Below are 57,671 nucleotides of genomic sequence, written 5' to 3'. Positions count from 1 at the left end.
GGCGCGGGCCGCGGTGATGGCCACGCCCGGCGCGGTGATCTCCGGCTTGACCGCGGAGTCTCCGAGGCGCGGGCCACGGCTGGAGAACGAGGCCAGCTTGTCGGACTTGTCGACCGCGCCCACCGTCAGCGCCGAGTCGGCGATGCCCGGGGTTCCGACGGACTGCTCGTAGGGGCCCGCGTTGCCCGACGCGACCACGAAGAGGGCGCCGGTGGAGGCGGACAGCTCGTCGACGGTCTCACTGAGCACATCGGACGCGCCGGTCGCCGTGCCGCCCAGCGACATGGAGACGATCTTCGCACCGGAGTGCGCCGCCCACTCCATGCCCGCGATGATCCAGGAGGACTGGCCGCGACCGTCGTTGCCGAGCACCTTGCCGACCAGCAGCTCCGCGCCCGGGGCGACGCCCTTGAGCCTGCCGTCCGAGGCCGCGCCCGAACCGACGATCGTGGACGCCACATGGGTGCCATGGCCATGGCCGTCCTGCACCGTCTGGTCCGGCACGAAGCTCGTCGACTCCGCGATCTTCCCCGCGAGGTCCGGGTGCCCGGTGTCCACACCCGTGTCCAGGACCGCGACCTTGACGCCCTTGCCGTCGTAGCCCGCCTGCCACACCTCGGGCGCGCCGATCTGCGGCACGCTCACATCGAGGGACGCCTTCACCTGGGCGTCCAGCCAGATCTTGTCGATGCCCTCGCCGAGCTGCCTCGCGGCCTTCACGGTGGGCTCGGTACCGAGGGCCGGGGCGATGTCCGCCCAGAAGGCGGTCGACTTCTTCGCGCTCAGCGCGGCGCCGTCGATCCCGGGCAACGCGAGCGTCCGGCGCGCGCCCTCGGGGGTCGCGCTGCCCTTGCTGTACGTGGCGATCACGGGGGTGGCGCCGGTCTTCGCGTCCGAATAGCCCTGACTCACCAGCTGGGTGACGTTGAACAGGGTCGGGTCGAGGCGGCCCGCCTTGATGAGCGGGATCGCGTCCGTCGGCAGGACGCTGACCTCGCCGCTCTTCTCGCTGGACAGGAAGGTGGCGGCCTCGCGGCCCTTGCCGCGCCGGACGTCGACGGCGTTCTTGCCGTCCGCTCCCGTGGTGAGGGAGACGGTGTCGCCGGTGATGAGAGTGACGGTCTGGGTGCTTGTGGCGCCCTGGCGAGTGTCGGGTGTGGTGACACTCTGCGGGCTGGTGGCGCCCGGCTCGGTGACCGGGGACCCGGGACCGGCCGCCGCGGGCGCGATCGCGCCCGCGACCAGCCCGGCCGCGCCTGCCACGGCCCAGAGGGCATGGAGTCTTCGCATGGGTGGACGTCCTCCCCTGAACGCTGAAAACGCTTCCGGCCTGGTGAGCGGAAGCCAGTGATCAGAGTGGGCGCTGCACGGAAAGGGGCTCAAGGGGTTCGTGTGGCCGGGGAGTGCCAATGCCCGCATTGGCCACGGCAGTTGACCGCCGATGATGCTGTTTCGGCCAAGGCGTCAGACACGGTCGTGCGCGTCGATCGACGGTGCCGTACGCGTGGATCGGTGGTTTCCGTACGCACCGACCGGACGTTTCCGTACGCACCGACCGGACGTTTCCGTAAGCGGTGACGACGGTTTCCGTACGCGTAGAGGAGGGGTGCCGTCCGGCCGCGCACACCGCGTCCCACGGCTTGGGCTCAGTCGGACCACAGGGTTCCCTCAGCCGACCGGGACAGAATCCGGACATGACTGGCACCCACGGGCTGCGATCCGGCCGCGTTCGCGTCCTGATCGTCGACGACGAACCCGCGCTCACCGAAGTGCTGTCCGTGGCCGTCTCGGAGGCGGGCTGGCGCCCCTATCCGGTGCCGGACGGACAGAGCGCGCTGCGCGAGGCGCGCCGCTGTGCCCCGCACGCGGTCGTTCTCGACGGGATGCTGCCCGACCTGGACGGCATCCAGGTGCTGCGCCGCCTGCGGTACGAGAACCCCGAGCTGCCCGTCCTCATGCTCACCGCCCGCGACTCCGTCGAGCACCGCCTCGACGGACTGGAGAACGGCGCCGACGACTACGTCACGAAACCGTTTTCACTCCAGGAGGTCGTGCTGCGGCTGCGCGGACTGCTGCGCCGCTCCGGCGCCGAGCGCACCCGCACGGACGACTCCGTGCGCGTCCTCGGCGACCTGATGTTGGCCGCCGAGTCCAGAGAGGTGCACCGTGACGGTGCCCGGATCACCCTCACCGCCAAAGAGTTCGACCTGCTCAGCGTGCTCATGGAACACCCGCGCCAGGTGCTGAGCAAGGCGCAGATCCTCGACCGGGTGTGGAGCAGTTGCTTCGACGGCGGCGGAAACCTCGTCGAGGTGTACATCTCCAGTCTGCGCCGCAAGATCGACCGTGGTCGCGCGCCCATGATCCACACCGTGCGCGGGCTGGGATACGCCATCAGGCCGGTGGAGGACGGGAGATGAGCACCCGCGGAGGATCGGAGACGAGCGCCCGCAGCGGCCTGGAGACGAGCATCCGCAGCGGCCCGGGGGCGGGCGCGCGCGGTGGACCGGAGGCGAACGTCCGCAGCGGCCTGGAGGCGGGCGCGCGCGGGGGTCCGGCGACGAGCGTCCGCAGCGGCTTGGAGGCGAACGTCCGCAGGCTCGGGGGCCGTTCGCTGCGCACCCGACTGCTGATCTTCATCACCGCCATCCTGGTCGCCGTCTGCGCCACGATGGCCGTCACCACGGTCTTCGCCCAGCGCGCCTACCTGCTGGGCAATCTGGACGACCGGGTCACCAACGCCGCGGAGCGCAGCGTCGGCGGAGCCTCGCTCCACCCGAACCTCACCGGCGACCTGACCTTCCTCAACGAGAGCGGCCACCCCGCCGGGATGCTCGCCGCCCGCCTCGACACCGACGGCAGCGTCCTCGCTGCGGCCACCGTCGGCCAGGACGCCCCGCCGCAGAACCTCACCGCCGCACAGATCGGGGCCCTGTCGGACATCAAGGCCGACAGTTCCTTCCATACGAGAACGGTTCCAGGCCTCGGCGCCTATCGCATCACCGCCCTCGACGACAACGGTGTCCGGGTCCTCACCGGCCTCCCGATGGACGACGTCCAAAACATGATCAGCGGCCTGGTGGCGATCGAGGCGGTCGTCGCGGCGGCCGGGCTGACTGCGGCCGGCTGCGTCTGCGCGGTGGTCATACGACGTCAGCTGCGACCTCTCGGCAGGGTCGCCGCCACCGCCGTCGAGGTCTCGCACGTCCCGCTGTGCCGCGGCGAGGTAACCGGTCTCACCCGCGTTCCCGAACGAGACACCGATCCCGGCAGCGAGGTCGGCCAGGTCGGGGCCGCGCTCAACCGCATGATCGACCACGTCGAGTCCTCGCTCGCCGAACGCCAGCGCAGCGAGGAGGTCGTGCGCCGCAGCGAGGAACGCATGCGGCGTTTCCTGGCCGACGCCAGCCACGAACTGCGCACCCCGCTCGCCTCCATCGCCGGATACGCGGAGTTGATGAACCGGGGAACGGACCGCATCGAACCCGGTCTGGCCTGGCGGCGGGTGACGGCGGAGTCGGCGCGCATGACCGGCCTGGTGGAAGACCTGCTGCTGCTCGCGCGGCTCGACGAGGGCAGGCCCCTGCAGTCCTTCGAAGTGGACATGGCCGCGCTGACCGCCGAGGCGGTGTGGGACGCCCGGGCCGCGGGCAGCGGTCACGACTGGCAGCTGGAGCTGTGCCTCGACGAGGCGCCGCTGGTTCTCGGCGACGAGGCACGGCTGCACCAGGTGGTGGCCAACCTGCTGGCCAACGCGCGTGTGCACACACCTGTGGGCACGCGGGTCGTGGCCGTGGTGGAGGCACGCCAGGGGATGTGCGTGGTGCGCGTCCGCGACGACGGCCCCGGCATTCCGGCCGACCTCCTCCCGACGGTCTTCGAACGCTTCACCCGAGCCGACGCCTCCCGGGCCCGCGCCACCACAGGCAGCGGCGCCGGGCTCGGCCTCGCCATCGTCGCGGCGATCACAGCGGCCCACGGCGGCCACATCGCCGTCCACAGCGAACCGGGCCGCACCGAGTTCATCCTGGAACTGCCGCTGGCGGGGGAGACGGGAGCGGACACCTTGACCTGGAGCCCGCAGGTGTCGGTGCGATGAGGTGACGAACCGGTATGCCGTGGACGTGCGTGCTCTGCGGCGAGCAGGAAACACCGTGGAACGGGCGGTCGGAGGGAAACGACAACAGAAACCAGCTCAGGCGGTGCGATCGACAACATTGGCTGGGGTCCGCTTCGTGCCGCCCCGAGCGGCCGACCACGGGTCAGACGTCCGCCACCAGGAGCCGGTAGCCGACGTCGATCGCGTCGAGAGCGAGCAGGTCGGCATGCCGTTCGTGCCAACGGCCGGTCGCCAGATCGTCCTCCAGCGCGGCCAGACCGGGCGCGAGGGCGTCCTCGCCGGACTGGGCGAGCATCGAGATCCCGGCCCGCACCTGCGGATCGAGGTAGGCGTGGGGCCGCCGCCAGTAGGCCGCACCGAATCCGTCGGTGCAGTCGTGCGGCACCGGGACGATCTCCTGACGCGCCCCGCCGAGCAGCGCGGCCAACCGCTCGATCGGAACGGCGCGGCTGTCGTCGAAGGCAGCGGCCTGCGGAAGGTACTCATTGACGAGCCAGAACCGCTCACGGTAGATCGACTGGTCCCAGGTCAGGACGACGACCCGACGCCGGGCGACCCGGCGCAGCTCGGCGAGTCCGGCCTCCGGATCCGTCCAGTGATGAACGGTCAGCACCGCCATGACGGCATCGGCGGCGTCATCGCGCACCGGAAGCCGCTCGGCGACCGCACGCACGACGGACGCGGTCCCCGGCGGACGCTGTCCGACCATCACCTCGCTGGGCTCGACGGCGAGCACCGTCCCCGGCGGTTCGTAGGAACCGGTTCCAGCCCCGACGTCGATCACGTCGACGGCGTCAGCGAGCGCGGCGTGAATGCGCGCGGCGATCCGCGCATCGGGCCGCCGCGTCCGGCCGTAGGTCCCACCGAGCGAGTCGTAGACGGCCATGTCCCTCAGTATGCGCGGCGGCCGCCGCATCATGCCTCGGTGAGCGCGCCTCTTCAGTTTTCCCTCAGCTTCCGCTCGCAGAGTCAGCACGCCCGGCAGTCCGCCACGGACGTGCCAACGATGAAGGGAGCCAGCGGAGATGACCGATTCCACCACCGGGGAACTGGAACCGCAGGCGGAACCGCAGCACGGCACCGGTCGACGCGCTCACGCCGACCGCCGAAACTTCATGCGCAAGGTTTTCCTCGCCAGCGGCGCCACCGCCGTCGCGACCATGGGCGGTGCCGGCGCCTGGGCCGCGATGGCCGACGACACCACCGCCACGGCGGACGCCACCGCTTCCGCCTCCCCCAGCGGAGCGCCCAGCGGCGGACCGGGCGGCGGGGCCGGCGGCGCGATGCCGACCGAGGGCATCACCGAGGAGTTCTTCGGCCTCACCACCGACGGCAAGCGCCTCGACGACCTGTACACGATCCACTCGCAGAAGGTCACCACCGCCCCGGTGATCGCCGCCGCCAAGGCCTTCCTCGCCGGACTGAGCGACAGCGAGAAGTCCGACGCGCAGTTCGCGATCCACTCCACCGAGTGGCGACTGTGGAGCAACACCGACGCCTACTCCCGTCAGGGCGTTTCCATCGCCGACCTCTCCGACGAGAAGAACGCCCTCGGCGAAGCCCTGCTGACGGCCGCGCTGAGCGCCCAGGGACTGGAAACGACGCAGCTCACGCGGAAGATCAACAAGGCGGCCTGCGAGGCCGTCAACAACACCCAGTACGCCGAGGCCTACTACTGGACGATCATGGGCACACCCTCCGCCACCGAGCCGTGGGGCTTCCAGTTCGACGGCCACCACCTGGTCGTCAACTACTTCGTCCTCGGCGACCAGGTCGTCATGAGTCCCTGTTTCTGGGGTTGCGAGCCGACCTCCATGGAGATCGACGGCACGAAGACCGAGGTGATGCAGGAGGAGATCAAGGCGGCGCTCGCTGTCGTCAACTCACTGGACTCCACCCAGCAGTCGACGGCGATCCTCAAGTCCGACAAGGACAACGACGAGATCACCGCCGGCGCCTTCACCGACAACGCGGTCGTCGAGTACAAGGGCATCCTCGCCACCAAGCTCACCCCCGCCCAGCGCAAGTCGCTGCTCACGCTGGTCGAGCTTTTCGTCGGCAAGGCCAAGGACGACGTCGCCAAAATCCAGCTGGCCGAGATCAAGAAGCATCTCGGCGAGACCTACTTCGCCTGGATGGGCGGTACAGCCGCCGAATCCGCTTTCTACTGTCGTATCCAGAGTCCCGTCATCTGGATCGAGGTCGACTGCCAGTCGCCGTTCGCGTTCGGCTCGCTCTACGGCGAGACCAATGGCGGCGACCCGACCCAGCAGCACCTGCACTGCGTGGTCCGCACGCCCAACGGCAACGACTACGGCAAGGAACTCCTGCGTCAGCACCTTCTGACGTCGCCGCACCACCACTGACGGACGGACCCTCACAGAAGCGCCGTACAGGCCCGTTTACAAGTGGGCCGTACGGCGCTACCTTCCGCCACAGGTGAAGTGGGAGCGCTCCCACATCGGCTTGCACCCGGTGGACCGGAACCCGTCGGGCGCGGGCCAGGGACGCTCCCGCTTCGCGCATCCGCAACCGCACCCGCAGTGCCTCCACGCACGCACGGTCCGTACACGGAAGGCGGACTCATTCGCCATGTCATCTGTCATGATCACGTCAGAACCCAAATCCAGGTTACGCACCCGAGCCCTCCTCCTCGTCCTCCTGGCCCTGCTGGCCACGGTCCCCGCCCTCGGCCTGATCGTCACGACCGGCGGCAAGGCCGAGGCCCACGGCACCCCCATGAAGCCCGGCAGCCGTACCTTCCTGTGCTGGCAGGACGGACTGACCGACACCGGTGAGATCAAGCCGGTCAATCCGGCCTGCAAGAACGCGCAGCAGGTAAGCGGTACCACGCCGTTCTACAACTGGTTCTCCGTGCTGCGCTCCGACGGCGCGGGCCGCACCCGCGGCTTCGTGCCGGACGGTCAGCTGTGCAGCGGCGGCAACGCCAACTTCACCGGTTTCAACGCGCCGCGCAGCGACTGGCCGCTCACCCACCTCACCTCGGGCGCGACCGTCGACTTCTCCTACAACGCCTGGGCCGCGCACCCGGGTTGGTTCTACGTCTACGTCACCAAGGACGGCTTCGACCCGACCCAGACCCTCACCTGGGACGACATGGAGGACCAGCCCTTCCTCTCCGTCGACCACCCGCCGCTCAACGGCAGTCCGGGCACGGTCGAGGCCAACTACTCCTGGACCGGCCAACTCCCGGCCAACAAGTCCGGACGGCACATCATCTACATGGTCTGGCAGCGCTCCGACAGCGCCGAGACCTTCTACTCCTGCTCCGACATCGTCTTCGACGGGGGCAACGGAGAGGTAACCGGTATCCACGAGCCGGGCAACCCGACCGAGCCCGTCCCCGGCACGTGCACCGCCACGCGCAGGACGACCAACAGCTGGAACGGCGGCTACCAGTCCGAGGTGACCGTCACCAACTCCGGAGACGTCCCGATGCTCGGCTGGATGGTCGACTGGACCCTGCCGACCGGCCAGTCCGTGGTCAGTCTGTGGAGCGGCAACGCCACCTACAACGGACAGGCGGTGATGGTCCATAACGCCGACTGGAACGGCTCGCTGAGTCCGGGCCAGACTGCGACGTTCGGATACGTCGTCTCCGGCTCGGGCGGTGACAGCGCCACAAGCCTTCCCTGCCGGGTCGGTTGAGTGACAGTCGCTCTGGGCGGACCCGGTGGGCAGCGAGCCGTGCGCCCACCGGGTCCGCGAGCCGGGCCGGCCCCAAGGGGGGAATGGGGCGGTCCGGGGTGTCCCCGCCCGGGCGGTGCCACGGGTCGGGAGGTGCAGGTGTGCGACAACGTTGTCTCGATGGCGCATGCCGACTCTATCGGCTCAACCCGTGTAGCGGCCAACCGAGTTGGCGAGGGTCGGCCGAAAACGCGTTGCCCGGTACTCGCGCGGCCGCTTACGGTTCTGCCCATGGGAACTCTGTGATTGCCCCCCGCCCGACCGCGTAGAGCAAGGCTCCGCCATCGCGCACTGTTTCCGCTGCAGCACACAGCACAGCTGTTGAGCACAGCAACAGCGCGCAGCGCAGTTGTAGAGCATCGCTCCGCCGTCGTGGCGCGCCGATTCCTCTTCGAATCCGTTCCATCGGCCCTTTTCCGCTTGGCCGAGAACAGGGGCTTCCACATGCGTGCGCCAACCTCTTCGCCGTCAGCGAGCCGATCCCCGGCCGACCTGCCGACCTCGCTCTCCCGCACCTCCCATCCCTCCCCCTCCTCACAGCTCGCCCTGCACGGCGTCACCAAGCGCTACGACGACCGCACCGTGCTCGACCAGGTCTCGTTCAGTCTCGCCCCCGGCGAGAAGGCCGGCGTCATCGGTGACAACGGGGCCGGAAAGTCCACGCTGCTCCGTCTCCTCGCCGGCGACGAACGTCCCGACACCGGGGAGGTCACCGTGGTCGCGCCGGGCGGAACCGGTTACCTCGCCCAGACCCTGGGGCTGCCCCCGAAGGCCACGGTCCAGGACGCCGTCGACCTGGCGCTGACCGAGCTGCGCGGACTCGAGGCGGCGCTGCGGCGCACCGAGATCTCCCTGTCCGAGACGGCCGAGGGCGCCGAACTCGACGATGCCCTGGCCAGGTACGCCCGACTGACCGCGCGCTACGAGGCACGCGACGGCTACGGCGCCGACACCCGCGTCGATGCCGCGCTGTATGGACTCGGTCTGCCGGGACTCGCCCGGGACCGGTGTCTGGGCACGCTCTCCGGCGGTGAGCGGTCACGGCTGGCGCTGGCGGCAACGCTGGCGTCCCGCCCGCAGTTGCTGTTGCTCGACGAGCCGACCAACGACCTCGACGACCGGGCCGTCGGCTGGCTCGAGGATCACCTGCGGGCCCACCGCGGAACCGTTGTCGCGGTCACCCACGACCGGGTGTTTCTGGAACGGCTTACCACCACCGTCCTGGAAGTGGACGGGGGCTGTGTAACCCGCCATGGAAACGGTTACGCCGGTTACCTCGCCGCCAAGGCCGCCGATCGCCGTCGGCGGCAGCAGCAGTACGACGAGTGGCGGGCCGAGCTCGACCGCAGCCGCCGGCTGGCCGAATCCAATGTGGCGCGCTTGGACGGCATCCCGCGCAAGTCGGCGAAGGCCGGCTTCGGTCATGGCGCTTTCCGTGCGCGAGGTCGCGCTCACGGCGCGATGAGCCGGATCCGCAATGCCAAGGAGCGTACCGAGCGGCTCACCGCGCACCCGGTGTCGCCGCCGCCTGACCCGCTGACCTTCGCCGCCCGCATCGACACCGCGGGCAGGACCGGCGACGGGCCTGCCGCCCTGCTCGACGGCGTGTCCGTGGAAGGCCGGTTGGCCGTGTCGGCGCTACGGCTCGGCGCTGCCGAACGGTTGCTGGTCACCGGCCCCAACGGCGCGGGGAAGAGCACGTTGTTGCGCGTCCTGGCCGGTGAACTGCGGCCGGACACGGGAACGGTGGACGTTCCCGGCCGGGTCGGTCACCTGCGGCAGGAGGGGGTGCCGTGGCCGTCCGGGCTGAGCGTGCTGGCGGCGTTCGCCCACGGCCGTCCCGGCGACCGGGACGAACACGCCGACCGGCTGCTCTCGCTCGGCCTGTTCGAGCCTCGCCAACTCGGTTTGCGCGTCGGCGAGTTGTCGTACGGGCAGCGACGGCGGATCGAGCTCGCCCGGCTGGTGGGCGAGCCGGTGGACCTGCTTCTGCTGGACGAGCCCACGAACCACCTCTCGCCGTCCCTGGTCGAGGAGTTGGAGGAAGCGCTGACGGGCTATGCGGGTGCCCTGGTGCTGGTCACCCACGATCGACGGATGCGCGCGCGGTTCACCGGCTCGCGGCTGGAGCTGAACGAGGGGGTCGTTGCCGCCGACGGGTGGTGAAGCGAGTCGAGCCCGGCGGTGAGGCGAGTCAGGCCCGGCGGTGAAGCGAGTCGAGCCCGGCGGTGAGGCGAGTCAGGCCCGGCGGTGAAGCGAGTCGAGCCCGGCGGTGAGGCGAGTCAGGCCCGGTTGTCAGCCGGTCAACTGCTGTGGCAGCCACTGGAGCTGTCGTCTCACCTGTTCGCCCTCGCCGCCCTCGTGCCCGTTGAACGGATACGCGTGGATCTCCTTCCGGGGATCCACGCCGCCGCTCAGCTCTCCGTACCGGTTGAACGCGGCGTACGCCCCACTCGGCGGACAGACCGTGTCGCGCAGGCCCGTGCCGAAGTGGGCCGGGGCGTGGGCACGGCGGGCGAAGGAGACGCCCTCCATGTAGGAAAGCGTGCGGTAAGCGGCTTCTTCAACGCCGCGGTGGACGGAGAGGTACGCGGCGATCTCCCCGTACGGACCCGCGTCGGTGAGGTCCAGGGCACGCCGGATGCCGCACAGGAGTGGGGCCGTGACGAGGACGGCGGTCAGGTCGGGGACCAGGCCCGCGACCGCGAGGGCGAGTCCGCCGCCCTGGCTGTTGCCGACGGCGACCGTGCGGGCGGGGTCGACGCCGGGCAATGCGCGGACCGCCGTCACCGCACGCACCGCGTCCGTGATCAGCCGGCGGTAGTGGTAGTCCAGCGGGGAGAGGAGACCGCGGACGGCCGGCCCGGGGCCGCCGGGCGCGGCAGCGTGCGGGTCGGGGGTGACGCCCCCGTCGCCGTACTGGTCGCCCTGACCGCGGTTGTCCATCAGCAGATGCGCGTACCCGGCGTTCACCCAGGTCAGCCGCTCATGGGGGAGGCCGCGGCCGCGTCCGTACCCGATGTACTCGACAACCGCCGGAAGCGGTTTCCGCACGCCGGACGGGCGGCTGAACCAGGCCCGCACCGGATCCCCCGCGAAGCCCCGGAACGTCACGTCCCAGGTCTCTGTGAGACGGAGACCGGTTTCGACGGGATGCGCCGACACCAGCGGGTCCCGCTGGTCGGCCTCCTTCAGGGTTCCACTCCAGAACGCGTCGAAGTCGGCGGGCTCGGCAGGCTCGGGGCGGTGGTGTTCCAGCTCCGGCAGTGGCAGGTCGAACGCGGGCACGGGCACACCTCTCAGGGGTCGTGGCCGATCGATCGTTGCGTAGATCATCCAGAAATTTGCGGAGGACGGTAGCACTCGACTTCCCCGTTCTACCCCGCTCGGGAGGGATTCCAACGCCACACGACGTCCCACCAGTCCACCGTGCAGCACCCATTGACAGCGCTTTCCGTGTGCCCTTACGTTGCCGCAGAGTTACCGGTAAGGGCACGAAAGTTTCGAGATCACGCGCCGCGAGTCGAGCGTTTCGAAGAACGCCCCGGGAGGCCCGAGCATGAGCACCTCCACCACATCGGCCCCATCCGCAGGAACTCAGGACCCGCCGCCGAAGAACCGGCACGGTCCCGCGCGGCCGGTCGCACGCCGCAGCTGGCGGCGTGCGTTGCGCCGGGACTGGCAGCTGTACTCACTGGCCGTGCTGCCGATGCTGTTCTTCCTGGTCTTCCGTTACCTGCCGATGATCGGCAATGTGATCGCCTTCCGCCGCTTCGAACCGGGAGGTTCGATCCTGGGGGAGCAGTGGGTGGGGCTGCGCTATGTGCGGATGTTCCTGACCGACCCCACGTTCTGGCAGGTCTTCCGCAACACGCTCTGGCTCGGTGCGCTGACGCTGGTGTTCTGTTTCCCCATACCGGTCGTCCTGGCGCTGCTGCTCAACGAGGTACGCCGACGTTCGCTGAAACGGTTCGTGCAATCGATCTCGTACCTTCCGCATTTCCTGTCGATCGTGATCGTCGCGGGCATCACGATGCAGATGCTGGCCACGGACGGCCCGGTCAACCACGTCCTGGGCCGGCTCGGCCAGGATCCGATCCGCTTCATCCAGGAACCCGGGTGGTTCCGCACGGTCTATGTCGGCTCGGAGATCTGGCAGACCGCCGGCTGGGGCACGATCCTCTACCTCGCCGCGCTCACCACGATCGACGAGGACCTCTATGAGGCCGCCCGCATCGACGGCGCGAACCGCTGGCGGCAGATCTGGCACGTCGCCCTGCCCGGTATCCGCCCCACCATGATCACGCTGCTGATCCTCAACATCGGCACGTTCATGGCGGTCGGTTTCGAGAAGGTCCTGCTGCTGTACAACCCGTTGACGTATCCGACGGCCGACGTGGTCTCCACCTATCTCTACCGAGCCGGCGTCGAGTCCAACAGCTTCAGCTACGCGGCCGCGATCGGCCTGTTCGAGGCGATCATCGGCCTGGTGCTGATCACGAGCGCCAACCAGCTGTCACGTCGCACGATGGGGACGAGCCTGTGGTGAGCCTCCTGACCTCCCGCGCGCCGCGTCCGCGCACGTCCGTGAACCAGCCCACGCGTGGGTACCGCGTTTTCCAGGGTGTCAACGGCGTGATCCTCACCCTGGTCGTGCTGGTGACCCTCTATCCCTTCGTCAACATCGTCGCCCGGTCCTTCAGCGGCGAACGCCAGATCCGTGCCGGTGAAGTGACCCTGTTGCCGAAGGGGTTCAATCTCACCACTTACAAAATCGTCTTCCAGGACTCGATGTTCTGGCGAAACTACGGAAACACCGTGCTCTACACGGTCTTGTCCACCGTCGTCGCCATGGTGCTGACGACGTGTTACGCCTACGTCCTGTCGAAAAGAAACCTCAAAGGACGGGGCGTTCTCGTCGGCGTCGCCGTGTTCACCATGTTCTTCACGGGTGGACTGATTCCCAACTACGTCCTGGTCACCAGCCTCGGTCTGAAGAACTCCGTCTGGGCGATCGCCCTGCCCAACGCGATCAGTGTCTTCAACCTGCTGGTGATGAAGGCCTTCTTCGAGGGTTTGCCGACCGAGCTCGAGGAGGCCGCGGAGATCGACGGGCTGAGCACGTACGGAATTCTGCTCCGGATCGTGCTGCCGCTGTCCAAGGCGGTCATCGCGACCATGGTGCTGTTCTACTCGGTGTCCTTCTGGAACTCCTGGTTCTCGGCGTACCTCTACATGGACCGGACCGAGCTCATGCCGGTCACCGTCTATCTGCGCAACATCATCTCGGGCGCCACCACGGGCGGTAACGCCGGTGCCGGAGTCGAGCAGCTCAGTCAGGTCGGAGCGAACATCCAGGCGGTCACGATCGTGCTGACGTCGCTGCCCATCTTGTGCGTGTACCCGTTCGTCCAGCGCTACTTCGTCTCGGGCGTGACCCTCGGCGCGGTCAAGGGCTGAGAGCCGTACCTCTTACGGAACAAGGGAGTATCCGTGAAGAACGCAGGTCAGCTGTCACGACGCCAGATCCTTTCCGCCGCAGGCTTCATCGGCCTCGCCACGCTCACCGGCTGCGGCAGCGGCGACGACGGAGGCGACTCCAAGGACCTCTCCAAGAAACAGAACGGAGCGATGAAGGAGTACCGCGCCGGTCAGCAGTTCAAAGCGTCGAAACCGCTTTCGTTCTCAGTTCTGCACAACAACAGCCCGAACTATCCGATGAAGGACAGCTGGCTGTTCTGGAAGGAACTCACCAGGCGCACCGGTATCACCCTGAAGCCGATCGCTGTCCCCCTCAGCGACTACGAGAAGAAGCGCAGTGTTCTCATCGGCTCGGGCGACGCCCCGTTCCTGATTCCCAAGACGTACCACCCGTCGGAGGCCGCCTTTGTGTCGTCGGGCGCGATCCTCCCGGTCAGCGAGTACGTGCACCTGATGCCCAACTTCCAGGACAAGATCAAGAAATGGAAGCTGGAGCCGGAGATCGACTCCATCCGGCAGTCCGACGGCAAGTACTACCTCCTCCCCGGTCTGCACGAGAAGGCCAAGTCCGGCTACTCGATGTCCTTCCGCACGGACGTGCTCGACAAGCTCGGTCTGAGCCTGCCCACCACCTGGGACCAGGTCTACGACGTCTTCAAGGCGATCAAGGCCGAATACCCGGACCGCTACCCCTTCACCGACCGCTGGAGCACCAACACCCCCTTCCCCGCAGCGGCGTTGCTCAGCTACCTGGGCCAGGCCCATGGGGTGAAGGCCGGCTGGACCTACGACAACATCAGCTTCGACTCGAAGGCCGGGGAGTTCGTCTTCACCGGTGCCACCGAGGGTTACCGGCAGATGGTCGAATTCCTGAGAAAGCTGGTCGCCGAGAAGCTCATGGACCCGGAGAGCTTCACCCAGACCGACGACGACGCGGTGCAGAAACTGCTGGGCGAGAAGTCCTTCGCCATCAGCGCCAACCCGCAGGAACTGGTCCAGAACTACCGCTACAACCTGGAGAGGCAGGTCAAGGGCGCAAAGATCGAGATGGTGCCGGTGCCGCTCGGCCCGGCCGGCCCGGTGGTGATGGGCGGCGTCCGGCTGGAGAACGGGCTCATGATCTCCACCAAGGCCCTCAAGAGCGACACCTTCGTGGCGATGATGCAGTTCGTCGACTGGCTCTGGTACTCGGACGAAGGCCAGCGATTCTCCAAATGGGGTGTCCAGGGCACCACTTACACCTACACCGACGGCCAGTACAAGCTGGAACCCGGCATCAGCCTCATGGGCTCCGACCCGGACGCCCCGAAGGACATGCAGAAGGACTACGGTTTCTACAACGGCGTCTTCACCTACGGCGGCAGCTGGGCACTGGTCTCCTCCTCCTTCAGCCCGGACGAGAAGAAGTTCCAGGACGCGATGGCTCAGCGCCAACAGCTGCCCATCGACCCGGCCCACCCACTGCAGTCCGTGGAGCAGGAGCAGGCCTCGCTCTGGGACACCCCGCTCAGGGACCACGTCACCCAGAACATGCTCAAGTTCGCCCTCGGCAAGCGCCCGCTGTCCGAATGGGACGACTACGTCACCGAGCTGAAGGCCAAGAACATGGACCAGCTCGTCGGGCTGCACAACAAGGCGCGTGAACGCTTCAAGAAGGAAAACGGGTGATCCGCGTCCCCGCCGACCCGACGGGCCGGCTCTCCGACGCCTGGCGGCTGTGCGTCGGCACCGGTCGCATCGAACTCGCCCTGCGCCGCGACTACCAGGACTCCCTCGCCGTCCTTCAACGCGACATCGGTTTCCGGTACATCCGCGGCCACGGCCTGCTCAGCGACGGCATGGGTGTACACCGCCCGTACGACCACGAGGGCGCGCGCCGTATCCACCACTCCTTCACCTACGTGGACCAGGTCGTCGACGCGTATCTGGCCGCCGGCCTTCGCCCCTTCCTCGAACTCGGCTTCATGCCAGGCGAGTTGGCCTCCGGAACACAGACCGTCTTCTGGTGGCGCGGCAATGTCACCCCGCCCCGCTCCCACCGGGAGTGGGCCGACCTGGTGCGCGCAACCCTCGCCCACCTCGTCGACCGCTACGGCCTCGACGAGGTCCGCAGCTGGCCGATCGAGGTGTGGAACGAGCCCAACCTGATCGACTTCTGGCAGGACGCGGACGAACAGGCGTACCACCGGCTGTACGAGGTCACGGCGCACGCCGTGAAAGAGGTGGACGCCGGTCTCCAGGTCGGGGGCCCGGCCATCTCCCCGGGCGCCGACGACTGGCTGGACAGGTTCGCCGAGTTCGCGGAACGCCGGGACGTGCCCGTCGACTTCGTGTCGAAGCACGCCTACACCTCGGGCCCCGCGCAGCACGTACCGTTCGGCGTCCATCAGACGCTGGCCCCGGCCCTTGACCTCCTCGACCAGTTCGCCACGCCCCGCGACCGCCTCAAGGGCACCCGGCTGGCCGAACTGCCGGTGCACATCACGGAGTTCAACTCCTCCTACCGTCCCGACAACCCCATCCACGACACCGCTTTCCACGCCGCCTACCTGGCCCCGGTGCTCGCGCACGGCGGTGACCACGCCGACTCGTTCTCGTACTGGACGTTCAGCGACATGTTCGAGGAAACCGGTGTCCCCACGGCCCTCTTCCATGGCGGGTTCGGACTGCTCACCCATCGGCAGATCAGGAAACCGACCTACCACCTGTACGCCTTCATGGCTCGAATGGGCCCCGACCTGCTGGCCCGCGGCGACGACCACCTGATCACCCGCCACCCCGACGGCCGGGTCACGGTCCTGGCCTGGTCACCCGTCGACCCGACCGGCCAGACGCCCGGTCCCGACCGGCACGCACTGCGCCTGTCCCTCCCGGTCGCGGCCCAGGAGGTCTTCGTCCGCAGGTCCACCGTCGACGAGGAGCACGGAAACGCCTACACCGCCTGGCGGCGCATGGGCAGCCCGCGCTCGCCGAAGCCCGGACAGCTGGACGTCCTGCACGAGGCCGCCGAGCCCGCCCGCAGCCACCGGCGGCTGCCCGTGCGGGAGGGCCGTGCCGAGCTGAACCTCACCCTGGCCCGTAACGAGATCACCCTCATCGAGCTCACCCCGGTCGCCGACGAGACCCCGCCCTGGTGGGACGAACGACGGCTGCTCGGCGGGACGGCGTCATGAGCAACCAGGCGGTCTGCCTCGTAACCGGTTTCTCTCGTCGTCGCCGGCGCTGCAACTGCTGCACCCGGTCGTCGGAGGGGAAGTTCTCATGAGCACCGTGGACACCATGGGATTCGGCACCGGCCTGCTCTCCCGCGCCGCCGCCCTCCTGCACACCCTCCTCACCGTCGAGGCCCTGCTCCTGGCGACGGCCGCCCCCGGTCTCGTCGGTCTGCCCTTCCTGGGCCCCGACCCGGCCAACCTGCCCCTGGCCGCCCTCTGCCTGCTGCCGCTCGGTCCGGCCGTCTCCGCCGCGCTGTACGCCCTGCACCACCGCAGCCGCGACCTCACCGACCTGCACCCGGCCCGCGCCTACGGGCGGGGCTGGCGCCTCAACGCCCTGCCCGTACTGAAGCTCTGGGCACCCCTGCTGGCCTGGCTGACCGTGATCGTCTTCACCCTCACCCACTTCGCCGCAACCGGACTGCCCGGCTGGTGGGCGGTGCTCCTCGGGGTCGTCGGCGTGGCCTGCCTGCTCTGGGGCGCCCACGCACTCGTCCTCACCTCGTTGTTCACGTTCCGCGCCCGCGACACCACCCGCCTCGCCGCGTATTTCCTGCTCCGCCGAGGCCGCGCCACCCTCGGCGCGGCCTCCCTGCTCGTCCTGGCCGGCGGACTGACCGCCCTGCTGACGGAGGCCCTGCCCGCTCTGCTGGCCGCACCGCTGCTGCTCTCCCTGCTGCAGTCGAGCCGCACGGTGATCGTCGAGACCCAGGAGGACTTCACCGCATGACCGCGCCCGACACCGGAAACGACGGCCGACTTCCGCGCACCGGCAAGATCCCGTACGGCGGCGACTACAACCCCGAACAGTGGCCGCAGGACGTCCAGGACGAGGACCACCGCCTCTTCACCCAGGCCGGAATCGACACGCTCACCGTCGGAGTCTTCATCTGGTCACTCACCCAACCCGCCGAGGACGTCTACGACTTCACGGTTCTCGACAGCATCCTCGACCGTGCCGCCGCTGAAGGCCGACAGGTCTGCCTCGCCACCGCGACCGCCGCACTCCCGCCCTGGCTCGCGAAGAAGTACCCCGAGGTCAACCGCACCGACTTCGAAGGACGCCGCCACCGCTACGGCCAACGGCACAACTTCTGTCCCAGCTCGCCCGCTTACCGCAGACTGTCCACGGCCCTGGCCCATCGCCTCGGCGAACGCTACGCGGCACACCCGGCGTTGCTGGCCTGGCACATCAACAACGAGTACGGCGGCGCTTGTTACTGCGACCTGTGCGCCGACGCATTCCGAACCTGGCTACGCGACCGGCACGGCACACTCGACGCCCTCAACGACGCCTGGTGGACGACGTTCTGGTCGCACCGCTACACCGACTGGGACGAGATCGAGCCGCCGAGCGCCCTCACCGAGCACTGGCGAGGCCCCGACCACACCGCCTTCCAGGGCATCACCCTCGACTACCAGCGCTTCATGACCGACGCCCTGCTCGGCTGCTTCACCGCGGAGAAGAAAGCCATCCGCGCCCACGACCCGGACACGCCCGTCACCACCAACCTCATGGGCGCCTACCGCCCGCTCGACTACCACCGCTGGGCAGCCCACCTCGATTTCGCCTCCTGGGACAACTACCCGCCCCTCGACGCCCCGCCCACCCGTCCGGCCCTCGCCCACGACCTGATGCGCGGCCTCAAGGACGGCGCCCCGTTCTGGCTGATGGAGCAGACCCCGTCGACCACCGCCTGCCGGGACGTCAACCCCCTGCGCCGCCCCGGTGAGCTCCGCCTGGCGACCTGGCAGGCCATCGCCCATGGCGCGGACGCAGCTCTGTACTTCCAGATGCGCGCCTCGCGAGGTGCCTGCGAGAAGTACCACGGCGCGGTCATCGGCCACGCGGGCCGCGACGACACCCGGGTCTTCACTGAAGTCGCCGACTTGGGAAGGGAGTTGGGCGAGCTGGGCGCGGTCACTCTCGGTGCCCGGACCCCGGCCCGCATCGCCCTCCTCTTCGACTGGGACAGCTGGTGGGCACTGGAGATCTCCGACGGCCCCTCGCGACTGGTCCGCTACCCGGACGTCGTACACGGTTACTACCGTGCCGCCCGAGAGGCCGGCGCGGACGTGGACGTCGTGGCGGCCAGCGCCGATCTCACGGCGTACGACGTGGTCCTCGCACCGGTGCTCCACCTGGTCAAGGGAGACCTGCCGGCCCGCCTGGAGGCGGTGGCCCGACGCGGGGGAACCGTTCTCACGACGTTTCTCACGGCCCGCTCCGATGAGCACGACCGTGCCTTCCTCACCGACGTCCCCGGCCCGCTCGCCCCGCTCATGGGCATCCGCGTCGACGAATGGGACGCACGGCCGGAAGACGTCGTACAGCCCGTGGAACTGGGGGAGCTCACCGCCCAGGCGCGTTTCGTCTTCGAGATCGTCCAGCTGCGCGGCGCCGAGGCGGTCGCCGTTTACGGTACCGATTTCTACGCGGGCACCCCGGCCGTGACCCGCAACGACTTCGGTGCGGGAGAAGCGTGGTACGTGGCGACAGCCCTCGACCAGCCCGGCGTCGACCATGTCGTGCGCCGCGTCCTCGCCCGCCACGATCTGGTGGGCCCCTACGCCGACCACCCCACCGTCGAGACCGCCACCCGCGTCACCCCCGACGGCGTCTGCCTCCTCTTCCTGCTCAACCACGATGTCCGACCGGCCCACTTGTCCGCTCACACCACCGCCACGGACCTCGTCACCGGCAAACGGCTCGACCAGGGCGAAGCGCTGACGCTGGACCCGCTGGGCGTGGCCGTCCTGCGGCTTCAGTAGATCGTGCGTCCTTGCTCATCCGGGATTCCGGACTTCCGCAGGAAATAGCTGTTCACCTGGTCCCGCCACTCCCGTGCGCTGCGCACCTGCTCCTCGTACCGTTCCGCCACGCGTGCGTACCACGCCGGCTCCACCAGGTCCGCGAGGCCCGCCCACACCCGGCGGGCCTCCGCTGCTTCCTCGACGCCCTCGAAGTGCGTGTCGTAGATGTGCTGGACAACCGTTTTCCCACTCCGCAGCACATGCCCGTACGGCACATGGTGGAAGAACAGCAGCAGCTCGTCGGGGCACGAGTCGGGCGACTCGTACAGCTCGGCCCATGCCTTGGCGTACTGCGCCGCGTATCCGGTGCCGGTCGCCGCGCTCCGGTCGACGCCGACGCCGTCCCGGTCCGCGAAGTGGTACGTCCCCCAGGGGCTGTACTCGTAGCCGTCGACACTGGGGCCGTAGTGATGTCCCGGCTGCACCATGAAGCCGACGCCCAGTGGGGCGGTGTACTTCTCGTACGTTCGCCAGGAGCCGTGCAGCACCGTGCGCAGCCCCTCGACCAGCCGCTCGGGGGCGGACGGGAAGGTGAGCGCGATCCACTCGTCCAGGATCCGACGCGCATCGGCGTCCGGCTGCCAGGCGAGTCGGCCGAAGGTGTAGAGGTTCGCCTGGGCCAGCGGATGCCCGGTCCAGAACGGGTCGTCGCCCACGTTGGACACCGCCACCAACCCGCCCCGCGCCAACTCGCCGATCACCGGGCCCTGTTCACCGTCCGGCCGGAAGCGCAGCACCTCGCTCCACATCGGCCCGAGCCAACACACGTGCCGCTGCTGCCCGGTGTACTCCTGCGTGGCCTGTACCTCCAGGGCGACCCGCGTTCGCGGCAGCGCGCCGAGGACCGGTGACACCGGCTCGCGCACCTGGAAGTCCATCGGCCCGTGCTTCACCTGGAGCACCGCATTGGCGGCGAACTCCCCGTCCAGCGGGGCGAAATGGTCGTAGGCGGCCCGCGCCCGGTCCGTCGAGCGGTCTCGCCAGTCCTGGCGGTGGTCGTACACGAATGCCCGCCAATGGACCGTGCCGTCATACGGGGCGAGAACGGAAGCCAGCATGTTCGCGCCGTCCGCATGCGAGCGGCCGTAGGTGAACGGGCCCGGCTGGCCCTCCGAGTCGGCCTTCACCACGAACCCGCCGAAGTCGGGAATCGCCGAGTACACCCCGCGCACGGCCTCCGCCCACCAGCCGCGCACCGACTCGTCCAGGGGATCGGCGGTGGAGAGTCCGCCGAGCACAATCGGCGCGGCGAATGTCACCGACAGATGTGTCCGGATCCCGTACGGCCGCAACGCTCCCGCGATCAGGGCGACTTCGTCGATGCGGTCCGTGAGGAGGTGCGCCTCGGTCTCGTGCACGTTGACGTTGTTGACCGAGACGGCGTTGATCCCGCAGGCCGCGAGCAGCCTGCCGTATGCCTGTACCCGCTCCAGATCCCCACGGGCCTGTCCGTCCTGCCAGAACAGCGAGCCGCCGGCGTACCCACGCTCCACCTGGCCCATGACCGGATGTACGGCGACGTTGTCCCAGTGGTCCAGCATCCGCAGTGCGGTCGCGGGACGGTGCACCTCGCGGTCCCGCGTGCCGTGGAAAGCGTCCTCCCCGAGCCGCACGACGTGGAACAGCCCGTACAGCAGCCCCCGTTGACCGGACGCCGTGACCGTGGTCGTTCCGTCGGAACGCTCGAAGACGAACCCCTCGTCACCGAGATCGCCGAGATCGCCGAGATCCCCGACAACGCTGAGGTCGCCGAGATCGTCGGCCTCAGCGGGGCGCCCGGCGGCATCGGCCACACGCAGCACGAGGTCGTACGGGGCGCCCGAGGCGTCCCGTACGACCTCTCCGCCGAACCTCCCGCCGGCGCAGGTCACTTCACCGTGCACCGTGTCCACCAGTGGCCCCGAGCCGTGGACCAGTGTCCGCCGGGCCCCCAGCGGCCGGAACGCGTCCGGCGGCAGCCAGGCGGGGTCGACGCCCTCGCGCAGGACGGGCACGGTGATCGGCATGATCCCTCCAGCGGTGCGGGCTTGCCCAGGACACGCCCGGTCGTAGTCGATCGTGATCGGCCGTGATCCGTGGGTATGGCCGGACGAGCCCCTAGGCGACGGCCGCTCCGGTGCCGCGCGCGGCACCGATGAGGTCGGTGAGCCCGGAGTCGTCGTACACGGAAATGTCGACGGAAGCGCCTTCCGGGATGTCGAAGTCCTCGACCTCGTAGTCCAGCACCGCCGTGGTCCCGGGCGGGCTGAACGTGCCCAGGTCGTGGGTCGTGCCCCCGGACGTGTAGCTCACCTTGACGTAGTACGTGTCACCGTCGTTGGCGGTGTCGTACACCCACAGCTTCTCGTCGTTCGGATGGAACTCCACCTTGCCGACGAACGAGCCGGAGTTGATCAACTCCATCTTCACGGCGTAGCCGCCGGCGTCGTTCGCGAAGTAGGTGTTGTCGAACGGGTCGGTCAGGTTGCCGCCGCTGCACGGGCAGTTGCCGGTGTCGTAGTAGTACGCGTGGAACGTCGGGTTCGGACTGTACGCCTGGGCCGGAGCCGCCGTGGCGAGAAGAGCCCCCGCCCCCAGCGCCGCACCCGCGAACAGCCCGGTGAACCTTCTGATGATGCTCATAACCGTTTTCCCCCTCCATCACGGACCGCCCGACGCGCCTGTGGGCGGCCTGATGATTTTGGAGCACCGGTGACGCCCGGTACACCAGGCCATCGCTGTTGGTTACGAGATCATGACAACAACTCGACCTCCGCCAGGCGTGCTTCGCTGTCGAGGACCAGTCGGTAGTGCCCGTACGTGCCCGGCCGGGCGATGGTGAAGACCCGTGTCTGCCGGTCCCACCGGAACATGTCACCGGAGCCCGACCCCGACCCGGAGCCCGACCCCGAGCGCCGGTCCAGATCGGTCCACGTCAGTCCGTCGGCGGAGCCCTGAAGGGTCCAACTTCCGGGAGCCTGCGTGTGATCGGCGGACGTAAGCGTGTACTGCAACGCCTTCGCGCCCGCGCCGACCGGCAGGTCGAGTGTCCCCGAAACCGTTTCCTGCGTCGCCGACGTGTCGTCGAACAGCGCGCCCGCGCCCCTGAGCACGTCCTCGCGTGGTGTCGGCGCCTTGTCGTCCTGGGTGATCGAGACCGGAGCAGCCGTCTTGCCGGTTCCCCAGGCCGACGGCCGTGGTCCCATGTCGAACTCCAGGACTCCGCCCTTCGCCAGGAGCGTGTGGGGGAGCGAAGTCGACGTCCAGGAACGGCCGTTGACCTTCAGTCCCTGCACATAGACGTTCTTCGCGCTGTTCTTCGGTGCCTTCACCACCAGATCCTTGCCGTTCTCCAGGTGCACGGTCGCCTTGGTGAACAGCGGTGAGCCGACGGCGTATTCGCCGCTGCCCATCACCAGCGGGTAGAAGCCGAGGGCGGAGAACAGGTACCAGGCCGACTGTTCGCCGTTGTCCTCGTCGCCGTGATAGCCCTGCCCGATCGCGCTGCCGGTGTAGAGCCGGGCGAGCACCTCGCGGGCCTTGGCCTGGGCCTTCCAGGGCTGTCCGGCGGCGTCGTACATGTAGATCGCGTGATGGGCGACCTGGTTGGAGTGCCCGTACATGCCCATCCGCACATCCCGTGCCTCCGTCATCTCATGGATGACCCCGTTGTACGAGCCCGCGAACTCGGGGGAAGCGGTTTCCAGGGTCGCGAAGTAGCTGTCGAGTTTCTTCGCCAGACCGGCGCGGCCGCCGTAGAGGTTGGCCAGACCCCGGCTGTCCTGCGGGGCGGTGAAGGCGTAGCCCCAGCCGTTGGTCTCGGTGTAGTCGTAGCCCCACACGCGCGGGTCGTAGTCCTCCGAGGTCACACGCCAGCCGCCCTTCTCGTCCTTCCCCTGGAAGAACCCGGCCTTCGCGTCGAAGAGGTGGACGTAGCCCTGCGCGCGGTTGATGAAGTAGTCGGCCTCCTCCTGGTAACGCTTCTCGCCGGTCTGCCGGTACAGGGCCTGGCCCATGCGGGCGATGCCGTAGTCGTTGAGGTAGCCCTCCAGCGCCCACGAGAGGCCCTCGTGCGTGGCCGTGCTCGTGTAGCCGAGGAAGGGCGAGGTGGCCATGCCCTTGCGGCCCAGCCCCGAGTCCGGGGGCACGACCGTCGCGTTCTTCAGAGCGGCCTCGTACGCCGCCTTCGCGTCGAAGCCGACGCCCTTGACGAACGCGTCCGCGAAGGCCACGTCCGACGACGTGCCGGTCATCAGGTCCGCGTAGCCGGGTGAGGACCAGCGCGAGGTCCAGCCGCCGTCCTTGTACTGCTGCACGAAGCCGTCGGTCAGCACACCTGCCTGAGTGGGTGTCAGCAGGGCATAGGCCGGCCAGGTCGTCCGGTAGGTGTCCCAGAAACCGTTGTTCACGTACACCTTGCCGTCGACGATCTTCGCGCCCGTGTGTGTCGGGGTGTCGGGTCCCTGCATCGGTGAGAAGGGGGACGCGTACTGGTGCTTCGAACCGACCTTCTCAAAACCGGAGTTGGGGTACAGATACAGCCGATAGAGGCTGGAGTACAGCGTGGTCAGCTGATCCTGGCTCGCACCCTCGACCTCCACCGTGCCCAGGAGCTTGTCCCACTGCTGCTGGGCACGAGAGCGGACCGTGTCGAAAGCGGTTCCCTCCGGGATTTCCTGACGGAGGTTGTCACGGGCCTGGTCGACGCTGATGAGCGAGGTCGCCAGGCGCAGAGTGACCGTGCGGTCGGCACCCGCGTCGAAACGCAGGTAACCCTTTACCCCACTCGACGCCCCGTCCGTCACCGGCGCGTCGAACTCGCCGTACACGAAGAGCCGGGTCGCTCCCGTCGACAGCCCCGACTTCACGTCCGAGTAACCGCTTACGACTCCGGCTTCCTCGTCGAGCGTCAGCCCCGCCTGATCGGTGACGTTGTCGAAGACGACGCTCGCGTCCGCGCCTGGGTAGGTGAAGCGCAGGGCGGCCGCGTGGTCGGTCGGCGCCATCTCCGCCGTGAGACCGTTTTCGAAACGTACTCCGTAGTAGTACGGGCGGGCGGTTTCGTTCGCGTGCCGGAACGGCAGCGCCCGGGCCGTCCGGCCGGTGTCAGGAACGCCGGCCGAGGCGGACGGCATCACCTGGAACGTCTGGCGGTCGCCCATCCACGGACTCGGCTCGTGACTTGCGCTGAACGCCTGGATCGTCGGCAGGTTGTCCGTGTTGTTGGCGCGGGCGTAGTCGTACAGCCAGCCCAGTGAGGACGCGTTCGTCACCGGGGTCCAGAAGTTGAAGCCGTGCGGCACGGCTGTCGCGGGAAACGTGTTTCCGCGCGAGAAACTCCCACTGGAGTTGGTGCCGCGCGTGGTCACCGCGTAGTCCGACAGATGCGCCTTCGCCACCTCCGGGGCGGCCGTGCGCAGCGCGATGTCGTCCACCCAGCCCCGGAACCGGGCCGGTCCGCCGGGGGAGTCGTAGGCCACGAGGATCCGGTCGACGGTCTTCCCGGCTGCCACCGCCCCGATTCCCGACACCACGTCGTTCCACTGGTTGACGTACAGCACCTTGGCGGCGCCCTGCCCGCGGGGCGACAACGGGAAGCCGTACTGATCGCTCGCCCCCAGGCCGCTCAGATACGTTCCGTCCGTGAAGGCCAGATCCACGGAAACGTTTGTGGCGGCGTAGTCCCGGTCGCCTTCCGCCATCGCGGGGAAGATCCGGTACGCCAGCTGCGTACGCGAGCCCACCCGGACGTTCACGTCGAAGACCTTGTTGTACGAGTACGCCCGGCCGGAAGCGGTGTGCCGGCCGGCATAGCGCAGCGCCCGCCGCCCGGTGAAACCCGCGCCTGCCTTCGCGGTCGGCGAGCCGCTGGGGCCGCGGTCGACGACGGTGAGCATGTCCGGCGGGACGGGCCCGTCGCTCCCGCCCGTGCCGAACCGCACGTCGGCGAGCTGCAGGATCCCGGCGCCGTGGTTCCGGGTGACCTCCAGCCGGTAGTGCCGGTACTCGGCCGGGGCCGCGACACTGTACGTGCGGGTCTGGAACCGTTCGGCGAAGGACTCCCCGGAGCGGGTGTCCAGGGGTGTCCAGGCGGTGCCGTCCGTCGAGCCCGAAAGCGTCCAGTCGGCCGGGTCGCGCTCGGCGAAGTCGTTGGCGGAGGTGAGCGCGTAAGCGCTTACGCGCACAGGTTCGTCGAGATCGAACTCCACCCACCCGGTGGCGGCGAACGTCAGCCACTTGGTGCTCGCCTCGCCGTCGACGAGGTTGTCCTTGACCTCGCCGCCGGCCGTGTTCTCCGCGCTCGCCCGGACGTCGGTGACCCGGTCGGTCACCTCGCCCGGGAGCCCGCCGCCGTAGCCGCCGTCGACCCCCGAGGCCCGCTTGCCGCCGCCGGGCGTGGTGTCGACCGCGCTCATCCAGTCGGGGGCTCGTTGACCGGCTTCGAAGGACGAGGCGAAGCCCCGGCCGGGGAGGGGGACCGGCGACGGCAGCGCCACCGCTGTTTCCGCTGTGCCGACCGTCATGATCAGAGCGGCCGTGACCACGACCGCCCGCAACCGTCCGAACCGCTGCATGCGTGAGCACCCTCCCCGCGCGCCGACAACGCCTCGGACAACGTTGTCCTCCTGGTTGCGCAGGAATCAGTAGGGAGCCAAGTGGACAGTGATGTCAAGGATGTTGATTGCGCCAGACGGGGCTCATGTCATGCAATTTTCCGGCAAGGTACCCACCGGTCCTTCATATTTCCAGGAGGTCTCAACTCGGAAAAGACCAACGGCCAACCTTGCATTCGATCTTGCTCCGTCGACCAGGAGTGGACTATACCTGTCGGCAATTCATCGTCGAAGCGTCGATACGTCCGTCCGTCGAGATCGTCGTAACCGTCGAACCACGTGATCCGCACGACCCTGCTTGACCTGACCGCGGTGCCGGGAAGGATCCGGTGCACCGCCTGAGTCCTGGAGAAGGCGAGGACTTGAGCATGGGATCCCACACCGAGAACAACGGCTCTGAGAACAACGGCTCCGCTGGTGTCGGCCGCAGAGACCTGATCAGGAGATCGGCGGCACTGGGCCTGATCTCCGTCCCCACGATGAGCTTTCTGTCCGCCTGCGCCAGCAGCGGCGGGGGCGACGAGGACAAGGCCGCGGCCGGGAAGAAGACCGCGAAGAACCCCCTCGCGGTCAACGAGACCGCCCAGCTGGAATTCGTCCTGTTCGACGGCGGTTTCGGCAAGGAGTACGCCGAGGACGCCGTGAAGATCTACGAGAAGAGCTTCCCGAAGGCGAAGGTCAAGTTTTCGGCCACCCAGAAGATCCAGTCGACGCTGCAGCCCCGTTTCAACCAGGGCACCCCGCCGGACCTGATCGACAACTCCGGTGCCGAGCAGATGGACATGGGCGTCCTGGTCGGCAAGAGTCAGCTGGCCGACCTCACCCCGCTCCTCGACGCCGCCTCCTACGACGACCCGAACAAGAAGGTCCGCGACACGCTGCGCCCCGGCATCGTCGAGATGGGCCAGTTCGACGGCGACCCGGTCTGGATCATGTACTACGCCTATACCGTCTACGGCGTCTGGTACTCGCAGAAGGCCCTGGACTCGCTCGACGCCACGTACCCGGAGACCTGGGACGAGATGCTCGCGGTCTGCGAGAAGGCCAAGAAGAAGGGCATCGCAGGCTGGACCTATGCGGGCAAATACCCGTACTACATCCCCTTCTCGCTGTACCCGATGATCGGCAAGGTGGGCGGCCGTGAGGTCCTCGACGCCATCGACAACCTGGAGCCGAACGCCTGGAAACACCCCGCGGTGAAGGCGTGTTTCGACGCGTACTACGAGCTTCACAAGAAGGGTTACATCCTTCAGGGCACCCCGGGCCTGGACCACATCCAGTCGCAGACCGCGTGGGCCAAGGGCAAGGCCCTGTTCATCCCCAACGGCTCGTGGGTGGAGAACGAGTCGGCGAACGTCATCCCGAAGGACTTCGATCTGGCCGTCTCCGCGCCCACCGGCATCGACTCCTCCGACAAGATGCCCTTCGGCACCATCTGGGCCTCCGGCGGCGAGCCGTTCGTCATCCCGGCCGAGGCGAAGAACGCGCCGGGCGGCATGGAACAACTGCGCATCATGCTCAGCGAGGCGTCCTCGAGGAACTTCACCTCCAAGGTCAAGTCACTGACCGCGTACAACGGCGGCACCGACGGCATCACGCTCACCCCGGGCCTGAAGTCGGGCGTCGCCGCGCTGGACAAGGCGGGCGACAACGTGGTGAATCCGCGTATGCAGGACTGGTACGTCCAGCTGCAGAAAGAGAAGATCGGTGTTTCCGGTCTCGGCGAGATGATGGCGGGCCGGCTCACCCCGGCCGAGGCGATCAAGAAGATCCAGGGATACGCCGACGAGGCGGCCAAGGATTCGACGATCAAGCATTACAAGCACCAGTGACGGCAAGAATCACGGCGAAGCGGCCATAAGCAGGCGAAGCAGCGACATAAGCACCGGAGTGGTGATGCAGCACGGCAAGTACCGGTTCATCGTGGGGTTCCTGGCGCTGCCCCTGGGACTGTACGCGCTCTTCGTGGTGTGGCCGTTCATCCAGTCCATCTACTACTCGTTCACGGACTGGACCGGCCTCAGCCCCGAATTCAAGATGGTCGGCCTGGACAATTACCGGAGGATGCTGGACGACGAAATCTTCTGGAAGTCCTTGCAGCACAGCTTGATGTTCGCGATCGTGCTGCCGCTGGTGACGATCAGTCTGGCGCTGTTCTTCGCCTTCATGATCAATGTCGGTGGACGGAGAAGGAAGGGCGGCCCGGCGATCTCCGGCGTCCGGGGCTCTTCCTTCTACAAGATCGTCTACTTCTTTCCACAAGTGCTCTCGATCGCCATCGTCGCGCTGTTGTTCGCCTTCGCGTACAACCCGGACAGCGGTGCGATCAACTCGTTTCTGCGGGGGATCGGGCTGGACGGCATCCAGCCCCTCTGGCTCGGCGACCCGGACCTCGCGCTGTGGTGCGTGATGGCGGTGCTCGTCTGGTCGACGGTCGGTTTCTTCGTCGTCCTGTTCTCGGCGGGCATGGCCTCCATCCCGGCCGACCTGTACGAGGCCGCGCTGCTGGACGGCGCGAGCCGGGCCGCGACGTTCTTCCGCATCACCCTGCCCCTGCTCTGGGACACCGTGCAGTCGGGCTGGGTCTACATGGGCATTCTCGCGCTCGGCGCAGAGTCGTTCGCGGTCGTGCAGATCATGACGACCGGGCCGGGCGGCCCCGACTACTCGACCACCGTCATGGTCCTGTACGTGTACCAGAAGGCGTTCCGTGACGGGCAGGCCGCCTACGCCACCACCATCGGCGTCGCCCTGCTCATCGTGACGCTGGCCTTCGCCGCGGTCGTGCTGCGACTGGGACGGCGCGAGCGGCTGGAGTACTGACGATGAAGACGACCGAAACCCCCGCGCCCCTGCCGGCCGAGTCAGGCTCCGGCGTCCGCATCACGAAGGTCGACCCGTCCTCGGGAAAGCCGCAGCCGGAGAAGAAAACGGAAGGAAAAGCCCTCAACGTCTTTTCCCACGGCATCCTGATCGTCTGGGCGATCATGGTCGTGCTGCCGTTGCTCTGGGCGGTGATGACCTCTTTCAAGGACGACGGTTCCATCTTCGGCTCGCCCTGGTCGCTGCCGGACAAGCTGCACTTCGACAACTGGTCGCGGGCCTGGACCGAGGCCAACATGAGCGACTACTTCCTCAACACCGTTCTGGTGGTGGGCGGTTCACTCATCGGCACGCTGGCCCTGGGCTCCATGGCGGCCTATGTCCTGGCCCGCTTCGACTTCCCCGGTAACCGGTTCATCTACTTCCTCTTCATCGGCGGCATGAGCTTTCCGATCATGTTGGCGCTGGTCCCGCTGTTCTACGTCGTGAACAACATGGGGCTGCTGAACACCATCCACGGCCTGATCCTCGTCTACATCGCCTACTCGCTGCCGTTCACGGTGTTCTTCCTGACGGCCTTCTTCCGCACGCTGCCCACCTCGGTGGCGGAGGCGGCCTTCGTGGACGGCGCCTCGCACAGCCGTACGTTCTTCCAGATCATGCTGCCGATGGCCAAGCCCGGCCTGATCAGCGTCGGCATCTTCAACTTCCTGGGCCAGTGGAACCAGTACATGCTCCCCACGGTCCTCAACACCGATCCCGACAAGCGCGTCCTCACCCAGGGCCTGGTCCAACTGGCGGTCAGCCAGGGCTACAAGGGCGACTGGTCGGGCCTGTTCGCGGGCCTGGTGATGGCGATGCTGCCGGTGCTGGCCGCGTACATCGTCTTCCAGCGACAGGTCGTGCAGGGCTTGACCGCGGGGGCGATGAAGTAGCGACGCGTTCGGGGGAGGGCGGCACACGTCGAGTGTGCCGCCGAGGCGCGGCGGGCGAGGGCCGGGCCCCGGCCCGACGGGCGTGGGGCGAGAGGTGTTGGGCGACTCGGAGGTGCGCGACCCGGCCGAAGTCCGCGTGGACCTCGGCCGGGTCTTCGCCCCCTCCGGGGCGCATGCGCCCCGCGAGGCCCGTGCGCTCCCGCGGCCCAAGTGGCGGCCCGGCCGCCCCCGGTGCCGGGCCGCCGAACAGCACGGCATGCCTTTCGCGCTCTCGAGATCCTCAATCCTTCTCCGCGCCCCTTCGCCCACCCGCCTCGCCCACCCGCCTCGCCCACCCGCCTCGCCCACCCGCCTCGCCCACCCGCCTCGCCCACCCGCCTCGCCCACCCGCCTCGCCCACCCGGCTCTCCCACCCGCCTCGCTCACCCGCACGCCCTCCGCACGGCACCGACGCAAGACCACGCGGCCGACGCCCTCGCCGCCCTGTCCGGACCACGCGGCCCGCACCCTCGCCGCACGGCCGCACCCTCGCCGCCCCGCCCGGACCGTGCCGCCCGCACCCTCGCCCGCCCCATCCGGACCAAGTCGGCCGACGCCCTCGCCGCCCCCTCCGGACCACCGCGGCCTTCACCTTCTGTGCGCTGTCTGGAGCACGCCGGCGTCATCTTCCGGGTGCAGTCTGGCGCGCGCCGCCCGCCGCGCAGTGTGGCTTGCGTCCCCTTCGTCCACTTCGTGCCCCCTTTTCGCCCGTCTCCGGCCCTCTCGCACCCCTCCCCACCCCCCTCCGCTCGCTCCACCGCACCCGCCAAATGCCCCCATTCCCGCACCCGTTCAGCCGCTCTCGCAGCCCCGCCCGCTTCGCCCCCGGCCCCGATCGAGCCCACCGCTCCCAGAGCCTGTCCGACGGATCGCGCCGGAGACGCGGGTGCCTGCGCGCCCTCCCCCAGCGGCGTTGCCGTCGGTTGCCGTTGCTTTCCCCGACTCGATCCGCCGGACAGGCCCTTGCCCGCGCTCCGTCCGCACCGCTGCGATCACGTCCCTTCGCAGCTCCGTCGCACCCCGTTCGCACCCCGTCCGGACCCCGGCCCCACCCCGTCCGCAACGCGCCGCACTCGGTCCCATACGCCCCGCAACCGTCGATTCGGCCACCCTCCGTGTCGCTGCGCAAGCGTGCGGATACTGTTCAACCTCTTGACGGGAGGCAACCCGAACAGCTCAGCTTAGAGTTCACTAGTTGGACATAGACGGGGCCTCATCGAAGCGGTCCCGCGCGCGGGAGGTCGTCGTGGAGACTCCGGGGTCGCAGTCGTCACTGCACCGAGCCAACCTGGAGCGAGTCGTACGCGCCGTGCGTCTGGCCGGGTCCCTCACGCAGGCGGAGATCGCCCGGACGACGGGGCTGTCCGCCGCGACCGTCTCCAACATCGTGCGCGAGCTCAAGGACGGCGGCACCGTCGAGGTGACGCCCACCTCGGCCGGTGGACGAAGGGCCCGCAGCGTCAGTCTGAGCGGCGACGCCGGCATCGTCATCGGAGTCGATTTCGGCCATACGCACCTCCGCGTCGCCGTGGGCAACCTGGCCCACCAGGTCCTTGCCGAGGAGGCCGAGCCGCTCGATGTGGACGCCTCCTCGACGCAGGGGTTCGATCGGGCGGAACAGCTGGTCAACCGGCTGATCGAGGCCACCGGGGTGGACCCTGCGAAGGTCGCCGGAGTGGGTCTGGGCGTGCCCGGACCGATCGAACTGGAGTCCGGCACGCTCGGTTCCTCCGCCATCCTGCCCGGCTGGATCGGCACCAGACCCGCCGAGGAGATGAGAGGCCGGCTCGGCGTGCCCGTGCACGTGGACAACGACGCCAACCTCGGAGCCCTCGGCGAGATGGTCTGGGGCAGCGGAAAAGGCGTTCGTGATCTTGCTTACATCAAGGTCGCCAGCGGTGTCGGCGCCGGTCTGGTGATCGACGGGAAGATCTACCGAGGGCCCGGCGGGACCGCAGGGGAAATCGGACATATTACACTCGACGAATCCGGCCCGGTCTGCCGCTGCGGAAACCGGGGCTGCCTGGAGACCTTCGCGGCCGCGCGGTACGTGCTCCCGCTCCTCCAGTCCAGCCACGGCACGGACCTGACGATGGAAGGCGTAGTGCGGCTGGCCAGGGACGGAGACCCGGGCTGCCGTCGGGTGATCGCCGACGTCGGCCGACACGTCGGCAGTGGAGTCGCCAATCTCTGCAACCTGCTGAACCCGAGCCGGGTGGTGCTCGGCGGTGATCTCGCCGAGGCCGGTGAGCTGGTGCTCGGTCCGATAAGGGAGTCCGTCGGCCGCTATGCGATCCCAAGTGCGGCGCGTCAACTCTCCGTTCTCCCAGGGGCACTTGGCGGCCGTGCCGAGGTGCTCGGAGCGCTCGCCCTCGCACTCGGCGAGATGGGCGATTCGACCCTTTTGGACGGCACGCTGACCGCAGCGACACCTGCCTTCACTTAGAGAACGAATGAAGCCGTTGCCATCTCGTTAAGTATTTACTTCTTGACGTCGCACGTGTGGCCGAGTTGACTTCCAGCCACCTCGGCCGCAGCGCTGCGGCCCTGTCAGGGAGGCACACCCCAAATGAACGCAACGATGCGTAGAGTCGTGATCGGCGCCACCGCCGTCTCCATGGCGCTGTCGATTGCCGCGTGCGGCAAGGCAGGCGACGACAAGGACAGCGACTCCGGCAGCAGCAGCTCGGGCGACAAGTCCATCGGCCTGCTGCTCCCCGACAGCGTCACGGCGCGGTACGAGAAGTTCGACAAGCCGTACTTCGACGCCAAGGTCAAGGCGCTGTGTGCGGACTGCAAGCTCGAGTACGCGAACGCCGCTGCCGACCCGGCCAAGCAGGCCCAGCAGGTCAGCAACATGGTCACCAAGGGCGTCAAGGTCATCGTGATCTCCGCCCAGGACTCCGCCGCGATCAAGTCCTCGATCCAGTCCGCGGTGGACAAGGGCGTCAAGGTCGTCGCGTACGACCGTCTCGCCCAGGGCCCGGTCAGCGCCTACGTCTCCTTCGACAACGAGAAGGTCGGAGAGCTCCAGGGCCAGGCCCTGCTCGACGCCCTCGGCGCCAAGGCGACCACCGCGTCGAAGGTCGTCATGATCAACGGTGACGACGCCGACCCGAACGCCGCGCAGTTCAAGGCGGGCGCGCACAAGATCCTCGACGGCAAGGTCACCATTGCCTACGAGCAGTCCGGCCTGTGGAAGGACACCGTCGCCGCCCAGAAGATGTCCGCGGCGATCACCCAGCTGGGCGCCAAGAACATCGCGGGCGTCTACGCCGCCAACGACGGCATGGCCGGTGGCATCGCCAACACCCTCAAGGGTGCGAAGATCAGCAGCATCCCGCTGACCGGTCAGGACGCCGAGCTCGCCGCCATCCAGCGGATCGTCGCCGGCACCCAGTCCGCCACGGTCTACAAGGCCTACAAGCCCGAGGCCGAGACGGCCGCCGAGCTCGCCGTCAACCTGCTGGAGGGCAAGGACATCAAGTCCCTGTCCACCACCACGCTGACCAGCGGCTCCGGCGACAAGGTGCCCTCGACGCTGCTGACCCCGGTGTCGGTCACCAAGGCCAACATCAAGGACACGGTCATCAAGGACGGCCTGTACACGGTCGCGGACATCTGCACCGCCGAGTACGCCGCCGCCTGCAAGGCCGCCGGCATCCAGTAGGCACCCGGCCCCGAGGGCCGGCCCGCTCGAGCCGAGACTCGAGCCGGCCCTCGGGTCCACCGACCGCCCCGCGGTCGCGTGAGACCTGTCCGACGCCCGCCCCACCTCACACCCCGCTGCCGGGGCGGGCGTCGGACGGAACCGTTGCCGAGCGCAGCGGATTCACGCATGTTCATCCTGTAAACCTCGTGCGTCGACGTCGCGTACCCCGTGACTCGCGCACATCCCTCCGCGCCTGTCTTTGCGCGCGGCGGCATCCCCGCCGGTCAGGCGGCGAAGGAGATGGTTCACGTGTCCGCTACGCCCGTGCTGGCGTTGCGCGGAGTCTCCAAGCGATTCGGTGCGGTGCAAGCACTCACCGACGTCGAGCTGGAGGTTCACGCCGGAGAAGTGGTCGCCCTGGTGGGCGACAACGGCGCAGGAAAGTCCACTCTGGTCAAGACGATCGCCGGAGTGCACCCCATCGATGAGGGAGTCATCGAGTGGGAGGGCAAGCCGGTCAGCATCAACAGGCCCCACGACGCCCAGGGACTCGGCGTCGCGACCGTCTACCAGGACCTCGCCCTGTGCGACAACCTCGACGTCGTCGGCAACCTCTACCTCGGGCGTGAGCTGCTGCGCCGCGGCGTGATCGACGAGGTCACGATGGAGAAGAACTCCCGCGAACTGCTGTCCACGCTCTCCATCCGCATCCCGAGCGTGCGCATCCCGATCGCCAGCCTCTCCGGTGGCCAGCGGCAGGTCGTCGCCATCGCCCGTGCGCTGATCGGCGACCCGAAGGTCGTCATCCTCGACGAGCCCACGGCCGCCCTCGGCGTCGAGCAGACCGCGCAGGTCCTCGACCTGGTCGAGCGGCTGCGCGAGCGCAACCTCGGTGTCATCCTCATCAGCCACAACATGGCCGACGTCAAGGCGGTCGCGGACACCGTCGCCGTCCTGCGCCTGGGCAAGAACAACGGCTCCTTCCCCGTGAAGGACACCAGCCACGAAGAGATCATCGCCGCGATCACGGGTGCCACGGACAACGCCGTGACCCGTCGTGCGGGGCGCACCGCGGAGGCGGCAAAGTGAGCGACACGTCGAAGACCGTGAAGAGTGACTCCTCGAAGCCCGAGGGCGTCGTCGAGGGCCAGGAGACCGTCGCGCCCGCGGATGACCCCACGGGCGCCGCGGTGTCCGTCGTCGACCCGCGTCTGCTGGTCCGCGAAGAGGGCCTCAAGGGCTATGTCACCGAGTTCAAGCGCAAGGTCAAGGGCGGCGAGCTCGGCCAGATCCCGGTCGTCCTCGGCCTGATCGTCATCTGGACGATCTTCCAGCTGAAGAACGACCGCTTCCTGAGCGCCGACAACCTCTCCAACATCAGCTACTTCCTCTCGGCCACCGGCATGCTCGCCATCGGCCTGGTGTTCGTGCTGCTGCTCGGCGAGATCGACCTGTCGGTCGGTTCCGTCAGCGGTCTGGCGTCCGCGCTGTTCGCCGTGTTCGTGGTGGACCACGGCGTGGGCCCATGGCTCGCGCTGGTCCTGGCGGTCGTCGTCGGCATCGGGGTCGGCGCCCTGCAAGGCTGGTTCTTCGCGAAGATCGGAGTACCGGCCTTCGTGGTGACGCTGGCCGGCTTCCTGGGCTGGAACGGTCTGATGCTCTGGCTGCTGGGCTCCAGCGGCACGATCAACCTTCCGTCGGACTCCGGCCCGATCCACCTGCTCGGCCAGAACTCCTTCTTCATGGACCAGGCGATCATCGGCGCCTACGTCCTGGCCGGTCTCGCCGTGGTGCTGTCGCTGGTCGGCAACCTCGGTGAGCAGCGCCGTCGCAAGGCCGCGGGCGTGCCGTTCCGTGCGACGAGCGAGATCCTGCTGCGCGTGGGCCTGCTCGCGGTCGCGGCGTTCGTGTCCGCCGCCGTGCTGAACAACGCGTCCGGCGTCTCCAACGCGCTGGTGATCTTCCTGGCCGCGCTGGTGGTCGTGGACTTCGTGCTGCGTCGTACGACGTACGGCCGCAAGGTGTTCGCGGTCGGCGGCGGCATCGAGGCCGCCCGTCGCGCGGGCATCAACGTTCCGATGGTCCGGATCACCGTGTTCGCCATCTCCGGCGGCTTCGCGGCGGTCGGCGGCATGTTCTTCGCGGGCCAGACCGCGGGCGCGTCGCTGAGCGCCGGTGGCGGCAACACCCTGATGCTCGCCATCGCGGCGGCCGTCATCGGTGGCACCAGCCTCTTCGGCGGTCGCGGCACCGTCTGGTCGGCCCTGCTGGGCATGCTGGTCATCCAGTCCATCCAGACCGGTCTCGACCTGCTGAACATGAACACCTCGATCCAGTACATGATCACCGGTGGTGTTCTGCTCGGCGCGGTCGTCATCGACTCCGTCTCCCGCAAGAGCCAGAAGGCCGCCGGTCGCGGCTGATGTCCCACGTGGCGTGACGTGCCCGGCATCTGTTCAGATGCCGGGCACAGTCATGTCATGGGAAGGCCTCATTCTGGGTACGGCCGTTCGGGTGACCTATGACGCATGGGCCGGACGCCGTCCGCCCGAGCGGAACATTAGACTCGACAAGCCCGGCAACAGCTCGATCAGCTTTTACTGCAAGGAGGCACGGGTGCCGCTGCTGACCCGCATCAGGGGACCGCGTGATCTGGACCGGCTCAGCCCGGAGGAGCTGGACCAGCTGGCGGAGGAGATCCGGACCTTCCTGGTCGAAGCCGTCTCCAAGACCGGCGGCCACCTCGGCCCCAACCTCGGCGTGGTCGAGCTCACCATCGCCCTGCACCGGGTCTTCGAGTCCCCGAAGGACAAGGTGCTGTGGGACACGGGCCACCAGTCCTATGTCCACAAGCTGCTCACGGGCCGACAGGACTTCTCCCGGCTGAAGATGAAGGGCGGCCTCTCCGGCTACCCCTCGCAAGGAGAGTCCGAGCACGACGTCATCGAGAACAGCCACGCCTCCACGGTCCTCGGCTGGGCCGACGGCCTCGCGAAGGCCAACCAGATCCTCGACCGCGACGACCACGTCGTCGCCGTCATCGGCGACGGGGCGCTCACCGGCGGCATGGCCTGGGAGGCGCTGAACAACATCGCCGACGGCGACCGCCCGCTGGTCATCGTCGTCAACGACAACGAGCGCTCCTACGCGCCGACCATCGGCGGCCTCGCCAACCACCTCGCCACCCTGCGCACGACGGACGGCTACGAGCGGTTCCTGGCCCGCGGGAAGGACATCCTGGAGCGCACGCCCGTCGTCGGCAAGCCGCTCTACGAGACCCTGCACGGCGCCAAGAAGGGCCTCAAGGACTTCATCGCCCCGCAGGGCATGTTCGAGGACCTCGGCCTGAAGTACGTCGGCCCGATCGACGGCCACGACATCGAGGCGCTGGAGTCGGCGCTGGCCCGCGCCAAGCGGTTCGGCGGCCCGGTGATCGTGCACTGCCTCACCGAGAAGGGCCGCGGCTACCAGCCCGCCCTGCAGGACGAGGCCGACCGCTTCCACGCCGTCGGCAAGATCCACCCCGACACCGGACTGCCGATCGCCACCTCCGGCGCCGACTGGACCAGCGTCTTCGGCGAGGAGATGGTCGAGCTCGGCAAGGAGCGCGAGGACATCGTCGCCATCACGGCGGCCATGCTCCAGCCGGTCGGCCTCGACAAGTTCGCCAAGGCCTTCCCGGACCGGGTCTACGACGTCGGCATCGCGGAGCAGCACGCCGCCGTCTCCGCCGCGGGCCTGGCCACGGGCGGAGTGCATCCGGTGTTCGCGGTGTACGCCACATTCCTCAATCGTGCCTTCGACCAGGTCCTGATGGACGTCGCCCTCCACAAGTGCGGTGTGACTTTCGTACTGGATCGGGCCGGGGTCACCGGCACCGACGGCGCCTCCCACAACGGCATGTGGGACATGTCGATCCTTCAGGTCGTCCCCGGCCTCAGGCTCGCCGCCCCGCGCGACGCCGACCAGGTCCGCGCCCAGCTGCGCGAGGCCGTCGAGGTCGACGACGCGCCGACCGTCGTCCGCTTCTCCAAGGGCGCCGTCGGCCCCGCCGTACCGGCCGTCGGCCGCGTCGGCGGCATGGACGTGCTGCGCGAGAGCGGCACCGACACCCCCGACGTGCTCCTGGTCTCCGTGGGCGCCCTCGCCCCGATGTGCCTGGAGATCGCGACCCTCCTAGACCGGCAGGGCATCACCACCACCGTCGTCGACCCGCGCTGGGTCAAACCCGTCGACGAGGCCATGGCCCCCCTCGCGGAGCGCCACCGCGTCGTCGTCACCGTCGAGGACAACTCCCGCGTAGGAGGCGTCGGCTCGGCGGTCGCCCAGGCCCTGCGCGACGCGGGCGTCGACGTCCCGCTGCGCGACTTCGGCATCCCGCCCCGCTTCCTCGACCACGCCTCCCGCGCGGAGGTCATGGCGGAGATCGGCCTGACCGCCCCGGACATCGCCCGTCAGGTCACCGGCCTGGTCTCGAAGCTGGACGGCAAGTACGGCAGCGAGGCGGCCGAGGCCCCCTCCGTGGAGCCCGCCCGCGACTGACCCCGCCCGCGGCCCGTTCGCGTCCCGCGCGCGGGACCGCTGCCACGGTCAACCCGACACGCCCGGATGGGCCGGTTCCACCACTGCGAAGGGTGGTGGAACCGGCCCATTCGCGTTAATCCGCCCGCGCCGGGGCATACGCAATACGCCCCCTCTCGATCATGTCGAGGACGACACAGTGTGGGAGGTACGACCGTGAGCAGCACCCTCTTCCGGACGAAGAAGGTCGAGCAGTCCATCCTCGATACGGAGGAGCCAGAGCACGCGCTCAAGAAATCCCTGTCCGCACTCGATCTGACCGTCTTCGGCGTCGGCGTCATCATCGGCACCGGCATCTTCGTGCTCACGGGCACGGTCGCCAAGAACAACGCCGGTCCCGCCGTCGCCCTGGCCTTCGTGGTGGCCGGGGTCGTCTGTGCGCTGGCCGCGCTCTGCTACGCCGAGTTCGCCTCCACGGTCCCGGTGGCCGGCTCCGCGTACACCTTCGCGTACGCCTCCCTGGGGGAACTGCCCGCCTGGATCATCGGCTGGGACCTGGTCCTGGAGTTCGCGCTCGGCACGGCGGTGGTCGCCGTCGGCTGGTCCGGGTACATCGCCTCGCTGTTGGACAACGCCGGCTGGCACCTGCCGGAGGCGCTCGGCGTGCGGGACGGGGCCGAAGGCTTCGGCTTCGACATCCTCGCCGCCGCGCTGGTCCTGGTGCTCACCGGCATCCTGGTGCTCGGCACCAAGCTCTCCGCGCGCGTCACCACGATCGTCGTCGCCGTCAAGGTGACGGTCGTACTGACCGTGATCATCGCGGGCGCGTTCTTCATCAAGGGCGACAACTACGACCCGTTCATCCCCGAGGCGCAGACCGTGCCGGCGGGCGACAGCCTCCAGTCGCCGCTCATCCAGCTGATGTTCGGCTGGGCGCCCTCCAACTTCGGTGTCATGGGCATCTTCACCGCGGCCTCCGTCGTCTTCTTCGCCTTCATCGGCTTCGACGTCGTCGCCACGGCCGCCGAGGAGACCAAGAACCCGCAGCGCGACATGCCCCGCGGCATCATCGGCTCCCTGATCATCTGCACCACGCTCTACGTCCTGGTGTCCATCGTGGTGACCGGCATGCAGCACTACACCGAGCTGTCCGTCACCGCCCCGCTCGCCGACGCCTTCAAGGCCACCGGGCACCCCTGGTTCGCGGGCTTCATCAGCTTCGGCGCCGCGGTCGGCCTGACGACGGTCTGCATGATCCTGCTCCTCGGCCAGACCCGCGTCTTCTTCGCGATGAGCCGCGACGGACTGCTGCCCCGCTTCTTCTCCCACGTCCACCCGCGGTTCAGGACCCCGCACCGGCCGACCATCCTGCTCGGCGTGATCATCGCGATCGTCGCCGGCTTCACGCCGCTGAGCGAACTCGCCGAGCTGGTGAACATCGGCACGCTGTTCGCCTTCGTGGTCGTCGCGATCGGCGTGGTCATCCTGCGCCGGTCCCGCCCCGACCTGCACCGGGCCTTCCGCACGCCGTGGGTGCCGTTCATCCCGATCCTGTCGGTGTGCGCCTCGCTCTGGCTGATGCTCAACCTGCCCACCGAGACCTGGCTGCGGTTCGCCGGCTGGATGGTCGTCGGGTTCGTGGTGTACCTCCTCTACGGCCGCTCCCACAGCCGTCTCGAACGCCACGAGGAGAGCACCGCCGGCGAGGCCCTCAAGCCCGGCGACGACACCGCGTGACGGGCACCGGCGTCGCTCGGGACAGGCTTCAGCCGCGTACCGAGCGCGGGCCCGTCACGTCCGCGCCGTGTTCGGTCACCCGGCGGCGCAGCTCTCGGTCGGCCGTGACGACCAGACAGGGGCGGCCGACGGCCCCGGCGACCAGCTCCACGATGCGGTCGTCCCCGCTGCCGGACGCCGCCTCCACCCGCACGCCGGGCACCGGCTCCACCCCGCGGGCCGCGCCCTCGACGACGAGGACGATCTCCTCGGGCCCGGGGTGCCCCGGCAGCCCGTCCGCGGCCAGCCGGTCGCGCAGCCGCTCCGCGGCCCCCCGCCGGTCCCGCCACCACCCGTCGGGCACCGATCCGACGACGTTCGCGGCATCGACGATCACGAGCAGCGCGATGTTGTCATCCATGCGGGCCAGCGTCGCACGGAGGGCCGCACGAGCGTGACCCGCGCGCGGGCCGCGCGGAGCCTGCGACATACAGTGATCGGGTGAACGGCGACTGGCTCATACGCGGCCGCGACGGGCGGCTGAGCGTCTATCTGATGTCGGACTCGGGCGACGCCGTCCTGTGCAGGGCGGAGCGCGTCCCGGGTGGGGCCTGGGAGGCCCCGCGCAGGGTCGGCGGCGACCAGAAGGTGCATCAGGACTTCGCGGTCGGCCATGGCCCCGACGGCTACGCCCACCTGGCCTCCTGGCGGTCCACCGTGAAGGGGGAGGCGGGCCTGGTGCACTCCACCCACTACCGGCCGCTGCTCGCCGCGCTGGACTGGACGCCCATCGGCCACCCCGACAAGAAGGGCGCCCGCACCGGCCCGCCCGCCGTCGCCGTGGACGCCCAGGGACGCGCACACGTCTTCGCCCGCGGCATCGGCACGGGACTGTGCATGGTCGCCCAGAAGGAGAAGGGCGGCTGGGAACCGTGGCGCGACCTGAAGGGACAGGGCGTCGAGGGGCCGCCCGTCGCGGTGACGGGGGAGTCCGGGTGCGTCGAGGCGTACGCGGCCGTCTCCGACGGGATCCTGCACTGGCGGCAGCAGACGGCGGGCGCCCAGCCGGTGCTGCAGGAGCCCCTCAAGACGCCGGTCCGCTCCGGAACCCTGAGAGCCCTGGCCACCTCCCCGGAGCACAGCACCCTCTTCTACACGGACGAGTCCGGCGACGTGTGCGCCTGGCGCCCCGGCGCCGAACCGGTCCCCGTGCTCGCCGCCGCCGGACCCGGACCGGTCGCCGCGATCCGCACCGAACTCGACGGTCACGACTGCACGTTGCTCGCCCAGCGCTCCGCGAGCGGCCGTGTCGCCTTCGCCGCGTATCCGACCGAAGAGGAGTCGGCGGGCGCCTGCTGGGCCGAGTCCGGGCCCCAACTGCCCGCCGACGCCGTGGTGGCGCTCGCGAAGGACCACCAGGACCGGGTGGTCGCGGCGGCCCTGTCCCGCTCCGCCGGCCTACTGCAGCTCACCCGCCGCAAGGACGAGCCGGGCCTGGCCCTGACGGCCTGGCAGACGGTCTGAGGGGGAGCCGGGTGCGGGGGAGGGGGAAGGGGAAGGGGAAGCTGTTCTGGAAGGTTCGCCCGGCACGGTCAGGCAGCTCGCCCCGGCGACAGAGGACGCATGACAGAGGACGCATGACAGTGGGCGCATGACAGTGGGCCTCCGCCGCTCGGCGGAGGCCCTCTGCACGTCCCTACCCGGCGGTTACGCCGGAACCGACGCCAGGCCCGGCGCCAGGAACTTCTTGCCGTTCACGCGCTCGGAGACGCCCTCGCGGTCCAGGTACGGCGTGATGCCGCCCAGGTGGAAGGGCCAGCCGGCGCCCGTGATCAGGCAGAGGTCGATGTCCTGCGCCTCGGCGACGACACCCTCGTCGAGCATGAGCCCGATCTCCTGCGCCACCGCGTCCAGGACGCGCGCCCGCACCTGCTCCTCGGTCAGGACCGAGTCGCCCTGCTCCAGAAGCGCGGAGACCTCGGGGTCGAGCTCGGGCTTCCCGCTGTCGTAGACGTAGAAGCCGCGCTTGCCCGCCTTGACGACGGCCGCGAGGTTCGGGGAGACCGTGAAACGGTCCGGGAACGCCCGGTTGAGGGTTTCCGAGACATGCAGACCGATCGCGGGGCCGACCAGCTCGAGGAGCACCAGCGGGGACATCGGCAGGCCGAGCGGTTCCACCGCCTTTTCCGCCACCTCGACCGGGGTGCCCTCGTCGATGACGTTCTGCACCTCGCCCATGAAACGCGTCAGAATACGGTTCACGACGAACGCCGGGGCGTCCTTGACCAGAACCGCGGTCTTCTTCAGCTTCTTGGCGACGGCGAAGGCCGTGGCCAGCGAGGCGTCGTCGGTCTGCTCGCCGCGCACGATCTCGAGGAGCGGCAGGATCGCGACCGGGTTGAAGAAGTGGAAGCCCACGACCCGCTCGGGGTTCTTCAGCTTCGACGCCATCTCGGAGACCGACAGCGAGGAGGTGTTCGTCGCGAGGATCGCGTGCGCCGGGGCGACCGCCTCGACCTCCGCGAACACCTGCTGCTTGACGCCGATCTCCTCGAACACGGCCTCGATGATGAAGTCCGCGTCGGCGAAGCCCTCGGCCTTGTCCAGGACACCGCTCACCAGGGCCTTGAGGCGGTTGGCCTTGTCCTGGTTGATACGGCCCTTGCCGAGCAGCTTCTCGATCTCGGCGTGGACGTAGCCGACACCCTTGTCGACGCGCTCCTGGTCGATGTCGGTCAGCACGACCGGCACCTCGAGGCGGCGCAGGAACAGCAGGGCGAGCTGCGAGGCCATCAGGCCCGCGCCCACGACGCCGACCTTGGTGACCGGACGGGCCAGGCTCTTGTCCGGGGCGCCGGCCGGGCGCTTGCCGCGCTTCTGCACCAGGTTGAACGCGTAGATGCCGGCGCGCAGTTCGCCACCCATGATCAGGTCGGCGAGCGCGACGTCCTCGGCGTCGTAGCCCTGCTGCAGGTCGCCGTTCTTCGCGGCGGCGATGATGTCCAGCGCGCGGTAAGCGGCCGGGGCCGCCCCGTGCACCTTGCTGTCGGCGACGAACCGGCCGCGGGCGACGGCCTGGTCCCAGGCCTCACCGCGGTCGATCACCGGACGCTCGACCACGATCTCGCCCTTGAGGACGTTCGCGGTCCAGATCAGCGACTGCTCCAGGAAGTCCGCGCCCTCGAAGAGCGCATCGGCGATCCCGAGATCGAAGACCTGCTGCCCCTTCAGCTGCTTGTTCTGGTTCAGACTGTTCTCGATGATCACCGAGACGGCCTTGTCGGCGCCGATCAGGTTCGGCAGGATCGTGCAGCCGCCCCAGCCGGGGACCAGGCCGAGGAAGACCTCGGGGAGGGAGAACGCGGGAAGCGCCTTCGAGACGGTGCGGTACGCGCAGTGCAGACCGACCTCGACGCCGCCGCCCATCGCGGCGCCGTTGTAGTACGCGAAGGTCGGGACCGCGAGGCCCGCCAGGCGCTTGAAGACCTCGTGGCCGCCCTTGCCGATGGCGAGCGCGTCCGTGTGCTCCTTGAGCAGCTCGACGCCCTTGAGGTCCGCGCCGACCGCGAAGATGAACGGCTTGCCGGTGACGCCGACACCGACGATCTCACCGGCCGCGGCCTCCTTCTCGACCTGGTCGATCGCGGCGTCGAGATGCGCGAGGGACTGCGGCCCGAAGGTGGTCGGCTTGGTGTGGTCGAAACCGTTGTCGAGCGTGATCAGGGCGAAGCGCCCCGCGCCGAACGGCAGATCCAGATGACGCACGTGCGCGTGCGTGACGACCTCGCCCGGGAACAGCTCGGCCGCGCCCTTCAGAAGCTCAGCGGTGGTGGTGCTCACTTGTCGCCTCCGTCGAAGTGCGGGTTCTCCCAGATGACCGTGGCGCCCATGCCGAAGCCGACGCACATGGTGGTCAGGCCGTAGCGGACGTGCGGCTGCTCCTCGAACTGGCGGGCCAGCTGCGTCATCAGCCGGACGCCGGAGGAGGCCAGCGGGTGACCGAAGGCGATCGCGCCGCCGTACTGGTTGACGCGCTCGTCGTCGTCCGCGATGCCGTAGTGGTCGAGGAAGGCCAGGACCTGGACGGCGAAAGCCTCATTGATCTCGAAGAGACCGATGTCGGAGATGGACAGGCCCGCCTGGGCCAGCGCCTTCTCGGTGGCCGGGATCGGGCCGTAACCCATGACCTCCGGCTCGACGCCCGCGAACGAGTACGCGACGAGGCGCATCTTGACCGGCAGGTTGTGCTCGCGCGCGAAGTCCTCGGACGCGATGAGGGAAGCGGTCGCGCCGTCGTTCAGACCGGCCGCGTTACCGGCGGTGACCCGGCCGTGGACGCGGAACGGGGTCTTGAGACCGGAAAGGTTCTCCAGCGTGGTTCCCGGGCGCATCGGCTCGTCGGCGGTGACCAGGCCCCAGCCCGTCTCACCGACCTCCGGGTTGGTGCGGCGGACGGAAACCGGTACCAGGTCGGCCTGGATCTTGCCGTTGGCGTACGCCTTGGCGGCCTTCTCCTGCGAGCGCACGGCGTATTCGTCGGCGCGCTGCTTGGTGATCTGCGGGTAGCGGTCGTGCAGGTTCTCGGCGGTCATGCCCATGAACAGGGCGGACTCGTCGACCAGCTTCTCGCTGACGAACCGCGGGTTCGGGTCCACGCCCTCGCCCATCGGGTGCCGGCCCATGTGCTCGACGCCGCCGGCGATGGCGATGTCGTACGCGCCGAAGGCGACGGAGCCGGCGACCGTGGTGACGGCCGTCAGGGCGCCCGCGCACATGCGGTCGATGGAGTAACCGGGCACGGAGGTCGGCAGACCGGCCAGGATGCCGGCGGTGCGGCCGATGGTCAGGCCCTGGTCGCCGATCTGCGTGGTCGCGGCGATGGCGACCTCGTCGATCTTCTTCGGGTCGAGACCGGGGTTGCGGCGCAGCAGCTCCCGGATCGCCTTCACGACGAGGTCGTCGGCGCGGGTCTCGTGGTAGATGCCCTTCGGGCCCGCCTTGCCGAACGGGGTACGGACGCCGTCTACGAAGACGACGTCCCTGACGGTACGAGGCACGATGGCTCTCCTCCAGGGTGCGGGATGGCACTGCTGCGACACGCAAGCGCTGAGCGCGCGCTCAGGGCTCATGCTACTTGTGGGTAACGTTGCTGCACACCCCTGCCGGGCGGAGCGGCGAACGTCACACACCCGAGCGAGCCCGGAAAGACCCCGGCGCTGCCGGTCGCGCACCTGTTTCCCTGTTTGCGGCCGCGTGCGAGCGGGGGCCACGGGCCCGGGCGGCGCCTGCCCACGGCAGGTCGGGCGGCGTCGGCGATGTCAGAGGCGTCGGCAGCGCCAGCGGTGTGAGCGGGGCCGGCGGTGTGGGCGGGGGCCGGCGGTGTGGGCGGGGCCGGCGGTGTGAGCGGGGCTTCAGGCCCGCGGTGGCGCCGTCGACCCCCTCGGCGTGAGCACCGGCGTAGGCACAGGATGCGATCCCGGACCGTCGCCCGTGATCACCCCGAACAGCGTCCGCGCCGCCTCCGCGCCGAAACCGTGTACATCGTGGCTCATCGCGGAGAGCGTCGGATGGGTGAGCCGGCACAGCTGGGAGTCGTCCCAGGCGAGGAGAGAGACGTCGCCCGGCACCCCGAGCCCCATCTCGGCCGCGACCGCCAGCCCGGCCACCGCCATGATGTCGTTGTCGTAAACGATTGCCGTCGGTCGGTCCGGCGGGGCGGCGGTCAGCATCGATCGGGTCGCCCGCGCCCCCGCCTCACCCGAGTAGTCGGTGGCGACCTGCCACGCACCGGCCAGCCCCAGACTCCGGGCCGCCGCGTCGAAGGCGGCCGTCCGCATCACCGTGTGTCCGAGCGCCGCGGCGCCGCCCACCCGCGCGATGCGCCGATGCCCGAGTGCCGCGAGATAGCGCACGGCCTCCGTCACCGCCGTCGCGTCGTCCGTCCAGACGGACGTCAGGCTGCCGGTCAGCGAGGGATGTCCGACCGCGACCACCGGCATCCCGAGCCGCTCGGCCGCCGCCACCCGGGGATCGTCGGCCCGGAAGTCGACCAGGATCGCCCCTCCGATCTGCCGGCCCCGCCACCACGACTCCTGCAGCCCCGCCTCCTCCTCGACATTGCGCACCAGGCGCAACAGCAGTGAGCAGGAGTGCTCGGTCAGCACGCTCTCCACCCCGGAGACGAACTCCATGTAGAACGGTTCCAGGCCCAGCATCCGGGCCGGCCGGCAGATCGCCAGCCCCACCACGTCCACCCGCGAGCTCGACAGCGACCGGGCCGTGAGGTTCGGTTCCCAGCCCAACTCCCGCGCCGCGGCGAAGATCCGGTCCCGGGTCGCCTCCGACAGCCCCGGCTTGTGGTTGAAGGCGAGCGACACGGCCCCCTTGGACACCCCGGCGCGCGCGGCGACGTCCTTGATCGTGACGCGAGGCGACGGGGACGCTGTCATCGAGCGGGCTCCTGGCAGTACAGCGCGGCCCGAGCGGCGGCGGCATCCGGAGTCTCCCAGCCCTCGACCCCGATGGTCACCCGTTCCCCGGGAAGCAGCGTCACGAGCCCCCGGTCGGCCCGCGCCCCCGGGTCCAGCCGATCGGCCTGGAGCAGCAGATCCCGGACGAGGGTGCGGGCCGTGACCGTGACCGCCCCCGGCGTCACCGCCACCTCGAACTCGGGCCACGGATACGGGATCTCACGGTCCGGCACCGGAAAGTGCACGGCCCGCAGCCCTTCCCCGGAGTGAGGAGACCCCGTTGCGTCGGCCACCAGGAACTCCTTCGCTCCGGCCGGCTCCAGCTCCGCCGGCACCGCCACCTCGCCCACCGCCCGTGCGCCGACCGCCAGTTGCACGCTCCCGGCGCCGACCACATCCCCCGCCACGGACACCCGCCGCAGCGTCACCGTGCCCGTCCACCGCTCGGCGGACTGGTTGACGGCCGCCAACACCAGCCCCCCGTCGCGCACGTGAAGTGTGAGCAACCGATCCGCATAGAGCCGCCGCAATTCGTGGTAAAGCGGTTTCTCCCGCCCGTCCCCGTCGATCGCCGACCAGGAGGTCACCGGCCAGCAGTCGTTGAGCTGCCAGACGATCGTGCCCGCACACACCGGCCAGTGCGACCGCCAGTGCTCGATCCCGGTCGCCACCGCCCGCGCCTGGTTGACCTGCGTGAGGTAGTGCCATCGATCGAAGTCGCCGTCCGGCACCGCGAAGTGGCGGGCGAGTCCGCGCTCGAGCTTGCCGTTGCCGTCCTCCGCCTTCTGGTGGTGCAGCATGCCGGGTGAGTCGGCCGCGAGCTCCTCGCCGGGCAGCGCCCGCCGCAGCGTCGCGTGGGCCGGCGGCGCCTGCCAGCCGAACTCGGCGACGAACCGCGGCACTTCGCCGCGGTACTCGGGGTAGTCGGCCCGGTTCCACACCTCCCACGAGTGGTGCGTGCCGTGCGCCGGGTCGTTCGGGTGGTGCTCCCACGACCCCGACCACGGACTCCCCGCCGTGTACGGCCGCGTCGGATCCAACTCGCCGACGACCCGCGGCAGCACGCCCAGGTAGTACCCCTCGCCCCAGGAGTCCCCGTCGAGCCGTTCCTCCCACCCCCAGTCCCGGAACCCCCACAGGTTCTCGTTGTTCCCGTTCCACAGCACGAGCGACGGATGCGGCATCAGCCGGACGACGTTCTCGCGGGCCTCCGCCTCCACCTCGCCCCGCAGCGGCTGCTCCTCGGGGTACGCCGCGCACGCGAACGGAAAGTCCTGCCACACCAGCAGACCCAGCTCGTCACAGGCGTCGTAGAAGTCCTCGCTCTCGTAGATGCCGCCGCCCCAGACCCGGACCAGGTCGACCCCGGCGTCGGCCGCCTGTCGTAACCGCTTCCGGTAACGCTCCAGGGTCACCCGGGACGGAAACACGTCGTCCGGGATCCAGTTCACGCCCCGCGCGAAGAGCCGCTCCCCGTTGACGACCAGGGTGAAACCGGTTCCATGGGCGTCCGCGGAGGTATCCAGCTCCACCGTGCGGAAACCGATGCGCCGCCGCCAGACATCGAGCGGCGCACTCCCGTGGTGCAAGGTCAACTCGACGTCGTACAACGGCTGTTCGCCGTAACCCCGGGGCCACCAGCGCCGCGCGTCCGGCACCTCCACCCTTACGACGCCCGCTGTGCCGGTGATCTCCGCCCGGGCCCGGCGTCCCCCGACCCGGGCCTCCAGGGTGAGCCCCGCCTCCACCCGGGTCCGCTCCACGTCCACCCGCAACTCGACGACCCCGACGCCCTGCTCGACGGTCACCAGCGGGCGTACCCGGGCCAGCCGCGCCGTCGACCAGCGCTCCACCCGCACCGGCCGCCAGATCCCGGCCGTCACCAGGGTGGGCCCCCAGTCCCAGCCGAACGAGCAGGCCATCTTGCGCACGTACTGGTACGGCTCGGCGTAGGCGGACGGGCGATCGCCGACCTTCCCCCGCACGGCCTCCGCCTCCGCGTAAGCGGAGACGAACCGGACGGTCAACGGCCCGTCGAGCCCCGTCACGTCGAACCGGTGCGAGCGGTGCATGTTCCGTACCCGACCCAGGAGTTGGCCGTTCAGCGTGATCTCCGCGACCGTGTCGAGTCCGTCGAACACCAGATCGCTCTGCTCATGCCCGGTCGGCACGGCTCGCAGCTCCGTCTCGTACGTCCACTCGCGCCGCCCCACCCACGCGACCTCGCTCTCGCCCTGCCCGAGGAACGGGTCCTCGATCACGTCGGCGGCGAGCAGATCGGTGTGCACACAGCCCGGCACCACGGCCGGGAGCGCCTTTCCCTCGTGCCGCAGGTTCCATCCGTCGTCGAGCGGTGAGGCCTCCAGCATGCGCACTCCCTAAACCGGTCAAGCCCATAACCGAGCGCCACTTCTGCATCGTTGGCGGGAATGGGACTTTACCGGTTGAGAAAGCGCTGTCAGAGTGCCGAATCAGCCAACCCACTCGTGCACCGCGCCGGCACACCCCGCTCGTGCACCCCGTACGCGTTCGACCGACCCGCTCGTGCTCGTCCGTCCCGAGAACGGAAGTGATGCACATGAACCGCCGTACAGTCCGGCTCCTCGCCACGGTCGCGGGAGCCGCCCTGCTGCTCCCGGGCTGCACCGGCACCGGAGGCAGTGCCAAGGGCGCCGATGCCAAGGCGCCCGACGATCCGTCGCAGGTCAGCGGAACCATCACGGTCCTCACCGTGCGGACCGACCTCGTGCAGGACGGCACGATGAAAAAGTACGCAGCCGAGTTCAACAAGACCTATCCCAAGGTCGAAGTGGAGTTCCAGGCCCTCACCAACTACGAGGCCGAGATAAAGATCCGGATGAACACGGACGACTACGGCGACGTCCTGCTGATCCCCGCAGTGATCAAGAAGGACGACTACCCGAAGTTCTTCGCCTCGCTCGGCACCGCGGCCGAACGCAGCAAGAAATACCGCTTCACCGACTTCACCGCCGTCGACGGCAAGGTCTATGGCCAGAGCCCGGTCGGCGTGATGCCCGGCTTCGTCTACAACAAACGGGTCTGGAAGGACGCCGGAGTCACCCGATGGCCCGCCACCCCGGCCGAATTCCTCGCCGACCTGAAGGCGATCAAGGCGAAGACCGACGCCATCCCCTACTACACCAACTTCGCCGCCCAGTGGCCGCTGACCTCGTGGACGTACGTCAACGGCGCGGTCCACTGCGATCCGCAGGCGACCACGAAACTCGCCGACGGCGATCCCTGGGCCGAGGGCTCCGACCTGCGGGTCGGCGACACGCTGCTGCACGACATCGTCGAGCAGGGCCTCGCCGAGAAGGACCCGACGACCAGCAACTGGGAGGAGTCCAAGCCCCGTACGGCCAAGGGCGAGATCGCCACGCAGTGGCTCGGCACCTGGGCGATCATCCAGTTCCAGGACGCCGCGAAGAAGGCCGGCGTGAATCCTGACGACATCGGTTTCATGCCGTTTCCCGCCCAGCCGGACGGCGCGTTCTGCGCGACCGTGGGCCCCGACTACAACCAGGCCGTCAACGTCCACTCCCCGCACAAGGAGGCGGCCCGCGCCTGGATCGACTGGTTCACCGACAAGTCCGGTTACGACAAGGACAATCTCGCCATCTCCCCGCTCAAGGACGCGGCCATGCCCGAGGTGCTGAAGCCGTACGAGGAGGCGGGCGTCAAGCTCATCGAGCTGGACGACTCGGCGGGCGCGAAGGTCAAGCTGATCGACGACGAGTCCGAGGTCGGCATCTACAAGCCCGAGTACCGCCAGGACCTGGTCGACCTCGCGCGCGGCGCCAAGAAGGGCAGCCTGGACGACTTCCTCGGCGACCTCGGCAAGAAGTGGACCGAGACGCAGGCGAACGTGAGCGACGGATGACGCACGCGGACACGCACCCCCCGGGCCGCCGCACCGGGAGGGCGGCCACTGAGGGAGCAGCCACCGAGGGAGCGGCCGCCGAGGGGCCGGCCTTCGAGGACGCGGCGCCGCTCTCGAAGCGTGCCGCCCGGACACCGGCCCCGCGTCGGGCGCGCACCTGGCGGCTGCTGACCCCCTGGCTGTTCCTGCTCGCCCCGCTCGCCCTGCTGATCACCTTCACCTACGCGCCGATCGCCAACATGGTCGCCTACAGCTTCACCGACTGGGACGGCGTGAGCCCCGAACTGCACTACACGGGCGCGGAGAACTACACGGAGATCTTCACCAGGGAGGACCTCTTCCAGGTGTTCTGGGTGAGCGGTTACTACCTGGCCGCCTCGGTGGTCCAGATCGTCGCCGCGCTCTACTTCGCGACGATCCTGAGTTTCACCGTCCGTTTCCGGAATTTCTTCAAGGGCGTGCTCTTCTTCCCGTCCCTGGTCAACGGCGTCGCCATCGGTTTCGTCTTCCTCTACTTCTTCCAGGACGGCGGCACCCTCGACACAGTGCTCGGATTCTTCGGCTACCACACCGACCACGCCTGGCTGGGTACCCCGGCCTCGGCGAACGTCTCCCTCGCGGGCGTCTCGATCTGGCGCTACCTCGGCATGAACTTCGTCCTGTTCCTCGGGGCGATCCAGTCCATCCCGGGCGAGCTGTACGAGGCGGCCGAACTGGACGGCGCCGGCCGATGGCACCAGTTCCGCTACATCATCCTGCCCGGCATCAAGCCGGTGCTGACCCTCACGGTGATCCTGTCCGTCTCGGGTTCCCTCTCGGCCTTCGAGATCCCGTACATCATGACCGGCGGGGCGACCGGCACCGAGACGTTCGTGATCCAGACCGTGAAGCTGGCGTTCCAGTTCAACAAGACGGGGCTCGCCTCGGCCGCGGCCGTCGTGCTGCTGCTGATCATCCTGCTGGTGACCTGGGTGCAGCGACGCCTCGTCCCCGACGACCACGTGGACCTCGTATGACACGCCGAGCCGTTGCCCGCACCCTCGTGTACCTGTCCCTGATCGCCGCGACGCTGATCGTCCTGCTCCCGCTGGGCGTCGTACTCCTGACGTCCCTGAAGACCGAGAACGAGACGGCGAACGGCAGCGGGGCGCTCACGCTCCCGCGCGATCCACTCAACTTCCACAACTACGTGACGGCGTTCCAGGACGGCGGAATGCTCACGGCGTTCGGCAACACCGCTTTCATCCTCGTCGCCTCCGTCGGCGGCACGGTCCTCATCGGCTCGATGACCGCGTACGCGATCGACCGGTTCACCTTCCGGTTCCGGAAACTGGTGATCGCCCTGTTTCTGCTGGCCGCCCTGGTACCGGGCGTCACCACCCAGGTGGCGACCTTCCAGATCGTCCACAGCCTCGGCATGTTCGACACCCGCTGGGCCCCGATCGCCCTCTACACGGGAACGGACATCGTCTCGATCTACATTTTCCTGCAGTTCGTGCGCTCGATCCCGATCTCACTGGACGAGGCGGCCCGGCTCGACGGGGCGAACGCCTTCACGATCTACCGAAAGATCATCTTTCCGTTGCTGAAACCGGCGATCGCGACGGTAGTGATCGTGAAGGGGATCGCCGTCTACAACGATTTCTACATCCCGTTCCTCTACATGCCCTCTCAAGATCTTGGCGTGATCTCGACGTCGCTGTTCCGCTTCAAGGGCCCCTATGCCGCCCACTGGGAAACGATCTCGGCAGGAGCTGTCCTGGTCATCCTGCCGACACTGATCGTCTTCCTGGCCCTCCAGAAATACATCTACAACGGTTTCATGAGAGGAGCGACGAGGTAACCGCTTTCACTTCTGCTTCTGCTTCTGCTTCAGGGGAGACGGGGCGACGCTAGGCACCCTCATCGGAGGACAGCGCGGCGACGAGCACGGGCGTCACCTGCTCCACCTGCCAGGGCCGAGCCCCGTTCCCCGTGAGCGCGCTCGCGACGGCCGTCTCGTCCAGCGGCTTCGGCGGCTCCCAGCAGACTCTGCGCACCGCGTCCGGCGCGATGAGGTTCTCCTGGGGCATGTTCAGCTCCTCGGCCAACGCCGAGACGGCAGTCCTCGCCGCGCTGAGCCGCGCCGCCGCCGCCGGGTCCTTGTCGGCCCAGGCCCGCGGCGGCGGCGGCCCCGCCACCGGCTGCCCCGGCTGCGGCAGCTGCGACTCGCTCAACGCCTTGGCCCGGTCGACCGCGGCCTGCCACTGCTCCAGCTGCCGCCGTCCCATCCGATGCCCGAAGCCGTTCAGCGCGGCCAGCGCGCTCACGGTCGTCGGCAGGGCGAGCGCGGCCTCCACGATGGCCGCGTCCGACAGCACCTTGCCCGGGGACACGTCCCGTCGCTGCGCGATCCGGTCCCGTGTCTGCCACAGCTCCCGCACCACGCCCAGCTGCCGACGCCGACGCACCTTGTGCATGCCTGACGTGCGACGCCAGGGGTCCTTGCGGGGCTCGGGCGGCGGGGCGGACGCGATCGCGTCGAACTCCTGGTGGGCCCATTCCAGCTTGCCCTGCCGGTCCAGCTCCTTCTCCAGCGCGTCGCGCAGGTCGATCAGGAGCTCGACGTCGAGGGCCGCGTACCGCAGCCATGGTTCGGGCAGCGGCCGGGTCGACCAGTCGACCGCGGAGTGGCCCTTCTCGAGGACGAAGCCCAGCACGCCCTCGACCATCGCGCCGAGGCCGACCCGCGGGAACCCGGCGAGCCGTCCGGCCAGCTCGGTGTCGAACAGCCGCGTCGGCGTCATGCCTATCTCGCGCAGACACGGCAGGTCCTGGGTGGCCGCGTGCAGCACCCACTCCACACCGGACAGCGCCTCGCCGAGCGCGGAGAGGTCGGGACAGGCCACCGGGTCGATCAGCGCGCTGCCGGCGCCCTCGCGGCGCAGCTGCACGAGATAGGCGCGCTGTCCGTAGCGGTAGCCGGAGGCGCGCTCGGCGTCGACCGCAACGGGGCCGGAGCCCGCGGCGAACGCGGCGATGACCTCGGCGAGGGAGGCCTCGTCGGCGATCACGGGAGGAATGCCCTCGCGCGGTTCGAGGAGAGGTGTCGGCGCCCCGGAAGCAGTAGATCCGCCGTCGTCCGGAGGGGCGCCTCCGGTGGTTCGCAGTGAACTGGCTGCTGCGGTTTCTTGGGCGTCGGTCACCTGTCAAGGGTATCCGTGTATCGACGGCACCCGCCGACGGAACGTTCCGTCGACGGGCGTCAGAGGGTCGTAAACCAGTCAGGTCGGTGAACGACGGGGAACGGGCCTGGCGGAAACCGGGCGGAAACCGGGCGGGGACGGGCAGGGACAGGTGGGGACAGGTCGGAACAGGAAGGGGACGGGAGGGGGCCGGGACGGGTCCTGGGAGACCCCCAGGAGGCACCCAGGGGAATCTCAGGGGAATCTCAGGAGTGGGCTGTCAGTGGATGATGCCGGTCCGCAGGGCCACCGCGACCATGCCGGCCCGGTCGCCCGTGCCGAGCTTGCGGGCGATGCGGGCGAGGTGGCTCTTGACGGTCAGCGCGGACAGACCCATCGAGACGCCGATCGCCTTGTTCGACTGTCCCTCCGCGACCAGTCGCAGCACCTCGACCTCACGGCCGGAGAGCTCGCGGTAGCCGCCCGGGTGACTCGGGGCACCCGGGGGGCGGCGGTGCATGCGGGCGGCAGAGCCGATGGGGGCGGCACCGGGCCGGGTGGGGAGCCCGACGTTGGTGCGGGTGCCGGTGACGACGTAGCCCTTGACGCCGCCCGCGAGGGCGTTGCGCACGGCGCCGATGTCGTCGGCGGCGGAGAGGGCGAGCCCGTTGGGCCAGCCCGCGGCGCGGGTCTCCGACAGCAGGGTGAGGCCGGAGCCGTCGGGCAGGTGGACGTCGGCGACGCAGATGTCGCGGGGGTTGCCGATGCGGGGACGAGCCTCCGCGATGGACGAGGCCTCGATGACGTCGCGCACACCGAGCGCCCACAGGTGGCGGGTGACGGTGGAGCGGACGCGCGGGTCGGCCACGACCACCATGGCGGTGGGCTTGTTCGGGCGGTAGGCGACCAGGCTTGCGGGCTGCTCGAGGAGAACGGACACCAGGCCTCCTGGGTGGGGGACGGGAGCCGGCTCGTGGGGCTTGTGGGGAGGAAGCCGGGACGAACCGTGCTTTCAAGGTCACAGTCGTCTTCGGCAGCGAACCCGGCGTCCTTTAGAGAATGATCACGATCTAGTGAGTAACAATCCGTTCAATTCGGACACTTGATCGATCATCCGAAGATCGAGTCGGTTTAAGTGGGTGTCTTACGGGATCGAAAATGGCCGTATCGACAAAGAGATGGTCAACGTGACTGCGGTCCCCTGCGCTGTGGCAGCGTCACCACCGACGCGTCCCCCGGTCCGGCCGGCGGCAGCCCCGCCACCTGTGCCAGCAGATCGCACCAGGAGGCCAGATGTGCCCCGGTGTCCGGCACCCCGCCCAGGCCCTCGCGCGGTGTCCAGGAGGCCCGGATCTCGATCTGCGAGGCCGCCGGGCGCTCCGCGAGCCCGCCGAAGTAGTGCGAACTCGCGCGCGTGACGGTCCCGCTCGGCTCGCCGTAGGCCAGTCCGCGCGCCTGGAGCGCGCCGGTCAGCCACGACCAGCACACGTCCGGCAGCAGCGGGTCCGCGGCCATCTCGGGCTCCAGCTCGGCCCGGACCAGGGTCACCAGGCGGAACGTTCCGCGCCAGGCGTCGTGCCCGTCGGGGTCGTGCAGCAGCACCAGCCGGCCGTCGGCCAGGTCCTGATCGCCGTCCACGACCGTCGCCTCCAGTGCGTACGCGAACGGGGCGAGCCGCTTCGGGGCCGGTGTCGGCTCGACCTCGATCTGCGGCCGCAGCCGGGCCGCCCTCAGCGCGTCGACCGCGGCCCGGAAAGGCAATGGTGCCGACGTGCCCCCATCCCGGTCCCCCTCGTTCGCGTCATCCATCCCGCCAGCGCCGTCCGACAGTCGTCCCTGAGCCGCAGCCATGCGGGGAAGATTAAGGGGAACGGGGGCTTCGCGCAGGGCAAGACACCCGTGCGGGGCCCGCGGACAGGTGCGCGCTGGGCGAACAGGCGCACGGACCACGCCGCCCGAAAGACCACGGAAGGACGACAGAAGGACCGCAGAAAGACGACGGCGGGACGACGGCGGGAACGCCGAAGACGACGGAGCGAGGGAAGGAAGCGTGGCGGCAGGGGGCGGCCTCGCGGGCTTCGGCGCCGTGGGAGACTTGCCGTCGTGAGCGCGAACGAGAGCCCGGCGGGCCGGCAGCCGACAGCGACGTACGACAGTGCCTTCCTGAAGGCGTGCAGGCGTGAGCCCGTGCCGCACACGCCGGTGTGGTTCATGCGGCAGGCGGGGCGTTCGCTGCCGGAGTACCGCAAGGTCCGCGAGGGCATCGCGATGCTCGACTCCTGCATGCGGCCCGAGCTGGTCACCGAGATCACCCTCCAGCCCGTGCGCCGGCACAACGTGGACGCGGCGATCTACTTCAGCGACATCGTCGTCCCGCTCAAGGCCATCGGCATCGACCTCGACATCAAGCCGGGCGTCGGCCCGGTCGTCGAGCGCCCGATCCGCACCCGCGCCGACCTCGCCCAGCTGCGCGACCTCACCCCCGAGGACGTCTCCTACGTCACCGAGGCCATCGGCCTGCTGACGGCCGAGCTCGGCGCCACCCCCCTGATCGGCTTCGCGGGCGCGCCTTTCACCCTCGCGAGCTACCTCGTCGAGGGCGGTCCGTCGCGCACGTACGAGAACGCCAAGGCGATGATGTACGGCGACCCCGAGCTCTGGGCCGACCTGCTCGACCGCCTCGCGGAGATCACGGCCGCCTTCCTGAAGGTGCAGATCGAGGCGGGCGCGAGCGCCGTCCAGCTCTTCGACTCCTGGGCCGGCGCGCTCGCCCCCGCCGACTACACCCGCTCGGTGCTGCCCGCCTCCGCGAAGGTCTTCCGCGCGGTCGAGGGCTACGGCGTCCCGCGCATCCACTTCGGCGTGGGCACCGGCGAGCTGCTGAAGCTCATGGGCGACGCGGGCGCTGACGTCGTCGGCGTCGACTGGCGCGTCCCGCTCGACGAGGCCGTGCGCCGGGTCGGTCCCGGCAAGGCGCTCCAGGGCAACCTCGACCCGACCGTCCTGTTCGCCGGCACCGAGGCCGTCGAGGCCAAGACCCGCGAGGTCCTGGACGCGGCCGTCGGCCTGGAGGGCCACGTCTTCAACCTCGGCCACGGCGTCATGCCGTCCACCGACCCGGACGCGCTGACCCGGCTCGTGGACTACGTCCACACCCGGACCGCCCGCTGAGTCACCAGGTGTGCCGGGGGCGCGCCCGTCTGCCGAACAGCAGGCCGCGCGGCTCCGGCGGCGGGGGCGTGCCCGGCTTGAGCGGCCAGGCGAGCAGCATCCCCGCGAGGAAGCCGACGATGTGCGCCGCGTACGCCACGGTGCCCGCCCCGGACACGCCCTCGCCCGACGAGTACACCGCCTGCAGCACGAACCAGAAACCCAGCACCATCCAGGCCGGCAGCCGCAGCGGCAGAAACACCAGGAACGGGACCAGCACCCACACCCTGGCCTTCGGATACAGCACCAGATAGGCGCCGAGCACCCCCGCGATCGCCCCCGACGCGCCGATCAGCGGGTCGGTCGAGTCGGCGTTGAGCAGCGCGAAACCGTAGGACGCCGCGTAGCCGCAGACGACGTAGAAGAGCGCGAAGCGGACGTGCCCCATGCGGTCCTCGATGTTGTTTCCGAAAATCAGCAGAAACAGCATGTTGCCCAGCAGATGCAGCCAGCCGCCGTGCAGGAACATCGCGGTGAGGACGCTCAGCGCCGGCGACTTGTCGTAGCCCGGCGGGCCCAGCGCACACCCCGCGCCGCTCAGGTCGCCGGTGGGGACGAGCTGCGGCAGCTGATGGTGGATCAACTCGCGCGGGACGGCCGCGTAGTGCTCCAGGAAGGCGTGCAGATGGCACGTCTGGGCCAGGCTGCTGTCGCCCGCCACGGAGCCGGACAGGCCGGGCATGAACCAGAACACGAAGACGTTCGCGGCGATCAGCGCGTACGTCACCACGGGCGTACGGCGCACCGGGTTCACGTCATGGACGGGGATGACCACAAGGAAGTACTGCCCCCGATCCGTTCGACGAACCGGTGAACACGGCTCACCACGAGTGCGTATGAACCGGCAACCGCTCGCGGCACGAGGAAGGCGGGTCGCGGGGACGACGTGAGGAACAGGCGATGAACGACCGAGTTACCCCTCCCATGCACGCCACACCCGACGGCGAGGCCGAAATCTCGCTCGTGGTCCGGCTGCCCTGGGAGGACGTGGCGCGACTCGGCCAGGAGGCCGGGCGGCTCGCCGCGCAGATGCAGCGACCGGTGACCTTGGACGAGGCTGTCAGTAACCGGTTGCGGTCGCGGCCGGCGGCCGCGGCGCATGCGAAGCCGGTGGAACAGCCTGCCGCTGTTTCCGCTCTGCCGAGGTTGAGCGGAACCGGTTGAGGAACGTTACGGGGCGCGGGCCGACCGCGGCCGGCCCGCGCCCCGGACAACTCCTCAAGCGTTCCGCACCTCTGCCGTCGCCTTCCTCGCCGCCACCAGCACCGGATCCCACACCGGGCTGAACGGCGGGGCGTAGCCCAGATCC

General features: G+C 69.2%; 42 protein-coding genes (2 of these 42 only partly in view). 26 read left to right on the top strand and 16 right to left on the bottom strand.

Translation table 11 applies throughout. From position 1 onward, the window contains the following. Positions 1 to 1,290 carry the beginning of a S8 family serine peptidase gene (locus ABZ725_RS22450; RefSeq protein ID WP_358804356.1) on the bottom strand. It extends 2,418 nt beyond the left edge of the window, so the window shows 1,290 of its 3,708 coding nt (coding positions 1-1,290); its start codon is at positions 1,288 to 1,290; the stop codon falls past the left edge of the window. A 404-nt stretch (positions 1,291 to 1,694) separates the two neighbouring features. Between ABZ725_RS22450 and ABZ725_RS22445 the strand changes: the two genes are divergently transcribed. Together ABZ725_RS22445 and ABZ725_RS22440 are read left to right on the top strand one after the other, a co-directional pair. Then, positions 1,695 to 2,420 carry a response regulator transcription factor gene (locus tag ABZ725_RS22445; protein WP_358804355.1) on the top strand — a complete coding sequence of 242 codons (726 nt, stop codon included), beginning with the start codon at positions 1,695 to 1,697 and terminating at the stop codon, positions 2,418 to 2,420. Positions 2,421 to 2,671: 251 nt separating this feature from the next. Further along, positions 2,672 to 4,099: an ATP-binding protein gene (locus tag ABZ725_RS22440; RefSeq protein WP_358804536.1), complete on the top strand. Its 1,428-nt coding sequence runs from the start codon at positions 2,672 to 2,674 to the stop codon at positions 4,097 to 4,099. Between the two features lie 163 nt (positions 4,100 to 4,262). Here the strand turns inward: ABZ725_RS22440 and ABZ725_RS22435 are convergent, their stop codons facing one another. Beyond that, positions 4,263 to 5,006, bottom strand: coding sequence for a methyltransferase domain-containing protein (locus tag ABZ725_RS22435; RefSeq protein WP_358804354.1), 744 nt, complete (start codon positions 5,004 to 5,006; stop codon positions 4,263 to 4,265). Positions 5,007 to 5,145: 139 nt separating this feature from the next. Here ABZ725_RS22435 and ABZ725_RS22430 point away from each other — a divergent pair, with 139 nt between their 5' ends. The 3 genes from ABZ725_RS22430 (at position 5,146) to ABZ725_RS22420 (ending at position 9,994) form a co-directional block, all read left to right on the top strand. After that, complete coding sequence (locus ABZ725_RS22430; protein ID WP_358804353.1) at positions 5,146 to 6,486, top strand: DUF3500 domain-containing protein; 1,341 nt, start codon at positions 5,146 to 5,148, stop codon at positions 6,484 to 6,486. A 238-nt stretch (positions 6,487 to 6,724) separates the two neighbouring features. Continuing rightward, a complete protein-coding gene (locus tag ABZ725_RS22425) occupies positions 6,725 to 7,789 on the top strand; it encodes a lytic polysaccharide monooxygenase (RefSeq protein WP_358804352.1) in 1,065 nt (354 codons plus the stop codon). Between the two features lie 483 nt (positions 7,790 to 8,272). Beyond that, on the top strand, positions 8,273 to 9,994 hold the full coding sequence (locus tag ABZ725_RS22420; RefSeq protein ID WP_358804351.1) for a TlrC/CarA/OleB/SrmB family ABC-F type ribosomal protection protein: 1,722 nt from the start codon (positions 8,273 to 8,275) through the stop codon (positions 9,992 to 9,994). 129 nt (positions 9,995 to 10,123) lie between these two features. Here the strand turns inward: ABZ725_RS22420 and ABZ725_RS22415 are convergent, their stop codons facing one another. After that, entirely contained in the window at positions 10,124 to 11,116 is a 993-nt protein-coding gene (locus ABZ725_RS22415) for an acetylxylan esterase (protein ID WP_358804350.1), read from the bottom strand. Between the two features lie 271 nt (positions 11,117 to 11,387). Here ABZ725_RS22415 and ABZ725_RS22410 point away from each other — a divergent pair, with 271 nt between their 5' ends. The 6 genes from ABZ725_RS22410 to ABZ725_RS22385 all read left to right on the top strand — a co-directional run bounded on the left by ABZ725_RS22410 (position 11,388) and on the right by ABZ725_RS22385 (position 19,296). Continuing rightward, positions 11,388 to 12,377, top strand: coding sequence for an ABC transporter permease subunit (locus ABZ725_RS22410; RefSeq protein WP_358804349.1), 990 nt, complete (start codon positions 11,388 to 11,390; stop codon positions 12,375 to 12,377). Between the two features lie 38 nt (positions 12,378 to 12,415). After that, complete coding sequence (locus ABZ725_RS22405; protein ID WP_358804535.1) at positions 12,416 to 13,288, top strand: carbohydrate ABC transporter permease; 873 nt, start codon at positions 12,416 to 12,418, stop codon at positions 13,286 to 13,288. Between the two features lie 33 nt (positions 13,289 to 13,321). Further along, positions 13,322 to 14,977, top strand: coding sequence for an extracellular solute-binding protein (locus tag ABZ725_RS22400; RefSeq protein ID WP_358804348.1), 1,656 nt, complete (start codon positions 13,322 to 13,324; stop codon positions 14,975 to 14,977). Beyond that, on the top strand, positions 14,974 to 16,482 hold the full coding sequence (locus ABZ725_RS22395) for a xylan 1,4-beta-xylosidase (protein ID WP_358804347.1): 1,509 nt from the start codon (positions 14,974 to 14,976) through the stop codon (positions 16,480 to 16,482). The genes ABZ725_RS22400 and ABZ725_RS22395 overlap by 4 nt, the downstream gene beginning before the upstream one ends. Positions 16,483 to 16,570: 88 nt before the next feature. After that, complete coding sequence (locus ABZ725_RS22390; protein WP_358804346.1) at positions 16,571 to 17,254, top strand: hypothetical protein; 684 nt, start codon at positions 16,571 to 16,573, stop codon at positions 17,252 to 17,254. Continuing rightward, positions 17,251 to 19,296: a beta-galactosidase gene (locus ABZ725_RS22385; RefSeq protein WP_358804345.1), complete on the top strand. Its 2,046-nt coding sequence runs from the start codon at positions 17,251 to 17,253 to the stop codon at positions 19,294 to 19,296. Before ABZ725_RS22390 ends, ABZ725_RS22385 begins: the two co-directional genes overlap by 4 nt. Here ABZ725_RS22385 and ABZ725_RS22380 read toward each other — a convergent pair. From ABZ725_RS22380 to ABZ725_RS22370, 3 genes are all read right to left on the bottom strand, one after another. Next, positions 19,290 to 21,344 (bottom strand): alpha-glucuronidase, encoded by a 2,055-nt coding sequence (locus tag ABZ725_RS22380; RefSeq protein WP_358804344.1) that lies wholly within the window; start codon positions 21,342 to 21,344, stop codon positions 19,290 to 19,292. The two genes, ABZ725_RS22385 and ABZ725_RS22380, sit on opposite strands and share 7 nt — an antisense overlap. 91 nt (positions 21,345 to 21,435) lie before the next feature. Next, the gene (locus tag ABZ725_RS22375) at positions 21,436 to 21,960 is read right to left on the bottom strand and encodes a hypothetical protein (protein ID WP_358804343.1); all 525 of its coding nucleotides are present in this window, start codon (positions 21,958 to 21,960) and stop codon (positions 21,436 to 21,438) included. 110 nt (positions 21,961 to 22,070) lie between these two features. Further along, positions 22,071 to 25,841, bottom strand: a complete 3,771-nt coding sequence (locus ABZ725_RS22370; protein WP_358804534.1) for a GH92 family glycosyl hydrolase — start codon at positions 25,839 to 25,841, stop codon at positions 22,071 to 22,073. A gap of 458 nt (positions 25,842 to 26,299) precedes the next feature. Here ABZ725_RS22370 and ngcE point away from each other — a divergent pair, with 458 nt between their 5' ends. The 9 genes from ngcE to ABZ725_RS22325 all read left to right on the top strand — a co-directional run bounded on the left by ngcE (position 26,300) and on the right by ABZ725_RS22325 (position 39,638). Then, positions 26,300 to 27,763 (top strand): N-acetylglucosamine/diacetylchitobiose ABC transporter substrate-binding protein, encoded by a 1,464-nt coding sequence (gene ngcE / locus ABZ725_RS22365; protein WP_358804342.1) that lies wholly within the window; start codon positions 26,300 to 26,302, stop codon positions 27,761 to 27,763. Positions 27,764 to 27,827: 64 nt separating this feature from the next. Further along, a complete protein-coding gene (locus ABZ725_RS22360) occupies positions 27,828 to 28,754 on the top strand; it encodes a sugar ABC transporter permease (protein ID WP_351907062.1) in 927 nt (308 codons plus the stop codon). Positions 28,755 to 28,756: 2 nt separating this feature from the next. Further along, entirely contained in the window at positions 28,757 to 29,689 is a 933-nt protein-coding gene (locus ABZ725_RS22355) for a carbohydrate ABC transporter permease (RefSeq protein ID WP_358804341.1), read from the top strand. 1,285 nt (positions 29,690 to 30,974) lie between these two features. Next, positions 30,975 to 32,174 carry an ROK family transcriptional regulator gene (locus ABZ725_RS22350; protein WP_351907066.1) on the top strand — a complete coding sequence of 400 codons (1,200 nt, stop codon included), beginning with the start codon at positions 30,975 to 30,977 and terminating at the stop codon, positions 32,172 to 32,174. Between the two features lie 135 nt (positions 32,175 to 32,309). Next, on the top strand, positions 32,310 to 33,398 hold the full coding sequence (locus ABZ725_RS22345; protein ID WP_351907170.1) for a substrate-binding domain-containing protein: 1,089 nt from the start codon (positions 32,310 to 32,312) through the stop codon (positions 33,396 to 33,398). Positions 33,399 to 33,680: 282 nt separating this feature from the next. Continuing rightward, positions 33,681 to 34,469 (top strand): ATP-binding cassette domain-containing protein, encoded by a 789-nt coding sequence (locus tag ABZ725_RS22340; protein ID WP_358804340.1) that lies wholly within the window; start codon positions 33,681 to 33,683, stop codon positions 34,467 to 34,469. Continuing rightward, positions 34,466 to 35,803 (top strand): sugar ABC transporter permease, encoded by a 1,338-nt coding sequence (locus ABZ725_RS22335; RefSeq protein WP_358804339.1) that lies wholly within the window; start codon positions 34,466 to 34,468, stop codon positions 35,801 to 35,803. The genes ABZ725_RS22340 and ABZ725_RS22335 overlap by 4 nt, the downstream gene beginning before the upstream one ends. A gap of 193 nt (positions 35,804 to 35,996) precedes the next feature. Further along, positions 35,997 to 37,922 carry a 1-deoxy-D-xylulose-5-phosphate synthase gene (gene dxs / locus ABZ725_RS22330; protein ID WP_358804533.1) on the top strand — a complete coding sequence of 642 codons (1,926 nt, stop codon included), beginning with the start codon at positions 35,997 to 35,999 and terminating at the stop codon, positions 37,920 to 37,922. A 195-nt stretch (positions 37,923 to 38,117) separates the two neighbouring features. Next, entirely contained in the window at positions 38,118 to 39,638 is a 1,521-nt protein-coding gene (locus ABZ725_RS22325; RefSeq protein WP_358804338.1) for an amino acid permease, read from the top strand. Between the two features lie 28 nt (positions 39,639 to 39,666). On the opposite strand, the gene ABZ725_RS22320 is transcribed toward ABZ725_RS22325, so the two are convergent. Then, positions 39,667 to 40,038 carry an NTP pyrophosphohydrolase gene (locus tag ABZ725_RS22320; RefSeq protein WP_358804337.1) on the bottom strand — a complete coding sequence of 124 codons (372 nt, stop codon included), beginning with the start codon at positions 40,036 to 40,038 and terminating at the stop codon, positions 39,667 to 39,669. 80 nt (positions 40,039 to 40,118) lie between these two features. Between ABZ725_RS22320 and ABZ725_RS22315 the strand changes: the two genes are divergently transcribed. Beyond that, the gene (locus ABZ725_RS22315; protein WP_358804336.1) at positions 40,119 to 41,141 is read left to right on the top strand and encodes a hypothetical protein; all 1,023 of its coding nucleotides are present in this window, start codon (positions 40,119 to 40,121) and stop codon (positions 41,139 to 41,141) included. Positions 41,142 to 41,324: 183 nt separating this feature from the next. Here ABZ725_RS22315 and ABZ725_RS22310 read toward each other — a convergent pair whose 3' ends face one another. From ABZ725_RS22310 to ABZ725_RS22295, 4 genes are all read right to left on the bottom strand, one after another. Further along, on the bottom strand, positions 41,325 to 43,457 hold the full coding sequence (locus ABZ725_RS22310) for a 3-hydroxyacyl-CoA dehydrogenase NAD-binding domain-containing protein (protein WP_358804335.1): 2,133 nt from the start codon (positions 43,455 to 43,457) through the stop codon (positions 41,325 to 41,327). Then, positions 43,454 to 44,674: an acetyl-CoA C-acyltransferase gene (locus ABZ725_RS22305; RefSeq protein WP_358804334.1), complete on the bottom strand. Its 1,221-nt coding sequence runs from the start codon at positions 44,672 to 44,674 to the stop codon at positions 43,454 to 43,456. The genes ABZ725_RS22310 and ABZ725_RS22305 overlap by 4 nt, the downstream gene beginning before the upstream one ends. A 354-nt stretch (positions 44,675 to 45,028) precedes the next feature. Continuing rightward, a complete protein-coding gene (locus ABZ725_RS22300; RefSeq protein ID WP_358804333.1) occupies positions 45,029 to 46,066 on the bottom strand; it encodes a LacI family DNA-binding transcriptional regulator in 1,038 nt (345 codons plus the stop codon). Beyond that, positions 46,063 to 48,456, bottom strand: a complete 2,394-nt coding sequence (locus tag ABZ725_RS22295) for a glycoside hydrolase family 2 protein (protein WP_358804332.1) — start codon at positions 48,454 to 48,456, stop codon at positions 46,063 to 46,065. The genes ABZ725_RS22300 and ABZ725_RS22295 overlap by 4 nt, the downstream gene beginning before the upstream one ends. A gap of 209 nt (positions 48,457 to 48,665) precedes the next feature. On the opposite strand from ABZ725_RS22295, the gene ABZ725_RS22290 reads away from it, so the two are divergent. Genes ABZ725_RS22290 through ABZ725_RS22280 form a run of 3 tightly spaced genes read left to right on the top strand, consistent with a single transcriptional unit; the run spans position 48,666 to position 51,831 of the window. After that, positions 48,666 to 49,988, top strand: coding sequence for an ABC transporter substrate-binding protein (locus tag ABZ725_RS22290; protein WP_351907088.1), 1,323 nt, complete (start codon positions 48,666 to 48,668; stop codon positions 49,986 to 49,988). Continuing rightward, entirely contained in the window at positions 49,985 to 51,004 is a 1,020-nt protein-coding gene (locus ABZ725_RS22285; RefSeq protein ID WP_358804331.1) for a sugar ABC transporter permease, read from the top strand. Before ABZ725_RS22290 ends, ABZ725_RS22285 begins: the two co-directional genes overlap by 4 nt. After that, entirely contained in the window at positions 51,001 to 51,831 is an 831-nt protein-coding gene (locus ABZ725_RS22280) for a carbohydrate ABC transporter permease (RefSeq protein WP_358804330.1), read from the top strand. The genes ABZ725_RS22285 and ABZ725_RS22280 overlap by 4 nt, the downstream gene beginning before the upstream one ends. Positions 51,832 to 51,880: 49 nt before the next feature. Here the strand turns inward: ABZ725_RS22280 and ABZ725_RS22275 are convergent, their stop codons facing one another. The 3 genes from ABZ725_RS22275 to ABZ725_RS22265 all read right to left on the bottom strand — a co-directional run bounded on the left by ABZ725_RS22275 (position 51,881) and on the right by ABZ725_RS22265 (position 55,003). Then, a complete protein-coding gene (locus tag ABZ725_RS22275) occupies positions 51,881 to 53,173 on the bottom strand; it encodes a ribonuclease D (RefSeq protein ID WP_358804329.1) in 1,293 nt (430 codons plus the stop codon). A 259-nt stretch (positions 53,174 to 53,432) separates the two neighbouring features. Further along, positions 53,433 to 54,092, bottom strand: a complete 660-nt coding sequence (locus ABZ725_RS22270; RefSeq protein WP_351907096.1) for a response regulator transcription factor — start codon at positions 54,090 to 54,092, stop codon at positions 53,433 to 53,435. 242 nt (positions 54,093 to 54,334) lie between these two features. Then, positions 54,335 to 55,003 (bottom strand): DUF3000 domain-containing protein, encoded by a 669-nt coding sequence (locus ABZ725_RS22265; RefSeq protein ID WP_358804328.1) that lies wholly within the window; start codon positions 55,001 to 55,003, stop codon positions 54,335 to 54,337. A gap of 252 nt (positions 55,004 to 55,255) precedes the next feature. Here ABZ725_RS22265 and hemE point away from each other — a divergent pair, with 252 nt between their 5' ends. After that, positions 55,256 to 56,323, top strand: coding sequence for a uroporphyrinogen decarboxylase (gene hemE, locus ABZ725_RS22260; protein ID WP_358804327.1), 1,068 nt, complete (start codon positions 55,256 to 55,258; stop codon positions 56,321 to 56,323). Position 56,324: 1 nt separating this feature from the next. On the opposite strand, the gene ABZ725_RS22255 is transcribed toward hemE, so the two are convergent. Next, the gene (locus tag ABZ725_RS22255) at positions 56,325 to 57,137 is read right to left on the bottom strand and encodes a rhomboid family intramembrane serine protease (RefSeq protein WP_358804326.1); all 813 of its coding nucleotides are present in this window, start codon (positions 57,135 to 57,137) and stop codon (positions 56,325 to 56,327) included. 125 nt (positions 57,138 to 57,262) lie between these two features. On the opposite strand from ABZ725_RS22255, the gene ABZ725_RS22250 reads away from it, so the two are divergent. Further along, the gene (locus ABZ725_RS22250) at positions 57,263 to 57,526 is read left to right on the top strand and encodes a hypothetical protein (RefSeq protein WP_351907105.1); all 264 of its coding nucleotides are present in this window, start codon (positions 57,263 to 57,265) and stop codon (positions 57,524 to 57,526) included. Positions 57,527 to 57,580: 54 nt separating this feature from the next. Here the strand turns inward: ABZ725_RS22250 and ABZ725_RS22245 are convergent, their stop codons facing one another. After that, positions 57,581 to 57,671: the 3' portion of an FAD-dependent oxidoreductase gene (locus tag ABZ725_RS22245; RefSeq protein WP_358804325.1), read on the bottom strand. 1,283 nt of this gene lie beyond the right edge of the window; only the last 91 of its 1,374 coding nucleotides appear in the window; its start codon lies beyond the right edge, outside the window; the stop codon is at positions 57,581 to 57,583.

The sequence above is a fragment of the Streptomyces sp. NPDC006872 genome (genome assembly GCF_040635845.1).
Taxonomy (GTDB): Bacteria; Actinomycetota; Actinomycetes; order Streptomycetales; family Streptomycetaceae; genus Streptomyces.
This window is presented reverse-complemented; position numbering and strand designations above follow the sequence as displayed.

Coding starts and splice junctions, on each gene's coding strand:
- ABZ725_RS22445 (WP_358804355.1), top strand. CDS start 1,695: ATGACTGGCACCCACGGGCTGCGATCCGGCCGCGTTCGCGTCCTGATC.
- ABZ725_RS22425 (WP_358804352.1), top strand. CDS start 6,725: ATGATCACGTCAGAACCCAAATCCAGGTTACGCACCCGAGCCCTCCTC.
- ABZ725_RS22390 (WP_358804346.1), top strand. CDS start 16,571: ATGAGCACCGTGGACACCATGGGATTCGGCACCGGCCTGCTCTCCCGC.
- ABZ725_RS22375 (WP_358804343.1), bottom strand. CDS start 21,960: ATGAGCATCATCAGAAGGTTCACCGGGCTGTTCGCGGGTGCGGCGCTG.
- ABZ725_RS22280 (WP_358804330.1), top strand. CDS start 51,001: ATGACACGCCGAGCCGTTGCCCGCACCCTCGTGTACCTGTCCCTGATC.
- ABZ725_RS22320 (WP_358804337.1), bottom strand. CDS start 40,038: ATGGATGACAACATCGCGCTGCTCGTGATCGTCGATGCCGCGAACGTC.
- ABZ725_RS22290 (WP_351907088.1), top strand. CDS start 48,666: ATGAACCGCCGTACAGTCCGGCTCCTCGCCACGGTCGCGGGAGCCGCC.
- ABZ725_RS22300 (WP_358804333.1), bottom strand. CDS start 46,066: ATGACAGCGTCCCCGTCGCCTCGCGTCACGATCAAGGACGTCGCCGCG.
- ABZ725_RS22370 (WP_358804534.1), bottom strand. CDS start 25,841: ATGACGGTCGGCACAGCGGAAACAGCGGTGGCGCTGCCGTCGCCGGTC.
- ABZ725_RS22355 (WP_358804341.1), top strand. CDS start 28,757: ATGAAGACGACCGAAACCCCCGCGCCCCTGCCGGCCGAGTCAGGCTCC.
- ABZ725_RS22345 (WP_351907170.1), top strand. CDS start 32,310: ATGCGTAGAGTCGTGATCGGCGCCACCGCCGTCTCCATGGCGCTGTCG.
- ABZ725_RS22265 (WP_358804328.1), bottom strand. CDS start 55,003: ATGGCTGCGGCTCAGGGACGACTGTCGGACGGCGCTGGCGGGATGGAT.
- ABZ725_RS22410 (WP_358804349.1), top strand. CDS start 11,388: ATGAGCACCTCCACCACATCGGCCCCATCCGCAGGAACTCAGGACCCG.
- ABZ725_RS22285 (WP_358804331.1), top strand. CDS start 49,985: ATGACGCACGCGGACACGCACCCCCCGGGCCGCCGCACCGGGAGGGCG.
- ABZ725_RS22420 (WP_358804351.1), top strand. CDS start 8,273: ATGCGTGCGCCAACCTCTTCGCCGTCAGCGAGCCGATCCCCGGCCGAC.
- ABZ725_RS22380 (WP_358804344.1), bottom strand. CDS start 21,344: ATGCCGATCACCGTGCCCGTCCTGCGCGAGGGCGTCGACCCCGCCTGG.
- ABZ725_RS22430 (WP_358804353.1), top strand. CDS start 5,146: ATGACCGATTCCACCACCGGGGAACTGGAACCGCAGGCGGAACCGCAG.
- ABZ725_RS22360 (WP_351907062.1), top strand. CDS start 27,828: ATGCAGCACGGCAAGTACCGGTTCATCGTGGGGTTCCTGGCGCTGCCC.
- ABZ725_RS22385 (WP_358804345.1), top strand. CDS start 17,251: ATGACCGCGCCCGACACCGGAAACGACGGCCGACTTCCGCGCACCGGC.
- ABZ725_RS22340 (WP_358804340.1), top strand. CDS start 33,681: ATGGTTCACGTGTCCGCTACGCCCGTGCTGGCGTTGCGCGGAGTCTCC.
- ABZ725_RS22435 (WP_358804354.1), bottom strand. CDS start 5,006: ATGGCCGTCTACGACTCGCTCGGTGGGACCTACGGCCGGACGCGGCGG.
- ABZ725_RS22440 (WP_358804536.1), top strand. CDS start 2,672: ATGGCCGTCACCACGGTCTTCGCCCAGCGCGCCTACCTGCTGGGCAAT.
- ngcE (WP_358804342.1), top strand. CDS start 26,300: ATGGGATCCCACACCGAGAACAACGGCTCTGAGAACAACGGCTCCGCT.
- ABZ725_RS22295 (WP_358804332.1), bottom strand. CDS start 48,456: ATGCTGGAGGCCTCACCGCTCGACGACGGATGGAACCTGCGGCACGAG.
- ABZ725_RS22250 (WP_351907105.1), top strand. CDS start 57,263: ATGAACGACCGAGTTACCCCTCCCATGCACGCCACACCCGACGGCGAG.